This window comes from Virgisporangium ochraceum (genome assembly GCF_016863655.1).
GTDB lineage: Bacteria > Actinomycetota > Actinomycetes > Mycobacteriales > Micromonosporaceae > Virgisporangium > Virgisporangium ochraceum.
The window spans coordinates 1-56,721 of sequence record NZ_BOPH01000083.1 but is presented as its reverse complement, the minus strand read 5'-3'; the positions used below and the strand labels follow the sequence as shown (position 1 = coordinate 56,721).

The 56,721-nt window shown below is 73.1% G+C and carries 54 protein-coding genes (1 of these 54 only partly in view); 30 read left to right on the top strand and 24 right to left on the bottom strand.

What is annotated here, in order from left to right; translation table 11 throughout:
- The 3 genes from Voc01_RS29075 to katG form a co-directional block, all read left to right on the top strand.
- A protein-coding gene (locus Voc01_RS29075) for a DUF817 domain-containing protein (RefSeq protein WP_203930773.1) crosses the window boundary here: on the top strand, positions 1-285 show its end. Its footprint begins 519 nt before the window's first position; only the last 285 of its 804 coding nucleotides appear in the window; its start codon lies off the left edge, out of view; the stop codon is at positions 283-285.
- 490 nt (positions 286-775) lie between these two features.
- Complete coding sequence (locus Voc01_RS29070) at positions 776-1,210, top strand: Fur family transcriptional regulator (protein WP_203930772.1); 435 nt, start codon at positions 776-778, stop codon at positions 1,208-1,210.
- Positions 1,203-3,452, top strand: coding sequence for a catalase/peroxidase HPI (katG, locus tag Voc01_RS29065; protein WP_203930771.1), 2,250 nt, complete (start codon positions 1,203-1,205; stop codon positions 3,450-3,452). Before Voc01_RS29070 ends, katG begins: the two co-directional genes overlap by 8 nt.
- 60 nt (positions 3,453-3,512) lie before the next feature.
- Here katG and Voc01_RS29060 read toward each other — a convergent pair whose 3' ends face one another.
- Positions 3,513-3,929, bottom strand: coding sequence for a hypothetical protein (locus tag Voc01_RS29060; protein WP_203930770.1), 417 nt, complete (start codon positions 3,927-3,929; stop codon positions 3,513-3,515).
- On the opposite strand from Voc01_RS29060, the gene Voc01_RS29055 reads away from it, so the two are divergent.
- A complete protein-coding gene (locus tag Voc01_RS29055; protein ID WP_275423764.1) occupies positions 3,875-4,753 on the top strand; it encodes an AfsR/SARP family transcriptional regulator in 879 nt (292 codons plus the stop codon). The genes Voc01_RS29060 and Voc01_RS29055 overlap by 55 nt on opposite strands.
- 132 nt (positions 4,754-4,885) lie before the next feature.
- Here Voc01_RS29055 and Voc01_RS29050 read toward each other — a convergent pair whose 3' ends face one another.
- On the bottom strand, positions 4,886-5,302 hold the full coding sequence (locus Voc01_RS29050; protein WP_203930768.1) for a hypothetical protein: 417 nt from the start codon (positions 5,300-5,302) through the stop codon (positions 4,886-4,888).
- Positions 5,303-5,393: 91 nt separating this feature from the next.
- On the opposite strand from Voc01_RS29050, the gene Voc01_RS29045 reads away from it, so the two are divergent.
- Genes Voc01_RS29045 through Voc01_RS29035 form a run of 3 tightly spaced genes read left to right on the top strand, consistent with a single transcriptional unit; the run spans position 5,394 to position 7,536 of the window.
- A complete protein-coding gene (locus Voc01_RS29045) occupies positions 5,394-6,359 on the top strand; it encodes a GlxA family transcriptional regulator (protein ID WP_203930767.1) in 966 nt (321 codons plus the stop codon).
- Between the two features lie 9 nt (positions 6,360-6,368).
- Positions 6,369-6,716, top strand: coding sequence for a PadR family transcriptional regulator (locus Voc01_RS29040; protein WP_203930766.1), 348 nt, complete (start codon positions 6,369-6,371; stop codon positions 6,714-6,716).
- 4 nt (positions 6,717-6,720) lie between these two features.
- Entirely contained in the window at positions 6,721-7,536 is an 816-nt protein-coding gene (locus tag Voc01_RS29035) for a DUF4304 domain-containing protein (RefSeq protein ID WP_203930765.1), read from the top strand.
- On the opposite strand, the gene Voc01_RS29030 is transcribed toward Voc01_RS29035, so the two are convergent.
- On the bottom strand, positions 7,421-8,425 hold the full coding sequence (locus tag Voc01_RS29030; RefSeq protein ID WP_203930764.1) for a LysR family transcriptional regulator: 1,005 nt from the start codon (positions 8,423-8,425) through the stop codon (positions 7,421-7,423). The two genes, Voc01_RS29035 and Voc01_RS29030, sit on opposite strands and share 116 nt — an antisense overlap.
- A gap of 81 nt (positions 8,426-8,506) precedes the next feature.
- Here Voc01_RS29030 and Voc01_RS29025 point away from each other — a divergent pair, with 81 nt between their 5' ends.
- On the top strand, positions 8,507-9,730 hold the full coding sequence (locus Voc01_RS29025; protein ID WP_203930763.1) for an MFS transporter: 1,224 nt from the start codon (positions 8,507-8,509) through the stop codon (positions 9,728-9,730).
- Positions 9,731-9,747: 17 nt separating this feature from the next.
- Here Voc01_RS29025 and Voc01_RS29020 read toward each other — a convergent pair whose 3' ends face one another.
- The 4 genes from Voc01_RS29020 to Voc01_RS29005 are packed head-to-tail and all read right to left on the bottom strand — an operon-like array spanning position 9,748 to position 13,613.
- Positions 9,748-11,088, bottom strand: coding sequence for a hypothetical protein (locus Voc01_RS29020; protein WP_203930762.1), 1,341 nt, complete (start codon positions 11,086-11,088; stop codon positions 9,748-9,750).
- A gap of 60 nt (positions 11,089-11,148) precedes the next feature.
- Complete coding sequence (locus Voc01_RS29015) at positions 11,149-12,591, bottom strand: dolichyl-phosphate-mannose--protein mannosyltransferase (RefSeq protein WP_239160559.1); 1,443 nt, start codon at positions 12,589-12,591, stop codon at positions 11,149-11,151.
- Between the two features lie 4 nt (positions 12,592-12,595).
- Complete coding sequence (locus tag Voc01_RS29010) at positions 12,596-12,958, bottom strand: VOC family protein (protein WP_203930761.1); 363 nt, start codon at positions 12,956-12,958, stop codon at positions 12,596-12,598.
- Positions 12,959-12,980: 22 nt separating this feature from the next.
- Positions 12,981-13,613, bottom strand: a complete 633-nt coding sequence (locus tag Voc01_RS29005; RefSeq protein WP_203930760.1) for a LysR family transcriptional regulator substrate-binding protein — start codon at positions 13,611-13,613, stop codon at positions 12,981-12,983.
- A 31-nt stretch (positions 13,614-13,644) separates the two neighbouring features.
- Here Voc01_RS29005 and Voc01_RS29000 point away from each other — a divergent pair, with 31 nt between their 5' ends.
- Together Voc01_RS29000 and Voc01_RS28995 are read left to right on the top strand one after the other, a co-directional pair.
- Positions 13,645-14,016, top strand: a complete 372-nt coding sequence (locus tag Voc01_RS29000; RefSeq protein ID WP_239160558.1) for a DUF5997 family protein — start codon at positions 13,645-13,647, stop codon at positions 14,014-14,016.
- Between the two features lie 77 nt (positions 14,017-14,093).
- Complete coding sequence (locus Voc01_RS28995) at positions 14,094-14,693, top strand: dihydrofolate reductase family protein (RefSeq protein WP_203930759.1); 600 nt, start codon at positions 14,094-14,096, stop codon at positions 14,691-14,693.
- Between the two features lie 27 nt (positions 14,694-14,720).
- On the opposite strand, the gene Voc01_RS28990 is transcribed toward Voc01_RS28995, so the two are convergent.
- Together Voc01_RS28990 and Voc01_RS28985 are read right to left on the bottom strand one after the other, a co-directional pair.
- Complete coding sequence (locus Voc01_RS28990; protein WP_203930758.1) at positions 14,721-16,208, bottom strand: sensor histidine kinase; 1,488 nt, start codon at positions 16,206-16,208, stop codon at positions 14,721-14,723.
- On the bottom strand, positions 16,201-16,875 hold the full coding sequence (locus Voc01_RS28985) for a response regulator transcription factor (protein ID WP_203930757.1): 675 nt from the start codon (positions 16,873-16,875) through the stop codon (positions 16,201-16,203). Before Voc01_RS28985 ends, Voc01_RS28990 begins: the two co-directional genes overlap by 8 nt.
- 135 nt (positions 16,876-17,010) lie before the next feature.
- Between Voc01_RS28985 and Voc01_RS28980 the strand changes: the two genes are divergently transcribed.
- Positions 17,011-17,721, top strand: a complete 711-nt coding sequence (locus tag Voc01_RS28980; RefSeq protein ID WP_203930756.1) for a prepilin peptidase — start codon at positions 17,011-17,013, stop codon at positions 17,719-17,721.
- 6 nt (positions 17,722-17,727) lie between these two features.
- Here Voc01_RS28980 and Voc01_RS28975 read toward each other — a convergent pair whose 3' ends face one another.
- Together Voc01_RS28975 and Voc01_RS28970 are read right to left on the bottom strand one after the other, a co-directional pair.
- Positions 17,728-20,700, bottom strand: coding sequence for a hypothetical protein (locus Voc01_RS28975; protein ID WP_203930755.1), 2,973 nt, complete (start codon positions 20,698-20,700; stop codon positions 17,728-17,730).
- A gap of 27 nt (positions 20,701-20,727) precedes the next feature.
- Entirely contained in the window at positions 20,728-21,294 is a 567-nt protein-coding gene (locus Voc01_RS28970; RefSeq protein ID WP_203930754.1) for a helix-turn-helix domain-containing protein, read from the bottom strand.
- A gap of 51 nt (positions 21,295-21,345) precedes the next feature.
- Between Voc01_RS28970 and Voc01_RS28965 the strand changes: the two genes are divergently transcribed.
- Both Voc01_RS28965 and Voc01_RS28960 read left to right on the top strand, forming a co-directional pair.
- Positions 21,346-21,858: a GNAT family N-acetyltransferase gene (locus Voc01_RS28965; protein WP_203930753.1), complete on the top strand. Its 513-nt coding sequence runs from the start codon at positions 21,346-21,348 to the stop codon at positions 21,856-21,858.
- Between the two features lie 9 nt (positions 21,859-21,867).
- Positions 21,868-23,175 carry a hypothetical protein gene (locus Voc01_RS28960; RefSeq protein WP_203930752.1) on the top strand — a complete coding sequence of 436 codons (1,308 nt, stop codon included), beginning with the start codon at positions 21,868-21,870 and terminating at the stop codon, positions 23,173-23,175.
- Here Voc01_RS28960 and Voc01_RS28955 read toward each other — a convergent pair.
- Positions 23,114-24,058, bottom strand: coding sequence for an acyltransferase domain-containing protein (locus Voc01_RS28955; RefSeq protein ID WP_203930751.1), 945 nt, complete (start codon positions 24,056-24,058; stop codon positions 23,114-23,116). The genes Voc01_RS28960 and Voc01_RS28955 overlap by 62 nt on opposite strands.
- 171 nt (positions 24,059-24,229) lie before the next feature.
- Between Voc01_RS28955 and Voc01_RS28950 the strand changes: the two genes are divergently transcribed.
- Together Voc01_RS28950 and Voc01_RS28945 are read left to right on the top strand one after the other, a co-directional pair.
- Positions 24,230-24,937 (top strand): lytic polysaccharide monooxygenase, encoded by a 708-nt coding sequence (locus tag Voc01_RS28950; protein WP_203930750.1) that lies wholly within the window; start codon positions 24,230-24,232, stop codon positions 24,935-24,937.
- Positions 24,938-25,016: 79 nt separating this feature from the next.
- Entirely contained in the window at positions 25,017-25,841 is an 825-nt protein-coding gene (locus Voc01_RS28945; RefSeq protein ID WP_203930749.1) for a substrate-binding domain-containing protein, read from the top strand.
- 128 nt (positions 25,842-25,969) lie between these two features.
- Here the strand turns inward: Voc01_RS28945 and Voc01_RS28940 are convergent, their stop codons facing one another.
- Complete coding sequence (locus Voc01_RS28940; protein WP_203930748.1) at positions 25,970-26,416, bottom strand: hypothetical protein; 447 nt, start codon at positions 26,414-26,416, stop codon at positions 25,970-25,972.
- A 137-nt stretch (positions 26,417-26,553) separates the two neighbouring features.
- Between Voc01_RS28940 and Voc01_RS28935 the strand changes: the two genes are divergently transcribed.
- Both Voc01_RS28935 and Voc01_RS28930 read left to right on the top strand, forming a co-directional pair.
- Positions 26,554-27,477 carry an alpha/beta fold hydrolase gene (locus tag Voc01_RS28935; protein ID WP_203930747.1) on the top strand — a complete coding sequence of 308 codons (924 nt, stop codon included), beginning with the start codon at positions 26,554-26,556 and terminating at the stop codon, positions 27,475-27,477.
- A complete protein-coding gene (locus Voc01_RS28930) occupies positions 27,458-27,751 on the top strand; it encodes a hypothetical protein (protein ID WP_203930746.1) in 294 nt (97 codons plus the stop codon). The genes Voc01_RS28935 and Voc01_RS28930 overlap by 20 nt, the downstream gene beginning before the upstream one ends.
- Here Voc01_RS28930 and Voc01_RS28925 read toward each other — a convergent pair.
- Together Voc01_RS28925 and Voc01_RS28920 are read right to left on the bottom strand one after the other, a co-directional pair.
- On the bottom strand, positions 27,740-28,246 hold the full coding sequence (locus tag Voc01_RS28925) for a ribonuclease FAU-1 family protein (protein ID WP_203930745.1): 507 nt from the start codon (positions 28,244-28,246) through the stop codon (positions 27,740-27,742). The two genes, Voc01_RS28930 and Voc01_RS28925, sit on opposite strands and share 12 nt — an antisense overlap.
- Before the next feature lie 64 nt (positions 28,247-28,310).
- Positions 28,311-29,240, bottom strand: a complete 930-nt coding sequence (locus Voc01_RS28920) for a hypothetical protein (RefSeq protein ID WP_203930744.1) — start codon at positions 29,238-29,240, stop codon at positions 28,311-28,313.
- A gap of 134 nt (positions 29,241-29,374) precedes the next feature.
- Between Voc01_RS28920 and Voc01_RS28915 the strand changes: the two genes are divergently transcribed.
- Together Voc01_RS28915 and Voc01_RS28910 are read left to right on the top strand one after the other, a co-directional pair.
- Positions 29,375-30,127: a class I SAM-dependent methyltransferase gene (locus tag Voc01_RS28915; RefSeq protein WP_203930743.1), complete on the top strand. Its 753-nt coding sequence runs from the start codon at positions 29,375-29,377 to the stop codon at positions 30,125-30,127.
- A gap of 360 nt (positions 30,128-30,487) precedes the next feature.
- Positions 30,488-30,904, top strand: coding sequence for a hypothetical protein (locus Voc01_RS28910; RefSeq protein WP_203930742.1), 417 nt, complete (start codon positions 30,488-30,490; stop codon positions 30,902-30,904).
- Between the two features lie 33 nt (positions 30,905-30,937).
- Here Voc01_RS28910 and Voc01_RS28905 read toward each other — a convergent pair whose 3' ends face one another.
- On the bottom strand, positions 30,938-31,141 hold the full coding sequence (locus Voc01_RS28905) for a hypothetical protein (protein WP_203930741.1): 204 nt from the start codon (positions 31,139-31,141) through the stop codon (positions 30,938-30,940).
- Between the two features lie 19 nt (positions 31,142-31,160).
- Positions 31,161-31,967, bottom strand: coding sequence for an AfsR/SARP family transcriptional regulator (locus Voc01_RS28900; RefSeq protein ID WP_203930740.1), 807 nt, complete (start codon positions 31,965-31,967; stop codon positions 31,161-31,163).
- A gap of 148 nt (positions 31,968-32,115) precedes the next feature.
- Between Voc01_RS28900 and Voc01_RS28895 the strand changes: the two genes are divergently transcribed.
- The 5 genes from Voc01_RS28895 (at position 32,116) to Voc01_RS28875 (ending at position 38,160) form a co-directional block, all read left to right on the top strand.
- Entirely contained in the window at positions 32,116-32,628 is a 513-nt protein-coding gene (locus tag Voc01_RS28895) for a hypothetical protein (protein WP_203930739.1), read from the top strand.
- 22 nt (positions 32,629-32,650) lie between these two features.
- Entirely contained in the window at positions 32,651-33,571 is a 921-nt protein-coding gene (locus Voc01_RS28890) for an aminoglycoside phosphotransferase/kinase family protein (RefSeq protein ID WP_239160557.1), read from the top strand.
- A 307-nt stretch (positions 33,572-33,878) separates the two neighbouring features.
- Positions 33,879-36,995, top strand: a complete 3,117-nt coding sequence (gene ileS, locus Voc01_RS28885) for an isoleucine--tRNA ligase (protein WP_203930738.1) — start codon at positions 33,879-33,881, stop codon at positions 36,993-36,995.
- 98 nt (positions 36,996-37,093) lie between these two features.
- On the top strand, positions 37,094-37,660 hold the full coding sequence (locus Voc01_RS28880; RefSeq protein WP_203930737.1) for an AAA family ATPase: 567 nt from the start codon (positions 37,094-37,096) through the stop codon (positions 37,658-37,660).
- A 56-nt stretch (positions 37,661-37,716) separates the two neighbouring features.
- A complete protein-coding gene (locus Voc01_RS28875) occupies positions 37,717-38,160 on the top strand; it encodes a GNAT family N-acetyltransferase (RefSeq protein WP_203930736.1) in 444 nt (147 codons plus the stop codon).
- 114 nt (positions 38,161-38,274) lie between these two features.
- On the opposite strand, the gene rpoB is transcribed toward Voc01_RS28875, so the two are convergent.
- The 7 genes from rpoB to Voc01_RS28840 form a co-directional block, all read right to left on the bottom strand.
- Positions 38,275-41,589 carry a DNA-directed RNA polymerase subunit beta gene (gene rpoB, locus Voc01_RS28870; RefSeq protein WP_203930735.1) on the bottom strand — a complete coding sequence of 1,105 codons (3,315 nt, stop codon included), beginning with the start codon at positions 41,587-41,589 and terminating at the stop codon, positions 38,275-38,277.
- A 110-nt stretch (positions 41,590-41,699) separates the two neighbouring features.
- Entirely contained in the window at positions 41,700-42,905 is a 1,206-nt protein-coding gene (locus Voc01_RS28865) for an MFS transporter (RefSeq protein ID WP_203930734.1), read from the bottom strand.
- A gap of 8 nt (positions 42,906-42,913) precedes the next feature.
- The gene (locus Voc01_RS28860) at positions 42,914-44,104 is read right to left on the bottom strand and encodes a YcaO-like family protein (RefSeq protein ID WP_203930733.1); all 1,191 of its coding nucleotides are present in this window, start codon (positions 44,102-44,104) and stop codon (positions 42,914-42,916) included.
- A gap of 125 nt (positions 44,105-44,229) precedes the next feature.
- Positions 44,230-44,373 (bottom strand): hypothetical protein, encoded by a 144-nt coding sequence (locus Voc01_RS28855; protein WP_203930732.1) that lies wholly within the window; start codon positions 44,371-44,373, stop codon positions 44,230-44,232.
- Positions 44,374-44,593: 220 nt separating this feature from the next.
- Positions 44,594-46,036: a P-loop NTPase family protein gene (locus tag Voc01_RS28850; protein WP_203930731.1), complete on the bottom strand. Its 1,443-nt coding sequence runs from the start codon at positions 46,034-46,036 to the stop codon at positions 44,594-44,596.
- Positions 46,033-47,916: a dynamin family protein gene (locus Voc01_RS28845; protein WP_203930730.1), complete on the bottom strand. Its 1,884-nt coding sequence runs from the start codon at positions 47,914-47,916 to the stop codon at positions 46,033-46,035. Before Voc01_RS28845 ends, Voc01_RS28850 begins: the two co-directional genes overlap by 4 nt.
- A gap of 75 nt (positions 47,917-47,991) precedes the next feature.
- Entirely contained in the window at positions 47,992-48,837 is an 846-nt protein-coding gene (locus Voc01_RS28840; RefSeq protein WP_203930729.1) for an IniB N-terminal domain-containing protein, read from the bottom strand.
- Between the two features lie 302 nt (positions 48,838-49,139).
- Here Voc01_RS28840 and Voc01_RS28835 point away from each other — a divergent pair, with 302 nt between their 5' ends.
- The 6 genes from Voc01_RS28835 to Voc01_RS28810 form a co-directional block, all read left to right on the top strand.
- Positions 49,140-50,225: an Hsp70 family protein gene (locus tag Voc01_RS28835; RefSeq protein WP_203930728.1), complete on the top strand. Its 1,086-nt coding sequence runs from the start codon at positions 49,140-49,142 to the stop codon at positions 50,223-50,225.
- The gene (locus Voc01_RS28830; protein WP_203930727.1) at positions 50,222-52,711 is read left to right on the top strand and encodes a helix-turn-helix domain-containing protein; all 2,490 of its coding nucleotides are present in this window, start codon (positions 50,222-50,224) and stop codon (positions 52,709-52,711) included. Before Voc01_RS28835 ends, Voc01_RS28830 begins: the two co-directional genes overlap by 4 nt.
- Positions 52,708-53,310, top strand: coding sequence for a roadblock/LC7 domain-containing protein (locus Voc01_RS28825; protein WP_203930726.1), 603 nt, complete (start codon positions 52,708-52,710; stop codon positions 53,308-53,310). The genes Voc01_RS28830 and Voc01_RS28825 overlap by 4 nt, the downstream gene beginning before the upstream one ends.
- A gap of 40 nt (positions 53,311-53,350) precedes the next feature.
- A complete protein-coding gene (locus tag Voc01_RS28820) occupies positions 53,351-54,106 on the top strand; it encodes a cellulose binding domain-containing protein (protein ID WP_203930725.1) in 756 nt (251 codons plus the stop codon).
- Positions 54,107-54,583: 477 nt separating this feature from the next.
- Positions 54,584-55,864, top strand: coding sequence for a hypothetical protein (locus Voc01_RS28815; RefSeq protein WP_203930724.1), 1,281 nt, complete (start codon positions 54,584-54,586; stop codon positions 55,862-55,864).
- Positions 55,865-55,964: 100 nt separating this feature from the next.
- A partial coding sequence (locus Voc01_RS28810) for a PIG-L family deacetylase (RefSeq protein ID WP_203930723.1) occupies positions 55,965-56,721 on the top strand: 757 nt, incomplete at its 3' end.

Below are 56,721 nucleotides of genomic sequence, written 5' to 3'. Positions count from 1 at the left end.
ACGTGGGTGCACTACACGGTCGGCGGCACGCAGTACCGGATGCCGCTGGCGGTGTCGTTCGGGCTCATCGGCACGTTCCTGTGGATCGCGGAGAACACCGCCACGTTCCTCGGCGCCTGGCGCTACCCCGACCAGGCCGACGTGTGGCGCCTGGTGCACCTGTCGAAGCTGGGCTCCTGGACACTGCTGGTGAGCGTCAGCTTCGTCCTGGCGGCGGCGATCCGTCACGGACGGGAAGCGCGACCGTCGTCGTCACCCGCACCAGAGCTGGCGTCCGCGGCGTAGAGCCGAACCCGAACCGCACCGGCGGGTCCACGCCGGTGAGGCGGCCGAGGCCCGCGCCGTCCCAGGAGGCCGTCGCGGCGGTGATCCGGCGCAGGTCCCGCGTGCAGCAGCCACCCGAGCGCACCCCGCCCGCCCACCGTGAACCGGAGTTCGAGGGGCGGCGCTGTCACGGTCCACACAAAGCCCTCCCGACGGACGGTGACCGGCGTCACCCGGACCGCGTCGAAGGCGTACGTGTCAGCGACGAACCGTCCCAGGTCCGGCGTGTCCACGAGCAGCAGCCGGCGGCCGTCGGCATGCTCGACCATGACGTCGCTGACCGGTCCGAACGCGACCGCGGCCAGTGGCCCAGCACGAGGCGGGTGCCGCTGGTGGTGCCGACGCCGGCGATCCAGCCGTCGAAGAGCCAGTGCATGCCAACCCGCATACCCGTTCGTGGGAGCGCGACCAAAACTTGAACTATTCCAGATAACTGGTCTAGGTTGATCGAGTGAGGTCCGACGTCGAGGCGCAGCTGCGGGCCGCCTCGTTGCGCGTGACCAGGCCGCGGCTGGCGGTGCTGGCCGCGCTGCGCGAGCATCCGCACGTCGACACCGACACCGTGATCACGCTCGTCCGCGCGGATCATCCCACGGTGTCGCACCAGGCGGTGTACGACGTGCTGAAAGCGCTCACCGACGCCGGGTTGATCCGGCGCATCCAGCCCGCCGGTGCGACCGCCCGCTACGAGGCGCGCACCCACGACAACCACCACCACGTGGTGTGCCGCGGCTGCGGCGCGATCGCCGACGTCGACTGCGCCGTCGGTCACGCTCCCTGTCTCACCGCCTCCGAGGATCACGGCTTCGTGATCGACGAGGCCGAGGTCGTCTATTGGGGCACGTGCCCCGAATGTCGGAAAAACCGGAAGGACCCAGATGACTGACCCGAAGAACGACGGTTGCCCAGTGGCACACGACTCCGTCGCCTCACCCGGCGACACATCGGCTGATTCCGTGACGGCGACCGGGAGCGAGAGCGAGAACCCGGCGATCGACTCGCCGACCCCGAAGACCGGCGGTCGGCCGCGCACCATCCGCGACTGGTGGCCCAACCAGCTCGACCTGTCGGTGCTGCACACCCACTCGTCCAAGGTCAGCCCGCTGGGGGAGACCTTCGACTACGCGGCCGAGTTCGCCAAGCTCGACGTCGAGGCGCTCAAGCGCGACATCACCGACGTGCTCACCACCTCGCAGGACTGGTGGCCGGCCGACTTCGGCCACTACGGCGGTCTCATGATCCGGATGAGCTGGCACGCCGCCGGCACCTACCGGATCCAGGACGGCCGCGGCGGCGCCGGCGACGGCGGTCAGCGGTTCGCCCCGCTCAACAGCTGGCCCGACAACGCCAACCTCGACAAGGCGCGCCGCCTGCTGTGGCCGGTGAAGCAGAAGTACGGCCAGAAGGTCTCGTGGTCCGACCTGCTCGTGCTCGCCGGCAACGTCGCGCTGGAGTCGATGGGCTTCAAGACCTTCGGCTTCGGGTTCGGCCGGCCCGACACCTGGGAGCCCGAGGAGATCTTCTGGGGACCGGAGGACGTCTGGCTCGGTGACTCCCGCTACCTCGGCGACCAGGATATGACCGAGGGCGTCGGGGCCGTGGAGATGGGTCTCATCTACGTCAACCCGGAGGGCCCGCGCGGCAGCGCCGACCCGCTCGCCGCGGCGTGGTTCATCCGGGAGACCTTCCGCCGCATGGCGATGAACGACGAGGAGACCGTCGCCCTCATCGCCGGTGGGCACACGTTCGGCAAGACCCACGGCGCCGGCATCGCCGACAACCACGTGGGTCCCGAGCCCGAGGGCGCCCCGATCGAGGCGCAGGGCCTCGGCTGGCTCAGCACCCACGGCAGCGGCAAGGGCAAGGACACGATCACCAGCGGCCTCGAGGTCACCTGGACCGACCGGCCGACCCAGTGGAGCAACCGCTTCTTCGAGATCCTGTTCGGCTACGAGTGGGAGCTGACCACCAGCCCCGGCGGCGCCAAGCAGTGGGTCGCCAAGACCACCGACGAGATCATCCCGGACGCGTTCGACGGGTCGAAGAAGCACCGGCCGACGATGCTCACCACCGACCTGTCGCTGCGCGTCGACCCCGAGTACGAGAAGATCTCCCGCCGCTTCCTGGAGAACCCCGACGAGTTCGCGCTGGCGTTCGCCAAAGCCTGGTACAAGCTGCTGCACCGTGACATGGGACCGGTCAGCCGCTTCCTCGGCCCGTGGGTCGCCGAGCCGCAGCTGTGGCAGGACCCGGTGCCGGCCGTCGACCACGACCTCGTGGGTGAGGCCGACATCGCCGCCCTGAAGGAGCAGGTGCTCGCGTCGGGCCTGTCGGTCCAGCAGCTGGTCTCCACCGCCTGGGCGAGCGCGGCGACGTTCCGGTCCACCGACAAGCGCGGTGGCGCCAACGGCGCGCGCATCCGGCTCGAGCCGCAGCGGAGCTGGGAGGTCAACCAGGGCACGGCCGAGGTCATCGGGAAGCTCGAGGAGATCCGCGCCGGCTACAGGAACGCGAAGATCTCGCTCGCCGACCTCATCGTGCTCGCCGGCTCGGCCGCCGTCGAGAAGGCCGCGCGTGACGCCGGCGTCGAGGTGACCGTGCCGTTCCGCGCCGGCCGCACCGACGCCACCCAGGAGCAGACCGACGTCGAGTCGTTCCGCGTCCTGGAGCCGCGCGCCGACGGGTTCCGCAACTACCTGCGCTCCGGCGAGAAGACCCAGCCCGAGGTCCTGCTCGTCGACCGCGCGTACATGCTCAACCTGACCGCGCCGGAGATGACCGTGCTCGTCGGTGGCCTGCGCGCGCTCGGCAACAACGTGGGCGGCGCGAAGCACGGCGTGCTGACCGACCGGCCGGGTGTGCTCACCAACGACTTCTTCGCCAACCTGCTCGCACCGGGCACCAAGTGGAAGGCGTCGTCGGACGAGCACGTCTACGAGATCCGCGACGTGTCCACCGACGAGCTGAAGTGGACCGCCACCGCGGTCGACCTCATCTTCGGCTCCAACTCCCAGCTGCGTGCCCTCGCCGAGGTCTACGCCAGCGACGACGCCCGCGAGAAGTTCGTCACCGACTTCGTCGCGGCGTGGACGAAGGTCATGGAGCTCGACCGCTTCGACCTGAAGTGAGCTGACCCCGTTCCACGACGGGCCCGGCCGATTCACGAGATCGGCCGGGCCCGCTCGCGTTCACGGCCCGAGGATGACGGTGCCGACCGCGAGCCGCGTGGGCGTCGCGGAGCCGGCGGGGCAGCGCGCCTGCGGGCCCGGCCCGTACAGCTGGATCTCGTGGCGGCCGCGCGTCGCCGTGGCGGGCACGTCGAGGGTCATGAACATCTCGACCCGGTCCGACGGCGGTGATCCGGCGTACCGGGTGAGCCGGTGCGCCACGGGGGCGTCGTCGAACCTCAGCCCGGTGGGCCCGCACCGGCCGCGGTAGGCGAACGCGAGCACGGGGATCCGTTCACCGGCGCTGGCGAAGCCCGGCGCGACCAGTCGCGGCGGTTCGGCGCGGGAGGCGGCCTGCGGCGCGGCCGGCGCGGCTTCCGGCGTTGGGACGAACGCGAGGGTCGCCACCAGTACGGGAACGATCAGGCCCTTGTGCATCTCGGGTCACTCCTTCGGGGGAACGGGAACGCGGTGTCGGCTCCCGGCTCGGGCCGCGCGACCGCAGCGTGCTCGCGGCACTCGTGGTCGGCGGCGACGAGGCGCTGACCCTCGACCAGCTCGCCGAGGCGGTGTGGGGCGCTGAGCCGCCCGTGTCGTGGCGCAAGGTGGTGCACGGCTGCGTCGCCCGGCTGCGCCGGGCGCTGGGACCGGGGTCGGTCGAGACCGTGGCGACCGGCTACCGCCTCGCCGTGGCCGCCGACGAGATCGACGCCCGCCGGTTCGGCCTGCTGCTGCGCCGGTGCCGCGAGCAGCTCGACCTCGGAGCGCCCGACCGGGCGCTGTTCCTGGTCGACGAGGCGCTCGCCCTGTGGCGCGGCCGCCCGCTGGCCGACGTCGAGAGCTGGGAGCCGGGTCGCACCGAGGCCGGCCGGCTGACCGAGTCGCGCCTCGACGCGCAGGAGCTGCGGCTGGAGGCGGCCCTGCGGGCCGGCCGGCACGTGGAGATCCTGGCCGAGGCGCAGGCCCGCGCCGACGAGGCCCCCCTGCGGGAACGGCGGTGGGCGCTGCTCGCCCGGGCGCAGTACCGCTGCGGTCAGCAGAGCGAGTCGCTCGCGAGCCTGCGTCGCGTCCGTGCGCTCCTGCACGCCGAGCTGGGCGTCGACCCGGGCGCGGAGCTCGTCGGGCTCGAACGGGCGATCCTGCGGCACCGGGTAGCCGCGCGGCGGCGATCCGGCGCAGGACAAGCAGCCCGCCGACGGCGGGCACCAGGGCGGCGGCCCGGGTCCACCGGTCGGCCGCGTGCCGGAACGCGAGCACGATGACGAACAGGTAGGCGCACCCGTGCACCGGCCCCACCGCCGACGACACCGGTTCCCAGTGCACGGTGGCCAGGTTGGCCAGCAGCGCCACCAGGCTGGCCAGTTCCACGACGGCCGCGGTCCGCAGGGCGAGCATCACGCCCCCGTCGTCGAGCCGGGGCGGACGATCATCAGCACGGTGACCACCGCCCACAGCAGGTTGAACGTGCCGGTCCACACGGGCAGCGACCGGTCCGGCGGCCCGTCCGCGAGCACCCGCGCCTGCCGGGGGAGCAGGAGCAGCACGAGCACACCCGCGGCCGCCGCGGTCAACGCGATCGAGGTGATCAGCCACGCGTCGCCGAGCACACCGAGGCTGCCCGCGGTCGCCAGGCCGAACACCGGAACCACGATGCCGAGTGCCGCGTAGACGCGGCAGATGCGGTGCAACGTGCGCAGGGCGGCGGCGTCGCCGCGGCGCGCGACGGCCGGGAACATGCTGGCGGCCACGGTCACCGGACCGACCGTAAGGATCGCCGCGAGCACGTGAACCGAGAGGAGGATCTTGGTCACGTGGCGACGCTAGTCGCGCCTCCGGGCACCGGGAAGTGGCTGGAATGCCACCCTCCAACGGGTTCTCGCCACAGCGCATAGGGTCGGCGCCATGCACACCGTGGCCGTGCTCGCGCTGAACACCGTGGTCCCGTTCGATCTCTCCACGCCGATCGAGGTGTTCACCCGCACCCGGCTGCCCGACGGCGGCCGCGCCTACGAGGTCCGTGTGTGCGGCCCGACCCCGACCGTCGACGCCGGGCTGTTCACCCTCCGGCCGCCGTGGGGCCTCGACGGGCTCGCCACCGCGGACACGATCGTCCTGCCCGGCTGCGCCGACGTCACGGCACCGGTGCCCGGCGAGGTCCTCGACGCCCTGCGCCGCGCCGCCGCCGCGGGCACCCGCATCGCCTCGATCTGTGCCGGCGCGTTCATCCTCGCGGCCACCGGGCTGCTCGACGGCCGGCGCGTGACGACCCACTGGCTGGCCGCCGGCCTGCTCGCCGAGCGTCACCCCGACATCGACGTCGACCCGGCCGTGCTCTACGTCGACGACGGCCAGTTCCTCACCTCGGCCGGTGCCGCCGCGGGGCTGGACCTGTGCCTGCACCTGGTGCGCCGCGACCACGGCTCCGCGGTGGCCGCCGACGCCGCCCGGATCTCCGTGGTGCCGCTGGAGCGCGAGGGCGGGCAGGCGCAGTTCATCGTCCACGACCAGCCGCCGACCCCGCGCGGCTCGCTGCTCGAACCGGTGCTGACCTGGATGCGCGACAACGCCGCACGCGACCTCACCCTCGACGACATCGCCGCCCACGCCGGGATGAGCAGCCGCACGCTCAACCGGCGCTTCCGCGAACAGACCGGCACGACACCGCTGCAGTGGCTGCTGCGCGCCCGGGTGCGGCGGGCACAGCACCTGCTCGAGGCGACCGACCACCCCGTCGACCGCATCGCCGCCGACGCCGGTTTCGGCTCGCCGACGGCGTTCCGTGACCGCTTCCGGCGGGTCGTCGGCACGAACCCGCAGGCCTACCGCGCGGCGTTCCGGAGGTTGCGGGGTGGCGAGGGGGCTATATAGAGTTCGATAATGCGACTAACGCTGCAGGTTCAGCTCACCATGCGCGTGCTGCTCGGCGAGCCCGACGGGGAGCTGTACGGGCTCGAGCTCGTCGACGCCACCGGCCTGCCACCCGGCACGATCTACCCGATCATGGCGAGGCTGGAGGGGGCCGGCTGGGTCACCAGCCGCTGGGAGGAGACCGGTCCCGAAGCCATGGGACGCCCGCGGCGCCGCTACTACCGCCTGACCGCCGACGGCGTGGCGCGGGCGCGGGAGGCGCTCGCCGCGAGCGACGCCCGCCGCCGCGGTCGGCGCGGTCGGCGCGCGGTCGGCGGCGCACTCCCCGGTGACGCACTGCCGGGCGGCGCGTCGTGACCTGTTGCTGCGCCTGGGATCTGTCATCCTGCCGCCCGCGCACCGCGACCGGCGGCGGGAGGAGGCGGCGGCCGTGCTCATGGACGTCTCCGGCCGGCGTCGGTTCCGGTACACCGTCGACACCGTGGTGAAGGTGCCGGTCCTCGCTTTCGAGCACCGGCGCCGGCAGCGATCGGTATCACGGGTCCGTGCCGCTCCGTTCCCGACGACCTGGTTCGATCAGGAAGTGACCGCCTACACGGAGATGCTGCGTCAGCACGTCCATCCGTCGCTGCGCGCGGCCGGCTACGCCCGGGCGGCCTCGACCTGGCGCCGGCAGTCGCCGCGCGGCGACCTCGCCGTGGTCAACCTGCAGAGATCGCGGTGGGAGGCCGGTGACCGGGTTACGTTCTACGTGAACCTTGCCGTGCTGCCCGCCGCGCGGTGGCGGTACATCCGGGAGGAGTGGGATCGGGTCCCTGCCGCTCCGCAGGAGTCTCACGGGCTGCTGCGCCGCAGGCTCGATCCCGCCGACGGCGCCGGATGGCAGCTGCACGACGCCGCCTCCGCCGAGGTGTGTGGCCGGGCGTTGGGTCACCGGCTCGACCACGTCGCCGTCCCCGAGTTGGCGGCGCTGCTCGACCGGGACCACCTGCTCGGCTTCATCGCCGGCGGGGCGCCCGGGTGGTGGGTCACCGAACCGGTCGACCTCGCGCGGGCCTACGTCATCGGCGACCAGGGTCCCGGTGCCGCGTTGGCGGCGCTGCTCGACTCCTTCGACCGGACCGCGCCGGTGCCGCGGGATCAGGCAAAGGCCGACTGGCTACGCCGGAACGCGTGACCGGGTCAGCGAGCACGTCGCGGACGAGGGCGATCAGGGCGCGGGCCGGTGCGGCGGGTGGGCGGTCGGTCGGGGTCGCCAGCGACAGGGGCCAGCGCAGGTCTGCGCCGGTGACCGTCAGCGTGGCGACGCCCCCGGCGCCACCGAGGATGAAGCGGGGGAGCAGCGCGACGCCCAGGCCGTGCCGGACGTAGGCGACCCCGGTCGCGATGTCGGTGATCTCGATGGTGACGCGGCGGCGCAGGCCCGCCGCGGCGAAGGCGCGGTCGATGACCGTGCGGTTGCCGAAGCCGACGGGTGAGTCGATGAAGTCCAGGCCGGCCAGGTCGTCGATCGGCACCGCGGCCCGGCCGGCGAACGGGTGCCCGGCCGGCACGACGAGGTCGATCACCGAGTGGGCCAGGTCGGTCAGGTCGATCCCGGCGGGCGCGGGTCCCGGCCAGGAGACGAACGCGACGTCCAGCCGCCGCTCAACGAGCGCGTCGAGGAGCCCACGCGACCCGGACGGCGCGGCGCTGGTCCGCACGAGCACACCCGGGTGGTGGCGGTGGAACTCGCCGAGGAGCGCCGGCACGTCGATGAGCCCGACCGACGTCATCGTGCCCAGGCGCAGCGTGCCGCGCAGGCCGCCGCGCACCTCGGCGACGGCGTCGGCGGCGTCGCGGGCGGCGTCGAGCGCGATGCGCGCCCGGGGCAGGAGGGCCTCGCCGGCGTCGGTGAGGAGCACGCGCTTGGAGTTGCGGTCGAGCAGCGCCGCGCCGAGGTCGCGCTCCAGCGCCTTGACCGCGGCCGACACCGCCGACTGCACGATGTGCAGCCGCGCCGCGGCCCGGGTGAAGTTCCGCTCCTCCGCGACCGCGACGAAGTACTCGAGATGACGGAGCTCCACGCATCCAACCATCGCACATCCAGATCGCTGGGAGCGAGAACTCTCGTTGGACGCGATCGCTGGCGCGTGGACAGTGGGTCCATGACCATCACCTCGGCCGTTCGACCCGCCCCACCCGCCGTGAGCGGTTCGAGCCGGCACGGCATCGGCTTCTGGGCGGTCAGCGGCGCGTTCCTCGTCGCGATGGCGTTCTCGACCGTGCCGACCCCGCTGTACCCGCTCTACCAGGCCCGCGACGGGTTCTCGACGTTCATGGTCACCGTGGTGTTCGCCGTCTACGCCGTCGGCGTGGTGATCAGCCTCCTGCTGGCCGGGCACATCTCCGACCGGGTGGGACGCCGGCGCGTCCTCGTTCCGGCGCTCGCGCTGGAGCTGGTGGCCGCGGTGCTGTTCCTCGCCGACCCGTCGCTGCCGGTGCTGCTCGTGGCCCGGCTGGTCACCGGTCTCGGCGTCGGCATGATCACGGCCACCGCCACGGCGTACCTGCTCGACCTGCACACCGCGCACCGGCCCGGCGCGTCCCGGCAGCGCTTCGAGATCGTGTCCACCGCGGCCAACCTCGGTGGCGTCGGGTTCGGCCCGCTCGTGGCCGGGTTCCTCGCCCAGTACGTCGACGCCCCGCTGCGCACCCCGTACCTGGTGTTCGCGGTGCTGCTGACCGCCGCCATCGTCGCCGTCGCGGCGACGCCCGAGACGGTCGAGGTGCGGGCCGACCGGCCGGCCTACCGCCCGCAGCGGGTCAGCGCCGACCACGGCGACGGCTACCTCGTCGCGACCGTGGCCGGCTTCGCGTCGTTCGCGGTCTTCGGCCTGTTCACGTCCGTCGCCTCGGGCTTCGTCGCCGGCGCGTTGCACCACCCGTCGCGGGCGCTGGCCGGTGCCGTCGTGTTCGCGGTCTTCGCCGCTGCGGCCGCCGCGCAGACGCTGACCAACGGCCTCGCGGCGGGCACCAGGCTGGCCGCCGGCCTGCTCGCGCAGGTCGCCGGCGTGCTCGTCCTCGTCGCCGGCATGCACGCCGCGAACCTGGCGGCGTTCCTCGTCGGTGGGGTGGTCGCCGGCGTGGGCGCCGGGATGCTGTTCAAGGCCGCGGTCGGCGCGGTGGTGACGACCGCCGCACCGGCCCGCCGCGGCGAGGCGCTGGCCGGCCTGTTCCTGGTCTCCTACCTGGGTCTCAGCCTGCCGGCCGTCGCGATCGGCGTCGCGACCCGCGCGGTGACCACGACCACCGCGATGACCTGGTTCGCCGCGGTGCTCGTGGTGCTCCTCGCCGGCGTGGCCGCCCTCAGCCGCCGCCGCGTGCGCTAGCCCGGGTCATCGGCGGGCTAGAAGGAGTCGCGTAGTAGGGGGCCGGGGGTGTAACGGACGTAGGCGGCGGGGCCCAGGTCGAGGTTCAGGGCGGCGCGTTGCAGGGCATCGGCCGAGGTGCGCCCGTCCCACCGGCCGGTCGCGACCCGGTGGTCGAGGGCCCGCACCGCGGCGACGAGCTCGGCCGGCGTGAACGCGCAGTGGCCCGGACGCGCCACGTAGGCCTGCCGCAGCAGCCCCGATCGGCCGGCCCGCCGCACGGCGTTGGCGTACGCGTGCTCCTGCTGCACCGGAACGAGCTGGTCGTCGGTGGTGTGCACGGTGAGCACGGGCATCCGCAGCCGGCCGAAGGGCACCGACGTGGCGAAGATCCGCCCGACGGCCGCCGGGTCGGCGGTCACGTCGGCGGTGCGGGTGAGGAGGTCGAGGTCGGCGTCGAGGTCGAGGCCGGCGCGCCGGTACATCGCCGTCACCGTGTCGCGGTCGGACGAGTGGGCGAGCAGCCGGCGGTAGTCCACCCCCCGGTTCCAGGCGGCGTTGCCGCCCACCGCGGTCTCTATGTCGAAGCGCCCCGGGGTGGTGAACTGCAGGCTCTGCCGCAGCCACTCGTACTGGCCGCGCTGGACGGCGTCGACGTCGGCCGGCGGAGGCTGGTCGGGCAGCCAGGAGGGCGCGTGGTGGAACGCGGCCGCGAGCGCCACGCGCGCCCGTCCCGCCGCCGTTGTCTGCCCCTGGGTGACGGCCGTGACCAGGGCCGACGTGGTGACGAACGCCTCGGCGAGCGTGGCGTACCCGGCGAGCCTGATCGGCTGGGCGGGCGCCAGCAGGCGGGCGATCGCGTGCTCGGCGTCGAGCTGGTAGTTGTTCAGGGCCGCGCCGCCGGCGACGATGCCGCAGGTCGACAGCGCGCCGTGGATGCCGCCGCCGGTCTCGGCGAGCCGGGCCGTCACCAGGCCGCCCATCGACGTGCCGACCGCCAGGACCCGCTTCGGCCGGCGGCCGATCGCGTCGACCGTGGCCGCGAGGGTGTCGAGCTGGTCCTTCGGCGCCGTATTGAGGGCCCATCCGGCCGCCGCGTACGACGACCCGGTCAGGCCGTAGCCGGCGGCGAGCAGCGCGGCGGCGGTCTGCGGGTCGGGCGCGTTCTGCGGCAGGTTCGGCGCGCCGGCGAACGTGGGCAGGTAGCCGTGGCTGTACAGCAGCAGCGTCCCGTTCCAGTTGGCCGGGATGTCGGCCTTCCAGGTCGTGCCGTTGGGCAGCGAGCCCGTGTAGCTGGTGGCGGCCGACGCGGGCGGCGCCGCGACCAGCACGGCACCGAGCACGACCACGAGGGGGATCAGGATCCGTATCCGTCGCATGGCGCCTCCCGCCGACGACGTTAGGCGAAATCTTGACGCCGATCAATGTTGTGCCGAAGGTCAGACCCACCTCCGGCCGAGGAACAGGCGGTCCCACCAGGCGTCGTACGGAATTGACTCACCGACGTAGATCGGATGCAGGTACGCGAAGCACGCCGCGACCAGCAGGACGTAGGCGCCGAGCGCGACCGCGCCGACCATCCGGCGGTCGGGCGGTCTCAAGATCGAGCCGAGCACGTACAGCACGGCCAGGATGAGGTACGGCAGCGCCGGCAGCGCGTAGAAGACGTACATGGTGCGGCCGCCGTCGTAGTGGTACCAGAACCAGGGCAGGAGTCCGGCGGCGACCATGAGGCCGAGGACCCCGGCGCGCTTGTCGCGCTGGGCGATCCCGAACCACACGAGGGCCGCGAGGGCCGGGACGAACGACCACCACAGGACCGGGTTGCCGAGCAGCAGCACCGTCGTGACGCACCGGTCGGCGTCGCAGCCGGTGTTCTCGACCCACTCGAACAGCACCGGCCGGCCCATCAGCAGCCACTGCCACGGCCAGGACTGGTACGCGTGCGGGTCGCCGAGGCCGGTGTGGTACGTGTACACGGCGATGTGGTAGTCGACCAGGTTGCGCAGCGCGCCGACGAGGAACGGCTCGTCCTTGCCGGCGATGGCCAGCCCGTGGCGGTTCCAGCCCCGGTCGGTGGCGAACCACCCGGTCCACGAGGCGAGGTACACGGCGAGCACCAGCACGCCCATCGCGGCGGTCCACACCGTCACGTTGCGGAGCCCGCCCATCCGCGTGCCGCCGACCGCGCGACGCATGCCGACCTCCCAGATCAGCATGATCAGGATGATCGCGGGGATGAAGAACGCGCCGCTGAGCTTCACCGAGCACGCGCAGCCGAGGAAGAACGCCACCCCGATCCGCCACCAGGGGAAGCCCAGCCGTAGAGCACCGTAGGAGTCCAGCGCCCTGCGGCGGCGCTGGTCGCGGTCGAGCACCACGCAGCCGAAGGCCGCGAGCACGAACAGCATGAGGAAGATGTCGAGCAGCGCCGACCGCGACAGCACGAAATGCAGCCCGTCCAGCGCGAGCAGCAGACCCGCCGCGCAGCCCAGGACGGTCGACCGGAACAGCCGCCGGCCGATGCGCACCAGGAGCAGGATCGACACGACACCCGCCACCACCGACGAGATCCGCCACCCGAACGTGTTGTAGCCGAAGGCCCATTCCCCGACCGCGATGCACCACTTGCCCAGCGGCGGGTGCACCACGTAGTCGCCGGCGTTGTTCTCCGGGCGCCACTCGATGCCGTAGGTCAGGAGTTCGTGGGCCTCGGTGGCGTAGTAGACCTCGTCGAAGATCTTCCTGTTGGGGTGGCCGAGGTTGGCCAGCCGCAGCACCGCGCCGAGCAGCACCACGAACAGCGTCGGCAGCCACGACATCGGCTCCCGGCCGACCGTCGCGAGCCGCCCCCGTACCGTCTGCGGCACCTCGACCGTCATGGTGTCAGGCCGCCCCGCGCTCGACGCAGAACTCGTTGCCCTCCGGGTCGAGCAGGGTCACCCAGCCGCGGCCGTCGGGCCTGCGGTGGTCCTCGTGCACGGTGGCGCCGAGGTCGAGGATCCGCGCCACCTCCTCGTCACGCGTGCGCTCCGTCGGCTTCCAGTCGAGGTGGACCCGGTTCTTGACGCTCTTCGCCTCCGGCACGCGGATGAACAGCAGCCCGGGCACCGGGGCGGGTGCCTCCACGAGCACCTCGTCGTCGCCGGGTGCGTCCTCGTCGGACACGGGCCAGCCGGTGACCGTGCTCCAGAAGGTCGCGAGGGCGTACGGGTCGGCGCAGTCGATGGTGATGTGACGAAGCAGCATGGCGCAGACGATAGATCGTCGGTCATCGTCGCCGCCGCCCGGTTTGCCCCCGTGGCGCGGGTTGCGGTGCCGGCTTCGCGCGTCCCCGGGTGCTGTTCGCGGTGCGGCCGCGCACGATCCCGATCAGCTCCTCGACCAGATCGGAGTACCCGTCCTGGCGCCATACCAGCCCGACCGACGAGGTCGGCGCGTCGGTGACCGTCCGGTAGGTCAGGTCGCGGCGGTGGTGCAGGCGGGCCAACGACTGGGGAACGACGAGGAGACCGGCGTGGGCGGCCACCAGCGGCACCGCGTCGGCCGTGGTCGCGGGCCGTTCGCCCGTCACGGCGGAGGGCCAGGTGAGAACGTCGTCCAGCGGCCGCAGCAGCGGTTCGTCGGCGAGGTCGGCCAGCGTGACCTCGTCGCCGGCGGCGACGAAGTGGTCGCGTGGCACCACGACGACCGTCGCCTCGGTGTACAGCGGCACGGCGTGGAAGACGTCGCGGTCGACGGGCAGCCGCAGCAGCCCGGCGTCGGCCCTGTTGGCGGCACCGTCGTCGAGCGTGGCGTCGGGCGCGGCGGGCACCGGGACCAGGTCGGTGCCGGGCACCCGCTCGGCCCACATGCGGGTCCACTTGTCGACGGTGACCCCGGCGGCGATCAGCAGGCGGAACATCGCGACCAGGGTATCGCTACCCTGGACGCCGATGAGCAAGCCGAAGAAGCCACAGCTGATGAAGCCCGCCACGGCGGCGCAGAAGCTCGACGTGTACCTGCCCGCCACGCCGAAGGAGTTCCAGGAGGGCCAGATCAGCCGCGAGGAGCTCGCCGAGCTCCAGCGCAACCCGCCGCAGTGGCTGGTCGACCTGCGCCGCGACGGTCCCCACCCGCGCAACGTCGTCGCGGCGCGGCTGCGCGTGTCGAACAGCGGGCTGGCCCGCGGCGGGGTCACCGAGGCGCTCACCACCGCGTCGATCGAGGCGCTGGCGGCCGATCCGCCGGAGTGGCTGGTCCGCGAACGTGAGACCCACGCCGAGACGCGCCGCGAGGAACAGCGCCTCAAAGACCGCCAGAAATAGTTCCGGGGCGCTGTCGAATCCGGGTGGTGCCGCTCGTCGGGTCGGTGGACGAGTCACCGACCCGAAGGGACAGCACCATGAAGAAGATCATCGCGGGCATGTTCATCTCGCTCGACGGGGTCGTCGAGGCGCCCGACCAGTGGCACTTCCCGTACTTCAACGACGAGATGGGCGCCGCCGTCAGCGCCACGCTGGGCGCGGCCGACACCATGCTGTTCGGCCGCGTCACCTACGACAGCTTCGCCGGCGCCTGGCCGGAGCGCGAGCTGGCCGGCGAGGAGGACGCGGGCTTCGCGAAGACCCTCGGCGACCTCCGCAAGATCGTCGTGTCGCACCGGGAGCTCGAGTTCACCTGGCGCAACTCCGAACAACTGCGAGGGGACCTCGTGGAGGCGGTCACGGCGCTGAAGGCGGAGCCGGGTACGGGCGCCATCGGCATGAGCGGCTCTCCGTCGGTCGTCCGCCAGCTGCTCGCCGCGGGGCTGCTCGACGAGCTGCACCTGCTGGTGCACCCGATCGCGGTCCGCCACGGCATCCGGCTCTTCGACGAGGGGGAGTCCACGGTGCCGCTGCGCCTGATCTCGTCGGAGACGTTCACCACGGGGGTGCTGAGCCTCGTCTACGGTCCGGCCGAGGCCGGTGCGGGATCCTACGAGCAGGCCCGGTCGCACCTGTAGGCCGCGACGCCACCGGCGGGCCCGTCGTCACGGTGCGGCGCGGTCCAGCGCCGTGCGGTCGACGGGCAGCCGGACGGTGACCGTCGCCGTGTCGGTGACCCCGGCGGTGCCGCCCAGGCGGACGGCGATCCCGCGGACGATCGCCAGCCCCAGGCCCGTTCCGCCCTGTTCGCGGTCGCGGGCCTCGTCGAGGCGGACGAAGCGGTCGAAGACGCGTTCGCGGTCGGCCACCGGGATGCCCGGACCGTCGTCGGAGACGGTCAGGACGGCGGCGGCACCGTCGACGGTCAGCCCGACGTCGACCAGGGCGCGGGCGTGCCGGACGGCGTTGTCCAGCAGGTTGTCGACGATCCGGCTGAGGTCGAGCTCGGTGCCGGGCACGGGTACGGCGCCGGTCTCCAGCGTGCTCACCGTGATGGTCGGGCCGTCGGTGGGCGGGCGTTCGGCGACACGCTCGGCGACGACGCTCGCCAGGTCGGTGACGGGTGGGCGGGAGCCGTGGTCGAGGCGGGCGAGCAGCAGCAGGTCGTCGGTGAGGCGTTGCAGCCGACCGGTGTCGGCGAGCGCGGCGGACACCACGGCCGGCCAGTCGCGCCCGTCCGGGTGGGCGAGCGCGATCTCCAGGGCGCTGCGCAGCGTGGTCAGCGGGGTGCGCAGCTCGTGGGACGCGTCGGAGACGAACCGGCGCTGCTCGGCCAGCGCGCTCTGCAACCGGTCGAGGGTGGCGTTGATGGTCGTCGCGAGGTCGGTCAGCTCGTCACCCGCCGGCGGCACCGGGATGCGTCGCACCGCACCGCTTCCGGTGATCGACGCCATCCGCGCCCGCATGGCCTCCACCGGACGCAGCGCGCGACCGGCGACGAGCCAGGCCACCACCGCGACGAACAGCACCGCGGCCGGCAGCATCCAGCCGGCGGTGCGGGTCACCGACGCGACCGCCTCGTCGGCCGCCTGCGGCGACCGGACCACGTACACGGTGAAGCGTTGCGCCGGCAGCGGCGGCTGGTCCGGTGCGGCCGCGCCGGCCGGCGTCAGGAACGCGGTGACGCTACCCGCGGGCAGCTCCTCGGTGACGCACACCGCCACCGCGAGCCGGCGCGGGGTCGTCGACAGGCCCGAGTAGTACGGGTCGGGGCCGCTGGCCCAGGCCGGGAACGCCAGGCGCACGGTGCGCACGTCGTAGTCGCGGTGGTCGGCCGGCGCGGGTGGCAGCGGCGCCATACCGAGCGGACCGTTGCCGGAGAACATGCCGTTGCGGAACCAGACGTGGCCGTCGGCACCGACGATGGCGTACGAGGTTCCCGCGTCCAACGCGTGTGACTCGCGGCTGACCCGCACCGCGAGCAGGTTCGCGTCCTCGCGCACCGCCTCGAGGTCGCTGCGTTCCAGGTCCCGCGCCACCTCACCACGGACCAGGTACCCGCCGGCGGCGAAGACGGCGAGCGTCGCCAGCGCGGCGCCGATGGCCGCGCGGGCCCGGACGGACCCGAACCGGCGCGCCAACAGCCTATCCACCGGTCACCATCCGGTACCCGGCGCCGCGCACGGTCTCGATGCACCGCGGCCCCGACGGCGGGTCGAGCTTGCGGCGCAGCCCGCGGACGTAGACCTCGACGAGGTTGACGTCGCCGTCCTCGCCGCGGTCCCAGACCTCGTCGAGGATCTCGCTCTTCGCCACCACCCGACCGGGCCGCCGGGCGAGGCATTCCAGCACCGCGAACTCCCTGCTGGTCAACCGGATCTCGACGCCACCGCGCCGGCAGCGGCGGGTGGCCGGCTCCAGGTGGAGGTCGCCGACGGTCACCGTCGACGACCGGTCGGCGCCGCCGCGGCGCAGCAGCGCCCGGAGCCGGGCCAGCAGCACCACGTAGGAGAAGGGCTTGGTGAGGTAGTCGTCGGCGCCGGTGTCCAACGCCTCAGCCTCGTCGTACTCGCCGTCCTTCGCGGTGAGCATCAGGATCGGCAGGGTGCTGCCCTCGCGGCGCAGCTGCGCGCAGACCTGGTACCCGTTGAGCCGCGGCAGCATCAGGTCGAGGATCATCGCCCGGTGCCGGCCCTCGCGGGCCAGCATCAGCCCGGTGCGGCCGTCGGTGGCCGTGTCGACCGTGTACCCGTCGTCCCGCAGGCCGTCGCGCAGGTTCGCGACGAGCCGCGGCTCGTCCTCGACCACCAGTATCCGCATGCCGGTCAGCGTGCCAGATCGGCCACGGGCGACCCTGAAGGCGATTTCAGTTGCCTCCGTTGTTCCTTTCGCGACCGGGCTGCTGGTGGTGCTCGCCGTCGCGAGTGCCGCGGCCGCCCGGTCGTGCTGCTGTAGGTGGTCGTCTACCTGGGCGTCCTGGGAGCGGCCCTGGGCAGCTTCCTCGACGCCCTGGTATGGCGGCTGCACACCGGCGGCGACGTCGTGCGCGGCCGGTCCCGGTGCGAGACCTGCGGGAGCCGGCTCGGGGTCCGCGACCTCGTACCGGTGGTCAGCTGGATCGTCCTGTGTGGACGGTGCCGGCACTGCGGCGCCCCGGTGGGGGCGTGGGCCCCGGTGGTCGAGGCGGGGCTGGCGGTCGCGTTCGCGGTGTCCTTCCTCCGCTTTACGGACGGGACCGCCGCGCTGGTGCTGTGGCTGGGATACCTGGTCGCCCTCGCCGGCCTCGCCGTGTACGACGCCCGCTGGGGCCGGCTCCCGGACCGGGTCGTGCTGCCCCTGGTCGCCGTCGCGCTCGTGGAGGCGGTGGTGCGCCAGCGGGATCCCACCGGTACGGCCCTCGGGGTGGCGCTGCTCGGCGGGCTCCACGCGATGCTGCACCTGGCGTCGCGGGGGCGGTGGGTGGGGCTGGGCGACGCCAAGCTCGGCGTGTTCGCCGGCATCGTGCTCGGGTGGCCCGGCGCGCTGCTGGCACTCGCGGTGGCCACCGTGCTCGGTGCGGTGGTCGCCCTGGTCGGGCTCGCGTCCGGTCGGCTCGCGAGGGGGAGCAGGCTGGCGTTCGGCCCGTTTCTCGCGGTCGGGGTCGCCACCGCCGGTGTCTGGGCGTGACGCGCGTCAGGCGCTCGCCCGGCGTGGGCGCAGGAGGACACCCGCCGCCACGAGGACGGCCCCGGCCGTCGCCGTCCAGGTCGCCAGGCCGGAGGGGATGCCGAGGTACACCGTGATCCCGAGGATCCGCGACAGGCCCCACGGCAGCAGCGCGAGCTGGTCGTTCCAGACCGTGAGCGCGCGTTCCAGGCCGACCGCGGCGACCAGCCCACCCAGCACCGCGAGCGGGACCCCCGCCGCGCACAGCAGCGTTCCCGCCACCCGGCGCCGGCTGAGGCCGTACCGGTCGCGCAGGACGAGCGCGGTGACCACGAACAGCCACGCGAACGCCGCGAACGCGACGGTCACGTACAGGAAGCGGGCCGCCGGGTCGGTCCAGACGTTGAACCAGTAGCGGCCGGGACCCCGCGCCACCAACGCCACCAGCACGATCACGGCGCGCAGCAGGATCACGCCGCCGACCGCGGCCCACAGGTGGAACGGGTCGGCGCGCCGCACCGCGAGCCGCACGACGACCGCGAAGAGCAGCCACGCGCCGAGCGTCACCAGCAGGTGCGCCGGTGCCGCGAACCACGTGTGCACCCCGCGGACGGCCACCAGCACCGCCGCCGGGACGAGCCACACGAGGACCCGGTCGAGCCGTCGGGCCGGCGCCGGCAGGGCCGCGAGGCGCCACGGTCTGCTCACCGCGGTCCACAGTGCTCGTGTCCACAGTGGACGCCGGCGCGCCCCGACGGCCAGGACCGCGACGACCGCCGCGAGCAGGATCCGCGCCAGCCACGCCATCGCCGGGTCGCGGTCGGCCCGCGCGGCGCCCAGGTCGGCGGCGGTGAAGTTGAACGCGGGGAAGTCGAGATTCCCTTGGTAGCGCGCGAGATGGGACGCGCGCGCGGCGCGGTACCGGCGCTCGGCCGCCCGCCACCCGTCACGGGCGCGCGCGTCGCCGGTGTCGAGCCACTCGGCGTGCCTCAGCACCGTGGTGCGGTACGCGCCGAGCGCGGTGAACAGGTCCGCCTGGTACGTGAGGGTGTCCTGGAACCGTTGGCGCAGAACGGGATCGCGCCAGGCGGCCGGGTCGGTGGCGGCGAGCGTCTCGCGCATGCGGGTGGCGAGCGCGACCGCGCGGTCGCCGTCGGCGACCGCCTCGTCGACCCGGCCGCGGCTGATCGCGTAGATGCTGTCGAGGGCGGCGGAGTCGCCGGTGACGATGTCCCACTCGAAGATCCACATCATCGGCGGCGGTTCGAGGCCGAGCGCGCGCACCGACCGGTCGGCGTACGGGGCGATGTAGAGGCCCTTCGTCACCGCTTCGCGCGAGGACGCCATCACCTCCGTCACCGCCGCGACCGTCCGGTCGTCGTCGGAGAACGTCTGCCGCGCCCAGTCGGCGGTCACCGCCGCGGGCTCGCTGTCGGGTCGCCACGCGAGCCGGCCGAGCGCGTACACGTTCAGGTCGTACAGCTGCCAGAAACCGGTCCGGAGATAGAGCGTCATGGGACCGGCGCGCAGCGGCCCGCCGTCCTGCGTCCACGTCCAGACGCCCTCGATGTGCGGGTTGCGCTCCAGCGCGTGCAGCAGCGCCTGCCGGTGCAGGTCGGTGAGGTCGTTGGGCAACGAGCCGAACGCCTCGAACTCCCGCCGCGCCTGGAACTCCACGATGCGCCGGTGCCGGCCGGTGCCGAGGGTCGTGTTGAACGGCAGATGGCTGTAGAAGTCGCCGTTGGTGTACTTGGTCGACACGACCAGGTGCGGGTCGTCGATGCCGCCGAGCACGCTCTCGTAGGACCGGGGACTGGTGTGCAGGTCGCCGACGGCGCCGACGCCGACGGTCCAGGTGCGGAAGATGATGTCCTTGTCCTTCTCGCCGGCGGTCGCCAGGAACGCCCGCAGCATCGCGCGTACCGCGTCCCCGGTGGTGACCACGAGCTTGGACGAGTAGTCCCAGCCGCCCTGCGCGTACACCTCGCCGCCCTCGCCGATGCGCACCATCAGTCCACTGAGGAACGGCATCCGGTCGAACAGCTCCGCGAGACCCGCCCGGTACACCGACCACAGCCGCGGGCTGGTGACGTCGAGCGGGTCGAGGTACCGCTCGAGCGGCGGCGAGACCGCGAGCATGTCGGTGAGCATGTACACCCTCATGCCGAGGTCGGCGGCGTACCGGTAGACGGGTGCGAACGCGGCGGCGAGCGCCTCGGCCCGCGCGACGTGGTCGTCGCCCGCCGGGTACACGCCGTCGACGCCGCGGAACGTGACGTACTCGAGGAAGCCCGGCACGACGACCCCGTTGTACCCGCGGGCCAGCGCGTGCTCGACGAACCGGCGGAAGTCGGCCGCGATCCGTTCGACGGCGGCCGCGTCGACCCACGGCGCCCGCGGCAGCAGCGCGCCGCCGACGATGTCGGTGTTGAGCGAGTAGTCGGTACCCGCGGCGAACGCGGCCGCGTCGGGCTCGCGGCCGACCGACCCGGCGTCGGTGAGCCGCAGCCCGAGGCGGGGCGTCACCACGGATCCGCGCTCGATCGCCCGGCCCGACCGGATCCGGTCGGCCACCGCGTAGAGCCCGGCCGCCGCGCCCGCCGGTCCGGACGCCTCCACGGTGAGCCCGTCGGCGGCGTCGACGACCCGGTACGCCTCGGCTCCGGCGACCGCCGGCGTCAGCGAGACCCGGAGCACCGGTGCGACGGTCGCGGCCGGTACGACCGCCGGACGGGGCAGGCCGCGTCGCACCAGGGCGTCGGCCACCGCCTCGGCCGCGAGCGTCACGCGTCTGTCCCCGGTCACCACGACGGCCGCGAACGCGGGCGCCGGCACCATCGGGGTGACCGGCGCCGCGGCCGTGCGCTCGACGGGCACCGCCGCGGGAGCCGACGTGAGCGCGAGCGTGTCGCCCACGCCCCACGCGACCCCGGCTCCCAGCGCGAGCAGGAGCACGGCCGCGAGCAGAAGCGGCCAGGGCCGTCGCTGATCCCCGTGCACCCGACGATCGTAGGCGTAGGAGCCGGCTCAGGGGCGTGGGCGGCGCGGACGCATGATGAGCGCGGCCACGTCGTACGTGCACGGCCGGCGGCCGGGATTGGCGTACGCGTGCGCAACGTCGGCCGCGAAGTACACCGAGTCGCCGGCGCCCAGATCGACGGGCGCGTCGTCGATCGTGAGCCGCAGCCGGCCCGACCGCACGACGACGAACTCGTGGGAGCCGCTGGCGTAGGCGGGGAACACGCCGGCGTCGCAGCCCGGCGGCAGCGTGGTGCGGACCCACTCGAAGTTCACCCCGGGCACCACGGGTGTGAGGATCGTGCGCCGCCACCCGCCGGGCTCGTCGACGACGTCCTGTTCGGCCCTGCGGCGCACGACGACCCGGGTCTCCTCCGGCGGGGCGACGAGGTCGGCCAGGGGCACGGCGAGGCCGCCGGCGATGCGGGCGAGCACCGTGATCGTGGGCGACTTCTGCCCGTGCTCCACCGACGACAGCATGCTGACGCTCACCGACGCGGCGTCGGCCAGCGCCTGCAGGGTCAGCGCGCGGTCGAGGCGCAGCCGCTGGATCCGAGCGCCCAGTTCCGCGAGCATTTCACTATAATAGGCCCTCGTTCCGCTATAGAGGAAACGGATGGACGTCGTATGCCGGTCATCTCGCCCGCGGCCCCCGCCGATCTCGGGGCCGTCGCCCGCATCTACGCGCACTACGTCACCGACACGGTGGTGACGTTCGAGGAGACCCCGCCGACCGTGGCCGACTGGCGGGCCCGGCACGACGACCTCGCCGCGCGCGGCCTGCCGTTCCTGGTCGCGACCGTCGACGGCGAGGTGGCCGGGTACGCGTACGCCGGCCCGTGGCGGCCCAAGCCGGCGTACCGGCACACGGTGGAGGACTCGGTGTACCTCGCGCCCGGCTTCACCGGCCGCGGCCTCGGCCGGGCGCTCCTGGCGGCGGTGCTCGACGGGTGCGCGGCGGCCGGGATGCGGCAGGTCGTGGCCGTCATCGCCGACACCGGCAGCGACGCGTCGGCCGCCCTGCACCGGCGGCTCGGGTTCGCCAACGCCGGCCGGCTCACCGCCGTCGGGCACAAGCACGGCCGCTGGGTCGACACGGTGCTCATGCAGCGTGCGTTGCCGGTTGTCGCCGGTGGTTAGCGTTCCGGTATGGGGTGGGGCATCTGGCGCCGGTACGACCTGAGCCCCGCCATGGTACGCGCCGCCACCGAACGGCGGCTCGCCGGCGACTGGCGCGGCGCGTGCGCGGCGGCCCGCGTCGAGGTCCATCCGTCGGTGACCGGCGACGCGGCCGACCGGTTCGCTGACGACCTCCGGCACCTCGCGCCCGACCTCGTCCGGTGGCACCTGTTCGACGCCGACCTGCGGCTGCGGTCCGTCACCCCGACGGTGCTCGCCACCGACGGGCCGGCCCGCGCGCTCGTCGTCACGACGCCACCGGTCGCCGACCCCGCGCCGCGGCTGATCCTCGCCGTCGACCCGGCGCCGCCCCTGCCGGGTAGGCACCTCAGCCGGTGCCTGTGGGACGTCCGGCACGTCGACCGGTTCCGCGTCCAGGTGGGAGGCGCCGACCGCACGCCGTTCTTCCACCGTGACGGCCGGCGGCTGGGCGAGGACGAACTGCCCGGCGCGGATCCGCCGGCGGGCGACCGGGCGGCACTCACCGAATGGGAGTGCCGGCTGCCCCACGACCTGTCCGGGCACGACCGCACCTGGCGCACCGCGTGGCGGGCCGCCGGCGTCGACCTCGGCCCGGGCGTCGCGGAGATCCTGGCGGAGTGCGCCGTGCGCGGGGTCCGCTGGAGCTACCTGGTCGCGGTCGCCCGCGACCTGCTGGGCGCCGACGCCGGCACCGTCGGGGTCGTGCGCCGCGTGGAGCGCGAGCCGCACGTGTACGCCGGGCTCGCGCTGACGCTGCGGCCCGGGCGGCAACCGCTGCTGCACGTGGCCGACGACCGGCCGCCGGCGGCACCGGACCTGCCGGGCGAGGCCGTCTCCGACCGGTGGTTCATGGGCCCGCTGCGGATCGGGGCGATGCCGCCCGGGGAGCTGCATCCCCTGGTACGCGGGGCGTTGTTCCCCGACCGGGCCGACGAGCCGCACACCCGGCCGCCGGGTGCGCGGGTGCCGGAGCGGATCGCGGTCGACTGCGGCGGGTCGACCCACCACGTGGGCCTCCGGTCCGGCCGCCTCCAACCGCTGTCGCACGACCCGGAGCAGCTGCGCCGCGAGCAGGTGCTCGGCGCGCTCGCGGGCCGGGAGACGGGCTGCGCCGAGGTCCTCCGGAACTGGACGACGCGGTCGGGCTGGCTGCCCGACCCGCTGCGCATCGTGGCCGACCACCTGGAGCTGGCCACCCGCGGCGGCGACACCGCCGAGGTCGCCCGGCTGGGTGTCACATGGGGAAGCGGCCGTGCCGCCATTGCCAGTGGCGGCCGGCCTTCAGGTGGTCGATGACCGCCCGCTGGAGAACGGTGCGGCGGGGTAGCTGGTCGAGCGGCGTCGTCAGGGTGCGGAACACGAACCGCAGCACCTCGACGTCGCAGTCGATCCCTTCGGGCTCCTGGTAGGGCTTGAGCTCGAACCGGTCCTGGAACCGGATGATGTTGGAGTCTCCGGGCAGGTACTCCCGCAGCTGCGGGTCGAGCAGCCAGGAGCCGCAGGAGAAGTGCGTGTAGTGCTCGTCGGGGAAGTGGCGCGGGAAGAACGCGCGGGCGGCGTCGAGCGAGGCCGTGACCGCCTCGGGGGTCATCGGTCCGGACTCGGGGATGTGCAGGCCGAGGTCGGCGTCGCCGCGGTGGTGCTGCAACCGGCCCAGCTCGTAGACGGCGCCGCGCCAGTGCAGGCTCAGCCAGGCCTGCATGACCGGCCAGCCCTCGCCGTTCATCCGCCGGTCGACCGCGAGGTTGCGGCCGAGGTCGGCCAGCGTCGTCCAGGTGACCGCGTCGCCGATGCCGTGGTCGCGGTGGTACCCGCGGACGACGTCGGTCAGCGCCAGGTACGCGTACACGTAGAAGTGCCGCCAGGCCGGGCCGCGGTCGCGGGGCAGCTCCGGGCCGGGCGTCAGCCAGCCGTGGCCGCCGAGATCGGCGCCCACGAGGGCGGTCGAGCGGTCGAGCAGCCACCGCAGCTCGGGCGTCCACAGTGGAGAGTCGCGGTCGGGCCAGCCCGCCATGATCTCGGCGGCGTCGTCGGGCCGCACCGCGAGCCGGTCGAGGATCGCGGGCGCGTCGGCCCGGTCGGGCAGCGGCGCCGAGGGCAGGTCGCCGGCGAGCCGGTGCACGCGGTCGACCTCGTCGACGGGGACCCCGAGCCGGGCGGCGGTGACGTCCAGATCCACACCGACGACCCTACCGGCCGGGACCTCCGGAACGGGTGGACCGAACCGGACTGGACCGGTACGGCCGGAAGTGTTGACAAACGTAAATCCATTGACGTTCCCTAATGCAAAGGTCGATGTCGGTGGGCGGACCAAACGTCGGCTGTGGCCCTCGTTTCCCTGAGGAGGGACATGTCCCACCGACGCAGGCTGGCGGTCCTCGCCGCCGCCATCCTCACCGCCCCGCTGTTCACCGTGATCCTCCCGGCGTCGCCGGCCAGTGCGCACGGCTGGATCACCAACCCCGCGAGCCGCCAGGACCAGTGCGCCACCGGCGCGGTCGCCAACTGCGGCGACGTCCGGTACGAACCACAGAGCGTCGAGGCCGAGAAGGGCTCCCGCCTGTGCAGCGGCGGCGGCCGCTTCTCGGAGCTCGACAACGAGTCCAAGGGCTGGCAGGTCCAGTCGATCGGAAGCTCGGCGTCGTTCACCTGGCGCAACACGGCCATGCACCGCACGCTCAACTGGCAGTACTACGTCGACGGCAACCTGCACCAGACGTTCACCAACGGCAATGCCCAGCCGCCGCCGCAGCTCAGCCACCAGCTCACCGGGCTGCCCGGTGGACGGCACAAGATCCTGGCCGTCTGGAACATCCTCGACACCCCGATGGCCTTCTACGCCTGCGTCGACGTGAACGTCAACGGCACCGGCGGCGGCGGTGGCGGCGGTGGCGGTGGCAACCCGTGCGGCCCGGCGTGGAACGCCTCGGCCGTCTACACCGCGGGCGCCGTCGTCTCGCACAACGGCCGCAGGTACACCGCACGGCACTGGACGCAGGGCGAGACCCCCGGGACCGGCGGGCAATGGGGTCCGTGGACGGACAACGGCCCCTGCTGACACCCCTCGGGTGACGTCCACACGGCCCGGCCCGGGGCCACCCGCCCCGGGCCGGGCCGACCGACCACGAGGGAGCCCGATGGTCCGTCGCTTCGCCGTCGCCGCCGCGCTGGCCCTGTGCCTGTCCGCCTGTTCCGGCCCGTCCCCGGGCGCCGCTCCGGCGGCGGCGCCGGCCTCCGCGTCGCCGTCGTCCACCGGTCACGGGCACCACCACGACGCCGGGCCGCCGTCACCGGGCGCGCCCAACGGGACGGTCGTGGTGCACGCCGCCGACGAGCTGCGCCCCACCCTCACCCTGCTCGTTCCGAGGTTCGAGGAGGCGTTCCCCGGCATCGGCGTCGCGGTCGAGTACGGTCCCGGCGCCGGGCACGCGTTGCACATCATCGCCGGGGCGTCCGTCGACGTGTTCGTCTCCGCGGACGCGGCCGCCACCGGTCAGCTGACCGCCGCGCACGTCCGCGGCGGCCCGACCGTGGTCGCGCGGAACCCGATCGTGATCGCCGTGCCCGGCTCCACCGCGATCGCCGGCGTCGCGGACCTTCCCGGTGCCCGCGTGGCGCTGTGCGTCGAGACCATCCCCTGTGGACGGACGGGCCGTGCCGCCCTCGACGCCGCGGCCGTCGCCGTGCGACCGGTGTCGGTGGAGCCCGACCCGGCCACCGCGCTGACCCGCGTGCGGTCCGGCGCCGCCGATGCCGCGCTCGTCCACCGGACCGACGTCGTGGCCGCCGGAGCGGGCCTGCGCGCCGTCGACTTCTCCGAGGCGAACCGCATCGCCGACGAGTACACCGCGCTCCGGGTGACCACCGGCGCCAACCCCGTGGGCGCCGACGCGTTCGTCGCGTTCCTGGGATCGGCGCTGGCGCGCCACATCTTCGCCGACGCGGGCCTGTCTCCCGTCTAGAGGCCGGGCCGTCCAGACCAGCGCCGGTGTGGTCGACAGTGGTGGCGACTTTTCGCGGTTTCACCCCGGCCGAAACAGCAGAAAGTCGCCACCACTGTCGGTCTTGCCCGGCCCGGCGCCGGGCGGCCTTAGTCGCCGGAGAAGCCGAAGAAGTAGAGCTCGGTGGGGCGGCCGTCGGCGTCGTGCAGAATTGCGCAGCGGCCGAACCAGCGCCGGTCCGCCAGGTCGTCGAGGAGCGGGACGTGCTCACGGGTGAGGACCTCGGTGCCGGCGCACCGGCGCGCCTCCTCCGGCGTCACCGGTTCGACGGTCCCGAAGTCGGGTTTCTCGCCGGGACCGACGACCCGGTTCATGTCGAGGATCGAATGCGTGCCCTCGCTCTGCACGATCTCCTCGGCCCACAGGTCGTCGATGGTCATGGGCCGGTTCGGGAACTGCTTCGCCTCCCCGAACGCCGCACCGCCGCCGGCCCAGTAGTACGTGCCCTCCGCCAGCACCCGGGCCTGCAGGTCGAGCAGCGCGGCGTTCAGGTCGGTGCGGTAGGGGACGTAGTAGTCCCACGCCGAGGCGCCCACGGTCAGCTCCCGTCCCGGTCGGTGCGGCGCGGGTCGGGGGTCACGGCGTGGGGTCCGGGCATCCGGCGATCCTCGCACGGCTTCCGGCGGTCGCGCCGCCCCGGTAGGGTCGTCGGGTCACGGGGGAGGGGACGGGCGTGGGCGACGGCGAGCGGGTGCGGGTCAACGGTCTCGACATGTTCGTCCGCAGGGTCGGTGACCCGGCGCTGCCCCCGCTCGTGGTGGTGCACGGCGGACCGACGTGGGACCACTCCTACCTGGCGCCGGCCGTCGAGCGGCTCGGCGACGTGGCGCACGTGGTCATGTTCGACCTGCGGGGCTGCGGGCGCAGCGCCCGTGTCCCACCGCTCGGCACGCTGCCGGTCGACGACCTGCGGCCGACGCTGCTGGCCGACGACGTCGCCGGGCTCGTCGGCCACCTGGGGGTCGAGCGGGCCGACGTCCTCGGCTTCTCCTACGGCGGGATGATCGCGATGCGCGCGGTCGACCGGCATCCCGGCCGCGTGCGCCGGCTGCTCCTCGCGTCCACCACGGCGTACCGCGACGGCTGGCAGGCCGACCTCGAAGCCGACCCGGAGTACCGGCGTCGCCTGACGCTGCGTCCACCGGTCCGCTTCGACGACCCCGCGCTGGTCGGACCGCACGCTCCCGACGGCGCCCTCAGCCGCGCGATGGCCCATACCAGCGCGACGCGCGACATCTGGCGCCTCGACCGCCTCGACGAGTGGGACCGCGTGCTCGACGGCGTCCGCTTCTCCAGTGACTGGAACGGGCCGTCCCTGGCCGGCGTCAGGCGCCCGGCCGCGCCCGACGACGCGCCCGCGGTGCTGCGCCGCTGGGGCCGGCCGGTGCTCGTCGTGCAGGGCGAGCACGACCTGTCGTTCCCGGTGGCGCTGGCCGACCGCCTGCACACCGAGGTGCCGGGCAGCACGCTGGCCCGCGTTCCCGACGCGGGTCACATGGCCCACTTCGACAACCCCGACGCCTGGGACGCCGCGGTCCGCGGGTTCCTGACCGGCCCGTCGTGGGTAGACGGTCGGGGTGACGGCGGAGCGCACTGACGACGGGCGCTACATCGTGGTGTCCGGACGCCGGTGGCGGGCCACCGACCCGGCCATCCCGGAGGACGTGGCGGCCGTACTGCGCCGGGCGCTGATGTCCGCCCGCCGCGACGTCGGCGCGGCATTGCGCGCGGGACGGGACCCGGCACCGGCCCGCGCCCGCGTGCGGACGGCGAAGGTCGCCCTCGGCGAACGTGGTGTCCCGTGGTGGGAGCAGACCCTCGACGAGCGCCGCGACCGGTGGGAACGCGGCCTCGCCGAGCTACCCGGGTAACAGCTGCCAGCCGCGCGCCTGCCAGGGCTCGGTGCGGCGCCGGAGCGCCTCGGCGCGGTCCTCGGCCGTGCGCAGGGCCAGTTCCGCGTCGGCCGGGCTCATCCAGCCCTGCCGGCGGGCGTCGTCGTATTCGTCGCGGTCCTCGATCTCGACGCGGCGGTCGCTCTCGTGGAAGACCGGGTCGAGCTCGAGGTCGACGTACCGCCAGCCGTCGGCGGTGCGCTCGGGCGGCAGGCACACGTCGATCTCCAGCCGCCGGTCGTCGGGGTCGCCGACCCACCACGCCACCCACGGACGGTCGGGTGCCAGCAGCACCACCACGGGCACCGGCAGCGCGCCCTCGTCGTGCGGCGCCCCCCACCGCGTGCCGACCGGGCCGCGCAGCCACGTCCCGTCGCGGTCCTCCGCGATCGGCCGCAGGTCGAACCAGAAGACGCCGGCCGGGCGCTTGACCTTGTGCAGCCGGGTGTGCGCGCCGTAGGAGGGTGACCGCATGGTCTCATTCTCGGCTCAGGCCAGCCGTGGGGCGTGCCGGGTGCCGCGCCCCACGGCCGCCCGGTCAGGCGAAGTAGCGGATCGTGCCGCGCAGTGCCGGCGTGCCGCCCTCGCAGTGCTGCTCGTACGTCGCGAAGAGCGCGGTGACCGCGCCCGCCGCGTCGAACGCGATCTCCCGGATCGTGAACTGCCCGGTCAACGTGTTGCAGCCGCGCCCGTTCCCGCTCACCGACAGGCCGGGACGACCGGCGTCGTTGAACGGGTACCGCTGGGCGCCGGTGTAGGTGCCGACCGTCAGCGCCTGGCCCGCGGGCGGGTACAGGTAGACAGTCCAGTCGTCGCGCTCGCCGGACACCGAGAACACGACGCCGCTCGCCGTGCCCTGCAGGCCGAACACCGACGTCGCGTTGGTGTAGCCCTTGGTGACGCCGGCACCGATGTAGTCACCGGCGTCGCTGACGAACCGGTACGACAGCGGGAACGCGGCGAACTTCACCGTGCCCTGCAGCCGTGGCGCGTCGGCCCGCTCGCAGTGTTGCGTGAACCGCGCGTCCAGCAGCGTCACGGTGCCGTCGGGCGCGACGCCGATCTGGTCGATCCAGAAGCTGCCGTACACCTCGTTGCAGCCGCGTCCGGTCCCCGACACGTCGAGACCCGGCGAGCGGCCGGTGCGGAACGACGCCCGTTCGGCGTCGAGGTAGCGGCCCGGCCGGAGCACGTCACCGCGCGGCGCGGCGAGGTGGACCGTCCACCACTCCGACCCGGCGTCGACCGACACCGTCAGGTCGCCGGCCGTGCCGGACATCCGGATGTTCGTCGCCGGTGACCGGTAGTCGCGCGACTGCCCGGCACCGATGTAGTCGCCGGCCTCGCTGGTGAACGAGTACGACGTCACACTGGCCGGTGCCGCCTGGGCCGGCGTGGCACCCATCAGCACAGTGGCACCGATGAGCCCGGCCGCGAGGCCGAGCGTCTTCCAGCGTCTGCGCAGCATGAAACCCCCCGTTGGGTTGTGTGGCAAGCACATCGGTCGATGTGCTGCCGCCCACCGTATCGACAAATGTCATGATTCGCTGACCCGGCGTGGGAGCGCTTCTCCGGCGGGCGGTGATCATCGCATAATGGGCCGTGGATCTCGATGAGCTACGCGAGGACTGGACCCGGCTCGGCGCCGAGGACCCACTCTGGGCGGTGTACGTGGCGCCCGGCACCCGCGGGGGGCGCTGGGACGTCGACGAGTTCTTCGCCCTGGGCGGCGAGGAGGTGTCGAGGGCGCTCGGCGAGCTCGACCGGCTCGGTCTCTCACCGGGGAGCCGGGTGGCGGTCGACTTCGGTTGCGGTGTCGGCCGGCTCTCGGCCGCGCTGGCGCAGCGCTTCACCGAGGTGATCGGCGTCGACATCTCACCGACGATGCTCGCCGAGGCGAAGCGGCTCGACCGGTCCGACGGCCGGTGCCGCTTCGTGCTGAACGAGGCGGACAACCTCGCGTTCATCCCCGACGGCTCGGTCGACCTCGTGTACAGCAGCCTGGTCCTGCAGCACCTGCCGGCGGACCTGGCGACGGGCTACGTCCGGGAGTTCGCGCGGATCCTCGCACCCGACGGGGTCGCCGTCTTCCAGGTGGCGTCGCGCCCGACGGTCTCGTTCAAGGGCATGGTGTTCCGGTTCGCGCCGTGGCCGGTGCTCCGCTGGGCACAGCGGCGCCTGCTCGGCTACCCCGCCCCGATGCGTATGACCGGCCTGCGCCGGTCGGCGATCCGCCGGTCGCTGGCACCGATGAAGGCCCGCATCGTCGCCCGCGTCCGCGACGACTCGTACGGCGGCCACTGGCACTACGACCGCTACTACGCGCGGCGGTCGCCCTCAGCCGCGCGCCGCTAGACGCACCGCGGTCGCCCACAGCACGGCCGCCGCCGGGGTGCTGCCCGGCCAGGCTGATCGGCACGCTGTCCACCGGTGACAGCCCGGCCGGGTCGTCCGGATCCCCGGTGTCACCGGTCGGCACCATGGCCCGCCCACCGGCGCGCAGGACGCGCCGCACGCCCCCCGGCGGTATCGCGCCGGCGCCCTCCAGCGGAATCGTGCCGGAACCGCAGCAGGCACCTCCACCCGATCGAGGTGGGAGCTCTTAATGCGGTCGCGTCCGTCGATAAGCGCTGTTTAGGTCGCCGGAAAGAACGCCCGCCGATGCTCGGAGGCGACGGTGGCGCTGGGCCGCCGTCGCTCCCCGAGGAGGAAGCAGTGCCAGGCATTCAGTTCCCCGAGCAGGGCAGCGGCACGTTCGCCGCCAAGGTCCTGGACAACAGCGTGGGCACGACGAACGTGCTCGAGGCGTCGAAGCCGATCAAGATCGAAGCGGTGTGGCAGATCGACGCGGAGTCGGCCCGGGTGCTCGGCGGGCGCTGGGAGGTGGCCGCCTACGCCGAGTCGATCGGGCCGGGCGCGGAGATTCTCATGCCGCCGGTCCAGACCGTCCCGCTCAACGGCGGCACCAACTACGGCACGGTGATCGTGGTGCCGCCCAACACGTTCCCCGACAACCCCGCGCCGGGAGCGTCCGGCGTCTACAAGATCGTGATCGTGCTCCTGCTGCGCAACTTCGGAAATATCACCGACGTCGCCGCGATCGACGAGGCACCGCTGCTGCGCATCGGATGATCCGGGGGCTGCTCCGCATCGGCTGATGCGGGGTCAGCTCTGACGCACGGCCACCGGGGCGAGGGCGACCGGGCCCATTCCGCCCCGGTGCACCGCGCCGGGGTCGCCGTGGTCGATCACCACCAGCGCACCGCGCTCGCGGTCGATCACGAGCCGGCGCCCGCAGCCGTCGACGGTGCACTCGAAGAGAAGACCGCCGGGGCTGGCGATTCCGGCAAGCACGTGTATGGCCGTCATGCCGTCAGGGTACGCGCCTTCACGCGCACAGCACCTCCGCCGACGTCGGCATGGCGTCCTGCCGGCGCAGGAGCTCGTACAACCGTTGGGTGCGCGCCGACGGGCGGGCCCGGAACGCGCGCCACAGCTCCTCCGCGAGGCGGTGGTACTGGAACAGGGCCAGGTGGCGCATCGCCGTCGCGGCGTAGCACACCATGAGCTGACGGTGCAGGTGCTCGTTGCACGGATCGTCGTCGATCACCCGGCGCGCGAGCGCCGCGGCCGCCGCGAACGCCCCGCCCCGGACGTGCGCGTCGACCAGCCGGCTCCGCAGCTCGATGGCCGACAGGCGGAGCTCCTCCCGCCGGCCGAGCGTCCAGTCGCTGTACGGGTCGTCGGCGAGGAACTCGCCCTCGTACAGCTGGCAGGCGCGCTCGTAGTGCTCCAGCGCCGCCGGTCGACCGGCCACCTCGGCGCGGCGGCCGGCCGAGTACTCGCGCTCGAACTGCTCCACGTCGGTCCACACCTCGAGGGCCGGCGCGATCCGGTAGCTGTCGTGATGCCGCTCGATCACCGGCGTCGCCGACGCGGCCCGCAACGACTGCCGGGCGCCGCTGAGCGCGACGTGCAGGCTGTTGCGCGCCTGTGCCGGCGTCGAGCCCGGCCAGATCACGTCCATGAGGACGTCGCGCGGCACCGGGACGCGCCGATGCGTCACCAGGTACGCCAGCACGTCGCGGACCCGCCGCCGCACCGCGACGTCGACCGGGTTGCCGTCGACGCTGAGCCGGAAGCGGCCGAGCAGGTGGGCCGCCACCACACCCGCGGTTGCCGAGGTTCCGTTCATTCAGACCTCCTACCCGTTTGAGGAACCGCGAGGAGGCGGCGGAAATACAGATCGCCATTTGCCGGCGTCTTTCCTGTTCCGCGGTGCCTGTCCGTCGGCAGACTCCACGCGGGGGGCGCGGGAGCTTCCCGACGATCGGAGGGGATCCATGATTCGTCGACGGCTCGGCGCGTTGGTCTTGACACTGGTTCTCGGTCTCGCCGGCGGCGCCGTCGCCGCGGTGGCCACACCCGCGCCGGCGCAGGCCGGCACGCTGGTCTGCGGCAACCGCTACTTCCTCAGGGCCGCGTCCACGAACACGTACATCTCGGTGGATCCGGGCACCGGCCTCGTGTATGCCGACATCACCTGGAAGGGCTGGTGGCAGCAGTTCCGGGTGTGCCGGGAGACCTCCTGGGACAAGCGGCACTTCGTCCTCAAGTCGGAGGCGGCGAGCGCGGGGTTCGGCGCCGACAGCTTCCTCCGGCCGGTCGCGAACGACTTCGCGGTGTTCCCGCACACGCTCGAGAACTACGACATCTTCATGTGGGACGGCGGCAACCCGTACTGGGGACTGGTGCACGCATCGACCGGGCGGTACCTCTCCGTCAGCAGTCCGCTGTCGGTGTACCCCGGGCCGGCGAACCTCGGCTGGGGACAGGCGCTGTACCGGGAGTCGTGAGTCCGCGTGGCACAGTGGGTCTGTGCCGTTGGACAGCCTGCCCGCCTGGTTGCCGCGCTGGTGTGTCGACACGCTCGGCGCGGCACCGGTGGGTGTGCTGTTCGAGCTCAGGCAGATCTCCGCCGTGTTCGGGCTCCGTCTGGCCGGCGGGCGCGAGATCGTGGTCAAGGCGCGTGCGGACGAGGGACGCGCGGCGTCCTGCGTGACCGCGCAGGCCCGGTTGGCGGAGCGGGGGTTCCCGTGCGCGCGGCCCCTGACGCCGGCGGTCGGTGTCGGATCGGTGGTGGTGCACGCGGAGGAGTTCCGGCCCGGCGGCGTGCTCCTGCCCGGCGATTCCCCGGCGGTCGCCGCGCGGTACGCGGCGGTGTTCGCACGGCTGATGGCGGAGCTGGCGGGGGTCTCCGTCGCACCGCCGCTGCCGAACCCGCGCTGGGTGCGGTGGGACCACGCCGACGGCGGGATCTGGCCGGCGGTCCCCGTGCTCGACGAACGCGACCGGCTCGCGGTGCCGGCGTTCATCAGCGAGGCCGCCCGCCGGGTCCGGCACCGGATTCTGGCCGCCGACCTTCCGTGCGTGCTCGGCCACGCCGACTTCGAGGCGCAGAACCTTCGCTGGCGCGACGGCGTGCTGTGGACCGTGCACGACTGGGACAGCCTCGCCTGGCAGCCCGAGGCCGCGCTCGTGGGCGCGGCGAGCGGCGCGTTCGCCAGTGCCTCGCCGCCGACGCTGGCGTCGGTCGCCAGCTCGGCCGCGTTCCTGGCCACCTACCAGGAGGAGCGGGGGCGCCGGTTCACGGCCGGGGAGCGGGAGGTCGCGTGGGCGGCGAGCCTGTGGCCGGCGGCGCACAACGCGCGGTGGGAGGCCGCGTTCGGCACGCGTCCCGTCGCGGGTGACGCGGTCCGGGCGCAGGCCGCAGAGCGCCTGCGCCGCGCGAACGCCTGAAATGCGGGGACCGCGGCCGGGGATCTGCTGTACTGTGTGGCACCGCAGCAGACGGCGTCGATGGGACGAGTACCGCCGCACGCAGCTCGTAGCGACCCGGGGACGGTGTGAGCCCGGGAGCGTGCGCGGCGGGAAGATCACCCCGGAGCCGCCGGAGGAAAGGCCCGTGCGGGCCGAGTAGAACCGGCGCTGCGGAAAGCGAGTGGGCTGTGCGGTTCGCAAGGGCATGCACGGTCAAGGAGGGTGGTACCGCGGGGCTGCGGCTCCGTCCCTCTGTTGGTGACGACGCCCGACGGAGGACACACCGATGTACCGGCCCGTACCCGCGCAGGTGGACCTGCCCGCGCTCGACCACGAGGTGCTGCGCTTCTGGCACGAGCACGACGTGTTCGCGCGCAGCCTCGAGCAGACCTCCGGCCGTCCACAGTGGATCTTCTACGAGGGCCCGCCGACCGCCAACGGGATGCCCGGCACGCACCACATCGAGGCGCGGGTCTTCAAGGACGTGTTCCCGCGCTACCGCACGATGAAAGGCTTCCACGTTCCGCGCAAGGCCGGATGGGACTGCCACGGGCTGCCGGTCGAGCTGGCCGTGGAGAAGGAGCTGGGCTTCGCCGGCAAGCAGGACATCGAGGCGTACGGGATCGCCGCGTTCAACGACCGCTGCCGCGAGTCGGTGACCCGCCACACCGACGCGTTCGCGGAGATGACCGCGCGGATGGGCTACTGGGTCGACATGGACGACGCGTACCGGACGATGGATCCGGAGTACGTCGAGTCGGTCTGGTGGTCGCTCAAGCAGATCTTCGACAGGGGCCTGATCGTCGAGGACTTCCGCGTGGCGCCGTGGTGCCCGCGCGACCAGACCGCGCTGTCCGACCACGAGCTGGCGCAGGGTTACGAGGACGACGTCGACCCGTCGGTGTACGTGCGGCTGCCGCTGCTCTCCGGTCCGCTGGCGGGCGGGGCGGCGCTGCTGGTGTGGACGACCACCCCGTGGACGCTCGTGTCGAACACGGCCGTGGCGGTGCGTCCCGACGTCACCTACGTCGTGGCCACCGACGGCACCGAACGGCTCGTCGTGGCGGCGGAGCTGCTCACCCAGGCGCTCGGTCCACAGTGGACCGTCGAGCGGACGTTCACCGGTACCGAGATGGAGCGGTGGTCGTACCGGCGCCCGTTCGACCTCGTCGACATCCCCGACGCGCACGTCGTGATCCTCGCCGACTACGTCACCACCGACAGCGGCACCGGCCTGGTGCACCAGGCGCCCGCGTTCGGCCCGGAGGACCTGGCGAGCTGCCGCGCGTACGGGCTCCCCCTGGTCAACCCGGTGCGCCCCGACGGCACGTTCGAGCCCGGGATCGCGCTCGTCGGCGGACGGTTCTTCAAGGACGCCGACGCGCCGCTCGTCGCCGACCTGCGCGAGCGCGGTCTCCTGTTCCGCGACGAGCCGTACCGGCACAGCTACCCGCACTGCTGGCGCTGCCACACGCCGCTGATCTACTACGCCCAGCCCTCCTGGTACATCCGCACCACCGCGGTCCGCGACCAGCTGCTGCGCGAGAACGAGCGCACGAACTGGCAGCCGGAGACCATCAAGCACGGCCGCTACGGCGACTGGCTGACGAACAACGTCGACTGGGCGCTGTCGCGGGCGCGTTACTGGGGCACGCCGCTGCCGATCTGGCGCTGCCCGGACGGCCACCTCACGTGTGTCGGCTCGCTCGCCGAGCTCGGGCAACTCGCCGGCCGCGATCTGTCCACGATGGACCCGCACCGCCCGTTCGTCGACGACGTGACACTGCCCTGCGACTGCGGTGCCGTCGCCGCGCGGGTCCCGGAGGTGATCGACGCCTGGTACGACTCCGGTGCGATGCCCTTCGCCCAGTTCGGCTACCCGCACCGCGACCGGGAGCGGTTCGAGAACGGCTATCCGGCCCAGTTCATCTGCGAGGCGATCGACCAGACCCGCGGCTGGTTCTACACCCTGATGACCGTCGGGACGCTGGTGTTCGGCCGCTCGGCGTACGAGAACGTGGTGGTCCTCGGTCACATCCTCGCCGAGGACGGCCGCAAGATGTCCAAGCACCTCGGCAACATCCTCGAGCCGATCCCGTTGCTGGAGCGGCACGGCGCCGACGCCGTGCGCTGGTACATGGCGGCGGCGGGATCGCCGTGGTCGGCCCGCCGGGTCGGGCACGCGACGCTGCAGGAGGTCGTGCGCAAGACTCTGCTGACGTACTGGAACACGGTCGCGTTCCAGTCCCTGTACGGCCGCGCGGCGGGATGGAAACCGTCCACTGTGGATCCGGCGCCGGCCGACCGGTCCGTCCTGGACCGCTGGGTGCTGTCCGAGCTGAACCTGGTGGTGCGGCGGGTCGACGACGCGATGACCGCCTTCGACACGCAGGAGGCCGGCAAGCTGCTCGCGGCGTTCGTCGACGACCTGTCCAACTGGTACGTCCGGCGCAGCCGCCGCCGGTTCTGGCGCGGCGAGCCGGCCGCGCTGGCGACGCTGCACGAGGCCCTGCGCACGGTGACGCTGCTGCTCGCGCCGATCGTGCCGTTCGTCACCGAGCGGGTCTGGCAGGACCTGGTCGTCGCCGTCGACCCGGCGGCGCCGGTGTCCGTCCACCTGGCGGCGTACCCGGAACCGGACGCGACGCTGGTCGATCCCCGGCTCGGCGAGCAGATGGCGCTGACCCGGCGGCTGGTCGAGCTCGGCCGCACCGCCCGGGCCGGCTCGGGGGTCCGTACCCGGCAGCCGCTGTCGCGGTCGCTCGCCTCGGCACCGGGGTTCGCGACGCTGGACCCGGCGCTGGTCGCCGAGATCGCCGCGGAGCTGAACGTGGCCGCGGTGCTGCCGGTCAGCGCCGGCGGGGAGTCCCTTGTGGACACCACCGCGAAGGCGAACTTCCGCGCGCTCGGCAGGCGGTTCGGCCGGCGGGTACAGGCGGTGGCGGCGGCGATCGCGGCGGCGGACGCCGCGTCCCTCAAGAGGGACCTGGCCGCCGGCGGCGCCACGGTGACCGTCGACGGCGAGCCGGTCACCCTCGGACCCGACGAGGTGGTTGTCACCGAGACGCCGCGCGAGGGCTGGGCCGTCGCGTCGGACGCCGGCGCCAGCCTGGCGCTCGACCTGCACCTCACGCCCGCCCTGCGCCGTGCCGGGCTGGCCCGCGAGGCGATCCGCCTGGTGCAGGAGGCCCGCAAGTCCAGCGGCCTCGAGGTCACCGACCGGATCGACCTCCGGTACGACGCGGCCGACGGCGAGGTGACGGCCGCGCTGGCCGAACACCGCGACCTCGTGGCCGACGACGTGCTCGCGACCACGTTCGAGCCGGGCCGACCGGCCTGGCCCGCCACACCCCACGAGGACGCGGATCTGCGCCTGACCTTCTGGCTGCGCCGGGTCCCGTAGTGGCGCGGCGGCGGCGGTCGTGGCAGGCTGGTGCTTAGCGAGGCCCCTTCCGACCATCGGACGCGCCTGATGAGTCCACATGGGAAGGCGTGACCCTCATGAACCCACCGCTCCACACCGACGACCCGTACACGCGCATGCTCAGCCCGCGCGGGGTTCCGGTCGACCAGCTGGTATCGGTGCTCCAGAAGGAGATCCGGCGTGGCCGGGTCGACAACGCGGTGCTCGCCGCGTACGAGATGCACACGACGTCCCCGGAGGTCGCCGCCCACCTGTGGCGGCGGTTGCGGGTGATCGCCGTGGAGGACGTGGGAATGGGCGCGCCGCTCGCCCCGGTTCTGCTGCGCGAGCTGCGGGCCGACTACGAGGCGAGCGGTGGCACCGACTGGATGCAGGTCGTGCACGCGGTCCGCTACCTGGCGACCGCGCCGAAGGACCGCACCAGCGCGGAGCACGCCGACTACGTCCGCACGGTGGTCGACAGCGGTGAGCTCCGGGTCGAGGTCCCGGACTACGCGTTGTGCGTGCACACCCGCGCGGGGCGGGAGCTGGGGCGCGGACTACGGCAGTGGTGGGAGAACGGCGCCCGCGTGGCCGACGAGCACCCCGGCGCCGACCACACCTACCGCGACGAGCTGATCCGGCGCGCGGAGGTCGGTCCATAGTGGACCGACCGGCGTCGGCACCCCGTCGACGACGTGCACGGGGGTAGGTTACCGGGATGGCCCTGGTTCCCGATGACTTCGACGTGCCGCGTGAGCTGGTCACCGAGCGGTTCCGCCTGGAGCCGCTCGGTCCGCGGCACAACGAGCGCGACCACGCCGCGTGGACGGGCAGCATCGACCACATCCGCGCGACGCCCGGCTTCAAGACGGAGAAGTGGCCCCCGGCCGAGGGAATGTCGTTGGACCGCAACCTCGCCGATCTGCGACGGCACGCCGACGACTTCGCGAAGCGGACCGGCTTCACCTACTCGGTGCTGTCCGGCGACGAGGTGATCGGCTGCGTGTACATCTACCCGCTGCGCGACGAGCCGGAGGTCGCCGAGGTGCAGTCGTGGGTCCGGGCCGACCACGCCGACCTGGACGTGCCGCTGTACGAGGCGGTGTCGCGGTGGCTCGCGTCCGACTGGCCCATCGCCCGGGTGCGGTACACGTCGCGCTGACCCACTCCTGCCGCTGCTACCGGCGGTCCCACCAATCCGCGGCGACGCGGCCGGCGCCGCCCCACAACCAAGCCGCCCCACAACCAAGCCGCCCCACAACCAAGGAGTTCCACGTCAGATCTCCTCGACGCTGCTCGGCTCCCGCCGCGACAGGTCGATGCCGAGCTCCTCGGCCGCGCGGAACACCTCCTCGTCGGTCTCGCGCAGCTCCAGGGCGACACCGTCGCCGCCGAGCACCTCGACGTTGAGGCACAACGCCTGCAGCTCCTTGAGGAGAACCTTGAAGGACTCGGGGATGCCCGGCTCCGGGATGTTCTCGCCCTTGACGATGGCCTCGTAGACCTTCACCCGGCCGAGCACGTCGTCGGACTTGATCGTCAGCAGCTCCTGCAGCGCGTAGGCCGCGCCGTAGGCCTGCATCGCCCAGCACTCCATCTCACCGAAGCGCTGACCACCGAACTGCGCCTTACCACCCAGCGGCTGCTGCGTGATCATCGAGTACGGACCGGTCGACCGCGCGTGGATCTTGTCGTCGACCAGGTGGTTCAGCTTCAGGATGTACAGGTAGCCGACCGCGACCGGCTCGGGGAACGGCTCACCGGAACGACCGTCGAACAGCCGCGCCTTGCCCGACGACCCGACGAGCCGTTCACCGTCGCGGTTCGGCAGCGTCGACGCGAGCATGCCCGCGATCTCCTCCTGCGTCGCCCCGTCGAACACCGGTGTCGCCACCCGGGTGTCCGGGGGCGCGTCGGCCCAGCCGGTCTTCGCCACCCACCCGAGGTGGGTCTCCAGGATCTGGCCGATGTTCATGCGGTTCGGCACGCCGAGCGGGTTCAGCACGATGTCGACCGGGGTCCCGTCGGCCAGGAAGGGCATGTCCTCCACGGGGAGGATCTTCGAGATGACGCCCTTGTTGCCGTGGCGGCCGGCCAGCTTGTCGCCGTCCTGGATCTTCCGCTTCTTCGCCACGTACACGCGGACGACCTCGTTGACGCCGGGCGGCAGGTCGTCGCCGTCGTCGCGGGAGAACACCCGCACCCTGGTGACCGTGCCGGTCTCGCCGTACGGCATCCGCAGCGAGGTGTCGCGCACCTCGCGGGCCTTCTCGCCGAAGATGGCCCGGAGCAGGCGCTCCTCCGGGGTCAGCTCCGTCTCGCCCTTCGGGGTCACCTTGCCGACGAGGATGTCGCCCGGCACCACCTCCGCGCCGATGCGGACGATTCCGCGCTCGTCGAGGTCGGCGAGCAGGTCCTCGTTGACGTTCGGGAGGTCGCGGGTCAGCTCCTCCGGCCCCAGCTTGGTGTCGCGGGCGTCGACCTCGTGCTCCTTGATGTGGATCGACGTGAGGACGTCGTCGCGCACGAGGCGCTGCGACAGGATGATCGCGTCCTCGTAGTTGTGCCCCTCCCACGGCATGAACGCCACGAGCAGGTTGCGGCCGAGCGCCATCTCACCCCGGTCGGTGGACGGGCCGTCCGCGAGGACCTGACCGGCCTCGACGCGGTCGCCCTCCGCGACGACCGGCTTCTGGTTGACGCACGAGCCCTGGTTGGACATGTCGAACCGGTGCAGCAGGTACGTGCGGCGGCGCCCGTCCTCCTGGTGCACGGTGATGTAGTCGCCGCTGAGGTCCTCGACGACACCGGCCACCTCCGCGAGGACGACGTCGCCGCCGTCGACCGCGGCGCGGTACTCCATGCCGGTCCCGACCAGCGGTGCCTCGGCGCGCACCAGCGGTACGGCCTGCCGCTGCATGTTCGCGCCCATCAACGCGCGCTTCGGGTCGTTGTGCTCCAGGAACGGGATCATCGCGGTGGCCACCGACACCATCTGCCGCGGCGAGACGTCGAGGTAGTCGACCGCGTCGCGGGCCACGTGCTCGTTCTCGCCGCCCTTGCGCCGCGCCATCACCCGGCTCCGGACCAGCCGGCCGTCGCCCGTGAGCGGCTCCGCGGCCTGCGCGATGACGTGCCGGTCCTCCTCGTCGGCGGTCAGGTAGTCGATCCGGTCGGTGACCGCGCCGTCGACGACCCTGCGGTACGGCGTCTCGATGAACCCGAACGCGTTGACCCGCGCGAAGATCGACAGGGTGCCGAGGAGGCCGATCGTCGGGCCCTCGGGCGTCTCGATCGGACACATCCGGCCGTAGTGCGAGGAGTGGACGTCGCGGACCTCCAGGCTCGCGCGTTCCCGGGTCAGGCCACCGGGTCCGAGCGCCGAGAGCCGGCGCCGGTTGGTGAGACCGGCGAGCGGGTTCGTCTGGTCCATGAACTGCGACAGCTGCGAGGAGCCGAAGAACTCCTTGATCGCCGCCACCACCGGGCGGATGTTGATCAGGGTCTGCGGCGTGATCGCCTCGACGTCCTGGGTCGTCATCCGCTCGCGGACGACCCGTTCCATGCGGGACAGGCCGACGCGGAGCTGGTTCTGGATGAGCTCACCGGCGGTGCGCACGCGACGGTTGCCGAAGTGGTCGATGTCGTCGGTCTCGTAGCCCTCCTCGCCGGCGTGCAGCCGGCACAGGTACCCGACCGTCGCCACGATGTCGGCCTCGGTGAGCGCGGTACCGGCCTCGTCGACGCCGAGCTTACGGTTCGCCTTGTACCGCCCCACCTTCGCGAGGTCGTAGCGACGCGGGTTGAAGTACAGGTTGGTCAGCGCGGTCCGGGCGGTGTCGAGCGTGGGCGGCTCACCCGGGCGCAGCCTGCGGTAGATGTCCAGCAGCGCCTCGTCCTGACCCTTGGTGTGGTCCTTGTCCAGGGTGGTCATCATCAGTTCCGACCACCCGAAGCGCTCACGGATCCGCTCGGCCGTCCACCCGATCGCCTTCAGCAGCACGGTGACCGCCTGCCGACGCCTGCGGTCGACCCGCACGCCGACCGTGTCGCGCTTGTCGATGTCGAACTCCAGCCACGCACCGCGCGACGGGATGACCCTGCAGCTGGTCAGGTCCCGGTCCGACGTCTTGTCCGGCGTCCTGTCGAAGTACACGCCCGGAGACCGGACGAGCTGACTCACCACGACCCGCTCGGTGCCGTTGATGATGAACGTCCCCTTCGGGGTCATCATCGGGAAGTCACCCATGAACACCGTCTGGCTCTTGATCTCGCCAGTCGTGTGGTTGGTGAACTCCGCGGTCACGAACAGCGGGGCGCAGTACGTCAGATCCTTCTCCTTGCACTCCTCGATCGAGGCCTTGACCTCGTCGAAGCGCGGCGCGGAGAACGACAGCGACATCGTGCCGGAGAAGTCCTCGATGGGACTGATCTCGTCGAGGATCTCGGCCAGGCCGGTGTCCGCCAGCCGGTCGAAGGAGCCGGTCTGGATGGCGAGGAGGTCGGGTACGTCGAGGTGCTCCGCGATGCGGCCGAAGGAGATCCGCCGGTGTGCGGACAGACTGGTCCCTGGGAAGGTGAGAGCGGGCATGTGCGGAACGGTAGGCGACAAATCCACCCATAAGATCGTTCTTTGCGCCGATGCGGCCGCTGGATCCTCCGGGTAAGGTTGAACTGTGCCCGCCGGTGAGCGGGCTTCTTTCATGCCCGTGCCGCTCCTGTTCGAGCGTAGCCGGCGGCCGGGCGGGTCATCCCGGCCCCGCGCCAGGCGTACGCGGCCGCGAGGAGCACCAGCACCCCGAACGCCGGCAGCAGCAGGCGGTAGCTGACCACGCTGACCAGCGCGGCGCCCGCGGCGATCGAGACCACCTGGCTGACGCCGCCGACCGCGTCGTACGCCGTGGTGGCGCGGCCGATCAGGTGCGCCGGAGCGGTCTTCTGCAGCAGCGTCACGCGGGCGATGAACGGGATCGTCAGCCCGACCCCGGTGGCGGCGGCCGCGGCGGTCACGGCGGGCAGCGCCGGCACCGACATCCCGATCGTGGCCAGCGCGTACACGGCGGCGCCCACGCCGACCGCCGCCAGTTCGCCGTAGCGGGCGATGACCCGTGACGCGGCGAGTCCGCCGAGGACCGCGCCGACGCCGGTGACGGTGGCCAGCACGCCGACGAACGCCGGCGGCCGGCCGAGGCCCTCGGTGACGACGGCGAAGATGGCCGACTCGGTCAGCCCGCCGGCGACGAACAGGGCGCAGATCGCGACGACGCTGCGGCGCACCGGCGCGGTGCCGGCGATGACGCGCATGCCGGCGGTCACCTCGGTCCACAGCGCGAACCGCGAGCGGGGCGGCGGCGACTCGCGGACGCGCAGCAGCCGGAACACCAGCGCGGCGGCGAGAAAGCTGACCAGGTTCACCAGGGCGACCGGGCCGATGCCGGCCACCGTGTACAGCGCCGCGCCGAGCAGCGGGCCGCCGAGGCGCAGCCCCTGCCGCACGGTCTGGATGGCGCTGTTCGCGCCGGCGAGGTGCTCGTGCGGAACGAGGTCGCGGACCAGCGCGGTCACCGATCCGAACACGCACACGTACGAGGCGCCCATCGTCGCCGACACCGCGTACACGGTCCACCAGTCGCCGCGACCGTCCACAGTGAACAGCGGGACGAGCGCGACCGCCGACAGCAGGCACGTCACGACGAGGACCGTGCGCCGCCGGAACCGGTCGATGACCCATCCGAACGCCGGTGCCGCGCAGATCGGCAGCATGAAGAACATGATGGTGAGACCGGCCGCGCCCGCGGACCCCGTGAGGTCCCGCATGAGGATCGCGGGAACGAGCATCATCGCCGAGTCGCCGACCATGCTCACCACGAGACCGGCGAACAGCAACCGGAACTGCGGCAGGCGCAACGCCGCCATCATGCGGCGGCGAGGTCGGTCAGGCGCCGCATCGCGCGGCCGGTCGGCAGGACGGGCACGGCGTTGTGCACCATCGCGAACGAGTCCAGCCCCGGCACCACGACGGTGAGCACGGGATGGCTGTCGGCCGGGTTCCACCGGAACGTCCACGGCCGGAACCCGTGTGCCGCGAGCAGGTCGACGAGCGCCGCGAGCTGTTGGTCGACGGTGCGGCGCGGCGCGTCGGACCAGTCGCGCCGCACCGGTCGCGCGGCGCCGGCGAGCCCGGTCGGATCGAGCACCGCGCAGCGGTGCAGCACCGGCCACGGCTCCAGCGCGGCCAGCCGGTCGGCGTGCGTGGCGTCGACGTCGAGGTCGGCGGTGAACCAGCACTGGACGAGCTCGGTGAGGGCGCGCTCGGCCGCGTACGTGGGGTCGAGCGACGCGCCCGACCCGAGCAGCCCGACGTACTTCGTGGCCCGTGCCGGCAACGCGGCGAACGCCGGCACGCCGAGGTCGCTGGTCACGTCGAGGAGCAGCGGCGGCACGCCCAGGTAGTCGGTGGCCAGGGCCGCGAGCGGGCGCAGGCTCTCCGGCAGCGTGTGCAACGGGACCGCGTGCGCGCGCGGCGGATCGGCGGCGTACCAGTCGAGGAGGGCCAACGACACCGCGTCGCGCTCGATGACCTCGAGCAGGCCGTGCAGCACGGCGTCGGCTTCCGTGGCGCCGCAGGCGGTGCCGTTGTCGTAGGCGTACCGCGCGTAGGACTCGTAGGTCACGTCGTCGCCCGGCACCGGATACCACCGCAGCGACGGGCAGCGCGGGAACGCCGGATACCACAGGCTGCCGCCGGAACCGTTCACCGGAACCAGTTCCAGGCACGCGACGCGGGCGTCCGGATGGTCCTCGACGAACCGGTGCAGCATCGCCTCGCCGCCCAACCCGGGCTGGGCCAGCACGTCGGTGACCGGAAGGACCCGTACCCCGTCGGGTCGCGCGGCGAGGCCACGCTGTCCCATCTCGTGCTGGTAGTGCTGCCACAGCTCGTACAGCGCGCTGGCCATGCTCTGCCGGCCGGCGCCCTTGCCCAGCGAATAGGCGAGCGGGTTACCCGACGCGTCGACCAGGCAGCACCGGTACACGGGAAACCCGGTGACCCCACCGGTCTGGATCTCGCACGTGAGTCCGGCGCCGTCGAGGGTCGCGCGCATCCGTGAGATCGCTTCGTCGACACCGACACTGCGTTCGTTTCTCGCCGACATGGGCACCCCGTCGTCGCGTCGCCGCACCGGTCACTGACCCGGGTGACGGTCCGACGGACCGCCACCCGGTGCCGTCAGCGCTTGGCCGAACCCGCCCTGCCGCGGGCGAAGACCTTGTCCATCAGGCCGCGTTCGCTCGCCGAGACACTGAACGTGTCCTCCAGCTCGAAGCCGTCGCGCTTCAACGCCGTCGTGCCGTTCGGATTGCTGTTGCCCATCGGTGCCCCCTCCCGGCGGGGACGCGGTACCGCGCGAAACCGGATCCGCGCACCCACACATCGACTTGTGGCGATCAAACTACCGCGCGGCTGCGTCCGGACGGCCTTTGGCGGCACGATTCCGCAGAAGGTGACAAACACGGGGCGGCGGGCGGCATGCGCACGGAAGAAGCCCTTCCGCCTTCTTCCGCATGTGGCCCGGCCCCCGGCGGGTCCACCGTCAGAACGACGACAGCATCCCCTCGCAGCTGCGGACGACCACCGACGCGACGCGGCGCTGGTCGGTGGTCAGCTGCGCGTTGTGGGTCTCGCGCACCCACCGGTGCAGCGCGTCGTGCAGCCGGGCCCACAGGTCGTCGTCGGAGGACTCGTTCTCCAGGCCCAGCCGGGCCGGCACGCTCGTCCCGTCGGCACCCAGCAGCCGGCGGGCCTCCGCGGCCGACGGGTCGGGCAGGATCACCCGTCGGGTCCGTAGCGCCGCCAGGGTCCGCAGCTCCTGGAAGTCGTGGGTACTGGCGACGATGCGTTCCAGCTCGGCGTGGAGGTGGCCGGCGTCGTCGCGGGGTTCGGCCCGGAGCATGAAATCCAGCGCCAGAAGCGCGGTCCGTGCCTTGAGGACCTGTCGTCGGTCGAGGAAGAACTCACGGATGGACTCCCGTGTCTCGGTCAGGCCGCTGCGGCGGACCAGCTGCTCGGCGACCTTCTCCCGCGTGTGGCCGCCGGTGCGGATGAGGGTCACGGCCAGCCGCACGCCGAACAGGCCCAGGCGGTCGAGCAGTGCGCCGCGCACGGTCGTGTCGAGCGGAACCGGGAAGTCGGCGCCGGTGAAGCGGTCGGTCGACAGCAGGAACGGCTCCAGGCCGGCGCGGGGCACGTCGGCCAGCGTCGCGAGGGCGAGGAACTCGGAGTCGGTGAGCGTCGAGCCGGTGCGGGCGAGCAGGGGCGACAGCGCCACGACGTTCTGGCACAGGTGATGCACGCGCGGGTCGCGGCCCTGCCGGCGGGCGACCTGGCGGGCCGAGCCGAGCGCGTCGATGCGGCCGCCGCCGACCTCGTCGGCCCGCGACAGCACCACGAGCACGTTGACCGGCAACGCCAGCGACCCCGTGCCCGTGCGCGTCGACCGGAGGAAGGTGAGGTCGGCCTCGTTCACCTGCTGGGCGAGGTACAGCACCGCGTCGGCGTCGCGGAGGACGCGCCGGGCGACCGAGCCGTCGCCGCCGGCCGGTGTCACGGCGGGCGCGTCGATGAGCTGGGCGTGCCGCAGCGCGCGCACGGGCAGCTCGACGACGACCTCGTCGACGTCGCACGGCTTCCAGCGGGTCAGATCCAGGCGCAGCCCGGTGCCGAGCCGGGCGACGGGCAGGTCGTGCGCCGGTCCGCGGTCGGGGTACACCGTGACCCGGGGAACCGAGCCGTCCTGGTACCAGGTGAGCGGCTCGCCGCCGACGTCGACGGGCGCGACGTCCTCGCCGATGAGGAGGTTGATCAGCGTCGACTTCCCGGAGTGCGCGCGCCCGGTCACCGCGATGCGCAACGGCTCGTCGAGGCGGTACAGGTGGTCGCGCAGCCACGTCGTGGCCCGCCGGCTGTCGCGGTAGACGCGGGAGGCCTCCGTCAACAGGTCCCACACCGCGGTGCGCACGTGCGTCGCTTGAGTCATGACAGCTCCCGTGCCTGCTCGTCGAGGCTTTCCAGGCGCATCAGCTCGCGGCGGATGCGCTGCGCGCGGTGCTCGCGCACGGCGGCCTCGCTGTCGGCGGCCTGTTTCGCCGTGCGGGCGAACTCCACGATGGACTCCTGCAGCCCGTCGGTGAGCGTCGCGAGCTGGTCGCGCAGCGTTCGCTGCACGTGCCGGATGGCGTCGCGCACGTCCTTGCCCAGCCGCAGGAACACGTCGTCGATGTGCCGTTGGACGGCGGCCTTCGCCGCGGCCTGCCGACGCTTGCGGACCGACCTGCCGTCGTCGAAGATGCTCTTGCCGCCGAAGACGGCGCCGGCGCCGAGCGAGATCGGGTTGATCAGCGGCTGGCCGGCGAGGCTTGTCGCCAGGCCGAACATCAGCACGCCGCCGTACGAGCCGCGGAGCCCGGAGAACACGCGCTGGCTCAGCGTGAACCGCTCCGTCACCGGCCGGTCGATCGGTGACACGCGGTCGGTCAGCCGGTGCAGGCGCTCGGCCTTCCAGACGACGGCGGCCGGATCGTCGGTCAGCTGCCGCGCCACCCGCTCGGCGAGGGCGTCGATCCGGTCGACCAGCGAGGCACACGCCTCCTCGGCGGTGTCGACCATCGCGCCGTTGAGCCAGTCCTCCACGTCGGACCAGCCGCGTACCGGGTCGATCTCGTCGAGCATGCCGTCGACGCGGCGGAGGATGACGCGCGCGGACTCCCGCAGCTCGTACTCCACGTCGGAGAGCAGGTCGGCGACCTCGTCGGCGAGCGCGTTCTGCCAGCGGACCGTGCTCCGGCGCAGCTCGTCACTGCGCCGTTGCGCCTCGCGCAGCCGCGACATCGCGTCGGTGTCGCCACCGGACGCGATGCCGGCCAGCTCCTGGTTGAGCGCCGTCGCGAGGTCGCGCACAGCCGAGCGTCCGACGAGGGTGACCGCGGACCGCGCGAACCGGTCGCCCTTGTGCGAGACGGCGTCCAGCAGCGTCGACACGAGGTGGGGGAACCCGGACTCGGCGTTCAGCTGCCGGTCGCCGGTCGTGGCCGCCCGCAGCCGGAGCGCGGAGGAGACCGGCACCACCCGGGCCGGGATGCCGGCGTCGGCGAGCGCCTGCCGGTTGCGGTGCAGGACCCGCCGCCACCCCACGGCGAGGTCGGTCTTGGTCAGCGCGACCACCACCTCGGGGAACCCGGTGACGAGCGTCGACAGCAGGGCCAGCTCGCCGCGGGTCAGCTCGGCGGTCGCCGCCGACACCAGGATCGCGGTGTCGGCGCGGACATACGCGGCGAGGTCGGCGACGGTCGTCTCGACCGTCGACCCGTCGGGCGCCTCGATCACGGCAGCGGGCACCTCGGCCAGGGCGATCCCCGCGGCCAGCAGCGACCGGGGCACGCCGATCTCGGCGTAGGAGCCCGGCGCGGGCTCAGGTCCGCCGGGCCGCGCGACGAGACGGTCGAAGGGCACCGGCGTGCGCACCTCCGAACGCCCCGGCTCCGACGCGCGCCGGACCAGGCAGGCCGACGGAGCCGCGGCGTGCTGCACCACGGTGGTGAGCACGCCGCTGTCGCCGTCGGACACCGGGCAGACCGGCGCGTTCAGCAACGCGTTGATGAGCTGGCTCTTGCCCTGCTTCGGCGCGCCAAGCACCAGCACCCGCAGCTGCGGGTCCAGTAGCTGGGCGCGCCGCTGCCCGAGGCGGCCCACCAGGTCGGCCCGGCCGTAGGCGGCGCAGACCCGGGTGGTCTCGTCGAGCAGGTCGAGCCAGCGGGGCGCCGACGGGGCGACGGACGGGTCCGGGGCGTGCGGCGCGTCCACGGCGGCGCGGGTTTCGGTCTCCGCGCCGTCGTGGCGGCGCGGAGAGGCCGGACGCACGTCAGACGCGGGTCCGGCCTCCCATGGTGCGATCAATCGTCGACTCCGACCTTGGTTCCCGGGCTGGTTTGCGGATCAGTGGAAGATGTCGGTCACGCCGTCGACGGTGTCGGTGACGCCGCCGAGGAGCCCGTCGACCGGCTGGCCCAGGGTCGACCCGGTGTAGGCCGACGCGGTCGGGTCGGCCGTGACGCCCACCTCGGTGCTGTGCGCGGTGACCGCGCCGGTCACCCCGGTCACCGCTCCGACGGTCACGTCCGCCGTACCCACGACGCCGGTGACCGTGGAGTCGACCACGCCGTGCAGCGGGTCGGTGACGCCACCGACGACCCCGTGCACGGAGCCGGTGACGGAACCGGTGAGACCGTCCACACCGGCGATGCCCGTGTGGACGCCACCGATGCCGCCGAGGTCGGATCCCAGCACCGGCCCGGTCACCGGGCCGACGACCGACCCCACCGGGTCGATCGCGTCGATGGTGTTCGCGGGGTCGGCGACGGCGGACAGGTCGCCGCCCACACCGACCAGCCCGCTGCCCGTCGGCGCGATGCCCAGGCCCGGCAGCGTCACCGGCGAGACGTCGAGCCCGCCGAGGTCGAGCGACACGCCGGCCACGGCCGTCGCGCCGAGCGTGAGGTCCGGCCCGGTGCCGGATCCCACGCCGACCGGCAGGACCTGCGTGATCCCCTGCAGCTGGCTCACCGCACTGGTCGGGTCGGTAGTGATCGCGTCGAGGTCGACGAGCCCCGTGACCCCGTCGACCGGGGCGTAGTCGACCACCAGCGGAATGACCTCCTGTACGTCGGCGGCCGTGATGTCGCTCAGGCCGGCCTCCGCGAGGGCGCCCTCGGGATCGAGCTCGAACTCGGCGCGGGCACCGGGCTCGACCAGCAGCTTGAGGACGAAGTCGTGCAACGTCATCTGGGTCTCCATCAACCGCATCTCCTCGCAGTGCAAGACATGTGCAAGACATCGATCGGTGCCGGTGGGCCAGCCTCCCGGTCACCGGTGGTGACGCTAGGTTCCGGTCGCGTCCACCGTCATCGGGGATCGCGCCGCATCGCCGCGCGACGCACCCGGGGGTGCCGGGGGCCTCCCGATGGGGGGATTGGGGGATCGAGGGCGGTCGAAGATCTGGGGAGGCCCACCAACCAGACATCTGGTACGAACGAGGGCGTTGCCGTGATCACGGTCGGTGGGGAGCTCGGGGGGAGGAGGGGCGGATGCCGTACGCGCTCGGTGTGGACATCGGCAGCACCACGGCGTCCGCCGCGGTGTGCCGGCGCGGGGAGGACGGCTGGTCGGAGGCGGTAGCCGTACGGCTCGGCGCCCGCTCGGCCACCGTCGGGTCCACGCTCCAGATCTCCATGGACGGAACGGTGTCGCCACGCGACGTGACCGGCCCCGACGAACCCGGACCGTCACTCCGGTCGATTCGTGGTTACGTTCGGCGGGTCGGCGACGATGTCCCCTTCATGATCGGGAACCAGCCGTACCCGGCGCACGGCCTGACCGCCGCGATGGTCAGGTGGGTCGTCGACCGGGTCTGGGACGTCGAGGGCGAGCCGGCGGCGCAGGTCGCGCTCGCGTGCCCGTCCGGATGGGGAGCGCACCGCGAGGGGCTGCTGAGCGGGGCGTTGGGCGACCTGGGGCTCGACGACGTCGTTCTGGTCGCGTCCGCCCTGGCCGCGGTCGCGGGTCACGGGACCGCGGGGGAGCTGCCCGCGCCGGGCGTGTTCGCCGGGTACGACCTGGGTGGCACCGGCTTCACCGGGTCGGTCGTCGCACGACGCACCGGCGGCGGGATGGAGCTGGTCGATGTCGTGGAGCACCCGGTCGGCGGGTCCGATCTCGACGACGCGCTCGTCGCGCACGTCCTGGCGCGTTCCGGGTCGGGTCGCGCGGGTTCGATGTCGGCCGCGATGATGGCGTGGCTGCGCGACAGCTGCGCCGTCGCGCGGGAGCGGTTGTCGGTGGCGGCCGAGGCGGTCGTCCCGGTGCCGACCCCCACCGGTCAGGTCGATGTCGTGGTGACCCGCGCGGAGCTCGCCGAGCTGGTCCGCCCGCTCCTGCAGCCGACCGTCGACGGCCTGGCGCGGCTGGCCCGCGACGCCGGTACGGAGCCGACAGCGGTCGTCCTGGCGGGCGGGGCGTCGCAGACGCCGGGGCTCGCCGAGCTGGTCGCCGCGCGGCTGCCGGTACCGGTCCGGTCCGATCCGCACCCCGACGGCGTGGTGGCGCGGGGCGCCGCGCTCGCCGCCCGCCGGGTGCTCACCCGCACCCGGCCCGTGGCCCGGGAGCGGGCATGAGCGAGGTGTTCACCGCACCGGTGCGGGCCGCTCTCGACGCGGTGACCGGCGGCCCGACGGGCCTCTGCGTGCAGGCTCCGGGCGGGTACGGCAAGACCACCGTGCTGCACGCCGTCGCCGCCCGCTGCGAGGCGGCCGGGATCCCGGTGCGCACCCCGTGGCCGGCCGTGCCCGAGACCGTCGACGACGACACGGTCCTCCTCGTCGACGACGCACACCTGCTCGACCCCGCGCAGCTGGAGGCGTTGCTGCGCCTCGCCCGCCGGCAGCAGCCGCGGCTGGTGCTCGCGTACCGGCCGTGGCCCCGCCCGGCCGGCCTCGCCGAGCTGGTGGAGGCCGTGTCGCGCACGTCGCGGCCGGTGGCGCTCGCCCCGTTCGCGGTCGACCAGGTCGAGGCGTACCTGTCGGGCGTCTGGCCGGAGCGGCCGGCGCCGTCGGCCGTCGCGCGGGTCACCGCGTTGACCGGTGGGGTGCCCGCGTTCGTCGCCCGGCTCGCCGCGCAGGGCCCGTCGTCGGTGGGGGTGCCCGCGGAGGTGCTGACCCCGTTCACCGCCGAGCTCGACGCGCTGGACCCGGAGGTCCGCCGGGTCCTGCTGGCCACGGAGCTGGCCACGGAGGCCGGGATGGGCCTGCGCATGGACCTTCTCGGCGCCCTGCTCGACCGCGACGCCGACGGCGTGGTGACGGTGCTGGAGGCGGCCCGGGCGACCGGGCTGCTCGGACGCGACGGCGAGCTGGTGCCGGTCGCCGGCGCCGCGATCCGGGCCGTGGTGCCGGTGGCGCACCGGATCGCGGTGTGGCAGCGGCTCATCGGGCTCCAGCTCGACCGCGGCGGGCCGGTGCTGGCGCTGGTCCGCGCCCTCCTCGACGCGGGTGGCCCGGAGGCGGGCGGCGCGATGGCCGGCGCCTTCGAGGTCGCCGCGCAGGAGGCGCTCGGTAGCGACCCGGCCCTGGCGGTGCGCATGTTCGAGGTGGCCGCCGCCGCGGGCCGGCCCACCGTCGTGGCGCAGGCCCGCGCGGCCGCGCTCGTCGGCGACCTCGACACGGCGCTGCGGCTGGCCGACCAGGTGATGGCCGATCCCGGCTCGCCCGAGCGGGGCGACGGGGCGGTCATGGCGGCCACGGCCCTGGCACACCGCGGGCAGCTGGCCCGCAGCGCCGAGCTGTACCTGTGGTCCGGTCACGCCTCCGCCGCCGCCTTCGCCGCGATCGGCTTCGTCGGGACCGGTCGGCTGGCCGACGCGGAGAAGCTGCTGCGCGACGGACCGGCGACCGGGTCGCCCACGCTGCTGGCCGGCGCCGCCGGCCTGACCGCACGCGGGGTGCACGAGTCGGTCTGCGCCGCGCCGACGACCGCGCTGTCCACGCTCGTGCAGGCCGCGACGCTCCTGGAGTCGGCCGGTGACCAGACCCCGTTGCCGGACAGCCCGGCGGCGCTCGCCGCGCTCGTCGGTGTCCACTGTGGAGAGCTGGACATCGGCGAGTCGGTGCTGATGCGCGCGGTCGCCGGCGGCGTCGGCGGTGCGTTGATGACCACGCGGCACCGGCTGCTGCGCGCGTGGCTGCTCATGGTCCGCGGTGACACGGCCGCGGCACGCGCCGCCGCCGGCACGGACACCGACCGGCTGGAGCCGCGCGACCGGATCCTCGGCGCGGCGCTGGCGCTCGGGCTGGCCCGGCGCGACAGCGACCTCGTGGCGCTGCACCGCGCGTGGCCCGACGCGTGCCAGGCGGTCATCCAGCACCCGGTGGACCTGTTCACGCTGCTGCCGCTGGGCGAGTTCGCCGTGGCCGCGGCCCGGATCGGTCAGCAGCGCTGGATCGCCAACCAGCTCCGCGACGCGTGGGCGCTGCTGGAGAACCTCGGCGACCCTCCACTGTGGACGGTGCAGCTGCACTGGAGCTGCCTGCACGCCGCCGTCATCTCCGAACAGCCGGCCGAGGCCGCGGCGCACGCGGCGGCGCTGTCGGCCCGGCGCGGGCACAGCCCGTTCGCGGCCGCGGTCGCGTCGGCGGCCGCGTGCTGGCTGGCGGTGCTCGACGGAGACGTCGACCAGGGCCGCGTCGAGGCCGCGGCCCGCGCGCTGCACGCCACCGGCTTCTGCTGGGACGGGGCGCGGCTGGCCGGGCAGGCGGCGATCCGCACGACCGACCGTCGCGTGATGACCGCGCTGCTCGACTGCGCCCGGGTCCTGCAGGGCCGGCAGGCGCCCGCCGACGCGGGTGCCGGACCGGCACCGCAGCCGGGCGCCCGCCCGGCCCGGCGCGGGGAGGCGGGCCTCAGCCCCCGCGAACACGAGGTGGCCACGCTGGTGCTGGCCGGCCTGACCTACCGCGAGATCGGCGACCGGCTGTTCATCGCGGCGAAGACCGTCGAGCACCACATGGCCAGGATGCGGCAGCGACTGGGCTGCGTCAGCCGCAGCGACCTGCTCGCCCAGCTCCGCGTGCTGACCACCGACACCGACCCGAGCCTGCAGAGATGAGGATCAGCATGACCCAGTCACACCTGGCGGTGACCGACCTGGCCGGTCTGCTGGAGCGTCTGGTGGACCGCATTCCCGGCGCCGAGTCGGCCGTCCTGCTCACCACCGACGGACATGCGATGGCCAGCTGGGGCGGCGGTTTTCCGCGGACGACCGCGCAGATCTCGCGCCTCGCGTCGACGGTGCGGGGCCTCGCCGGCGCGTCCGGTCCGGAGACGCTGGGACCGGTGTGGCGCACGGTCGTCATGCTCGACCACGAACTGCTCGCGCTCGCGCCCGCCGGTCCCGACGCGGTCTTCGGCGTGACCCTCAACGGCCTGACCGCGCTCGACACCACTCTCGACTCGGTCCTCGACGACACCGCGACCGCCGCGGAGCACGCCGGACGCGTCCTGGCCGCGCACGACATCCGCACGGTGCCGTTCGTGCCGAGGCACGCCGCGCGCGATGGCGCACCGGCCGTCCGGACGCCGCTACGCAGGCGCACCGGTGGACGCCATTCCGCGGAGTTCAGCGCCGCACAGCTCAACTTCCGCGATCCGGCGCAGCCCACCGACGACCAGCTCGAACGCATGCTGTCGCGGCTGCGGTCGCTGTAACGCCGGCCCGTCACCCGCCACCCCACGGAGACCCCACCTCATGGACAGCTCTCTGCCCAGATCCCGGCCGCGCAGCGTGCCGGTCGTCGTTCTGGACACGCTCACCCGCGGGCTCGCGCTGCTGCGCCGGCCGTTCCGCGCCGGGCACGTTCCCGCGACGCAACGGATCGCGGTCGGCATCGGTGCCGGAATCGTGACGATCGGCGCGGCCGTACTGCTGGTGGGGCTCTTCGTTCCCACGGGCCCGGTGAACGTGCCGCGCCGGGCGGCGACCGGCGCCACGCCGGCCGTCGGACCGGCACAGGGGAGCGGCATCCCGACAGCGGTCACGTCGCGGAGCGCGCCGGTCGTGGTCGCCTCCAACGGATCCGCGGTCCCGTCGGGTCCGACGGCGAGCGGCACCACCACACCGGGTGGCGCTACGGGTCCGGTGCGTAACGCACCGGGTGCGCAGGCGCAACCGCTGCAGGCCCGCTACGACAAGGTCGGTGGCAGCGAGTCACTGGCGAGCTACCGTGCGACGGTCACCGTCACCAACCCGGGACAGGTGCCGGTCACGGGGTGGAGTGTCACGCTCACCCTGCCGCGCGAGACGCTCACCGTCTCCAACGCCTCGGGTGCGACGGCGACCCGGAACGCGGCCACCTGGACCTTCACTCCCACCGCCGCCACCGGTTCCGTGCCGGCCGGCGCGTCGGTGACGGTGACGTTCCAGGTCAACGGGGCCGCCGTCTTCGACGCGACACCCACCGCCTGCTCCATCGACGGACGCGCCTGCACCGGACTCGCGGGGTAGCGGTGCGCTGACCCCGCGTCATCACGCGGCGCACGTCGGCGCCTTCCCTCCGGGTGTCGGCGTGCGCCGCGGTCGTTGCGTGACGGTCCGTGTGCGCGTCGTGCCGCAGGCGCGTGGTGACATATAGCCGACAGCCGATTGGTGCAACCGGCGGCCTCTTCCAGGTGTGTCCAAGGCGTTCACTACCACAAGTTCGGGGCCGTGAAAGGCCTTGGTGCCGCCAAATCGGTCCTTTGTGGACAGCGGAGACCAAGGTCATACGACCGCGGCCATGACTACAGGACGTGAGGACAGCTCTAGTCAGACGTTCCTACGATCCCGCGACTTGATGGTCTGTACCAGGATGTCCATGCATCGATTCACCGCAACTCGCACAAATATCGACGTCGACCGACATCTGTCCACGGGAGGGCAACACAGATGGCTTTGGCAATATCCACGGGGAAGGTCGACATCACCCCGCCGGTCGGTTCCATCATGGCGGGTTACGGGGTCGACACTCCTCGTGTCGCTACCGGTGTCAACCGGCCCTTGCGGGCCCGCTGCACCATTTTCTGGGACGACGGCTGGCCCAACGCGATCGTCACCGTCGACACGCTGGCCTTCGGGCGCAGCCTGCACATCAACATCCGTGACCGGGTGGCTGCGATCGGTATTCCCCAGGGCGACTTCGTCCTGTCCACCTCGCACACCCACTCGGGTCCGGCCACCACCGAGAAGCTCGACCCGTTCATCGCGTACAACGCCAACGCGACGCACCGCACGCAGATCTCCAACCTCTCCACGGCGTTGGCCGACAAGATCGTGCAGCTGGTCCAGGACACGTACAACGCCACCCGCGTACCGTGCACGCTCGACTACAAGGTGACGACGCAGAACTGGTCGTACAACCGGGAAGGGATGAGCTACCGCGAGACCGATGTGCCGGTCCTGGTCGCCCGGAACTCCAGCGGGGCCCCGCTGGCCGTCCTCTTCAGCTACGGCTGCCACCCGGTCGCGGGCGGTAGCCAGACGCTGCTGGACCCGGACTACCCCGGTGCGGCCGCAGACCGCATCGAGAGCTCGACCGGCGCGCTCGCCCAGTTCATCCTCGGCCCGTGCGGCGACCAGAACCCCGACGGCGTCTTCAGCCTCTCGTACGTCGACCAGCTGGGTCAGAACCTCGCCACCGCCGTGACCACCGCGATGGCCACGCCCGGACGGGCCCTGGCCGGCCCGATCCTGACCGGCTACAGCACGGTCAACCTTCCGCTGGACATCACGCCCACGCCGGGCAACATGCAGGTCGTCAAGAACATCTACCAGCAGCGGCAGCAGAACTACCCGTCGGGCTACCACCGCCGGCACGCACAGACGATGATCCAGCAGATCGACTCGAACACGTTCGCCACCAGCGTTCCGCTGCCCATCCAGGTGTGGAAGCTGTCCGGGGCACCGGGGCTGCGCATGGTGTTCAGCGGCGGCGAGGTCGTCTCCGGCTTCGCGGTGTACATGCGTTCCCTGTACGGCGGTTCGAGCCGGCTCCTGTACTCGACGTGCTGTCACGAGACGCTGTGCTACATCCCCAGTGACGAGCTCCTCCGGCGGGGGGAGTCGTACGCGGGAGGGTTCGACGCCGACCACCCCGGCATCGCCGGTGGGTCCATGACGGTGTACGGCTACCTCGGCCACTTCCGGGGCAAGCCGACGGCCTCGTCACCGAACGGGGTCGAGCAGATCTACATCAACGCGGTGCGGTCGTTGCTCGGCACTCCGTAGACCTCCGCGCCGTGAGCCGGCCACCACCCGTGGTGGCCGGCCATCGGCGGTTGCATCCCCCGCGGTACCACCCCTCGCACCGACGAATGGAGATCTGCCAATGACCGGGTCCAACCGGGACCGTTCCGTAACCCGCCGGGGGGTGCTCCGCGGCGGTGCCGCCGCCGCGGTGGCCGCTCCGCTCGCCGGCGCCGGGATCGGGGTCGCCATGGGCGCCACGCAGGCCGCGTTCGCGGCCTCCAACCCCACCAACGGCCGGGTTCAGGTCATGAACGTCGTCGCGCACGCCGACGACGACCTGTTCTTCATGAACCCCGACATCTACCAGACGATCCGCGCCGGTGTACCGACGGTCACCGTGTACATCACGGCGAGCGAGATCAGCGGCGCCGGGAACACGCCCGCGCAGAAGGCCCGCAGCCTCCAGCGTGGCCTCCAGGACGCGTACGCGCGGATGGCCGGGGTGCCCGACACCAACACCAACGCCCAGGAGGAGTGGACCAGCCAGGCCTGGACGATCGGGTCGCGGAAGGTCGAGAAGTACTGGCTCATCAGCCGGCCCGAGGTGCAGCTGGTCTTCATGAACCTGCGCGACCTCAAGCTGGGCGACGTCTACGACAACGGCTACACCGACCAGACCGTGGTGCCGACCGGCGCGGCGGTGGGGTCGTACAGCTACTCCAAGGCCGACGTCAACTCGGTGCTGCTGGCCATCTTCAACAGCTACCAGCCGACGGTGCTCCGGTACCAGGACCCGACCCCCGACGCCCGGTACTACGAGGACCACACCGACCACCACGCCGCGGCGCGGTTCGCTGTCGACGTGGCCGGGCAGTACAGCGGTCCGGTCATCCACG

Coding starts and splice junctions, on each gene's coding strand:
- Voc01_RS28840 (WP_203930729.1), bottom strand. CDS start 48,837: ATGACGTTGCACGACTTCGTCCTCAAGCTGCTGGTCGAGCCCGGTGCC.
- rpoB (WP_203930735.1), bottom strand. CDS start 41,589: ATGCCCGCTCTCACCTTCCCAGGGACCAGTCTGTCCGCACACCGGCGG.
- Voc01_RS28965 (WP_203930753.1), top strand. CDS start 21,346: ATGCCGGTCATCTCGCCCGCGGCCCCCGCCGATCTCGGGGCCGTCGCC.
- Voc01_RS28960 (WP_203930752.1), top strand. CDS start 21,868: ATGGGGTGGGGCATCTGGCGCCGGTACGACCTGAGCCCCGCCATGGTA.
- Voc01_RS28945 (WP_203930749.1), top strand. CDS start 25,017: ATGGTCCGTCGCTTCGCCGTCGCCGCCGCGCTGGCCCTGTGCCTGTCC.
- Voc01_RS28850 (WP_203930731.1), bottom strand. CDS start 46,036: ATGACTCAAGCGACGCACGTGCGCACCGCGGTGTGGGACCTGTTGACG.
- katG (WP_203930771.1), top strand. CDS start 1,203: ATGACTGACCCGAAGAACGACGGTTGCCCAGTGGCACACGACTCCGTC.
- Voc01_RS28855 (WP_203930732.1), bottom strand. CDS start 44,373: ATGGGCAACAGCAATCCGAACGGCACGACGGCGTTGAAGCGCGACGGC.
- Voc01_RS29015 (WP_239160559.1), bottom strand. CDS start 12,591: ATGACGGTCGAGGTGCCGCAGACGGTACGGGGGCGGCTCGCGACGGTC.
- Voc01_RS29020 (WP_203930762.1), bottom strand. CDS start 11,088: ATGCGACGGATACGGATCCTGATCCCCCTCGTGGTCGTGCTCGGTGCC.
- Voc01_RS28895 (WP_203930739.1), top strand. CDS start 32,116: ATGATTCGTCGACGGCTCGGCGCGTTGGTCTTGACACTGGTTCTCGGT.
- Voc01_RS28995 (WP_203930759.1), top strand. CDS start 14,094: ATGAAGAAGATCATCGCGGGCATGTTCATCTCGCTCGACGGGGTCGTC.
- Voc01_RS28905 (WP_203930741.1), bottom strand. CDS start 31,141: ATGACGGCCATACACGTGCTTGCCGGAATCGCCAGCCCCGGCGGTCTT.
- ileS (WP_203930738.1), top strand. CDS start 33,879: ATGTACCGGCCCGTACCCGCGCAGGTGGACCTGCCCGCGCTCGACCAC.
- Voc01_RS28985 (WP_203930757.1), bottom strand. CDS start 16,875: ATGCGGATACTGGTGGTCGAGGACGAGCCGCGGCTCGTCGCGAACCTG.
- Voc01_RS29060 (WP_203930770.1), bottom strand. CDS start 3,929: ATGCACAAGGGCCTGATCGTTCCCGTACTGGTGGCGACCCTCGCGTTC.
- Voc01_RS28950 (WP_203930750.1), top strand. CDS start 24,230: ATGTCCCACCGACGCAGGCTGGCGGTCCTCGCCGCCGCCATCCTCACC.
- Voc01_RS29010 (WP_203930761.1), bottom strand. CDS start 12,958: ATGCTGCTTCGTCACATCACCATCGACTGCGCCGACCCGTACGCCCTC.
- Voc01_RS28900 (WP_203930740.1), bottom strand. CDS start 31,967: ATGAACGGAACCTCGGCAACCGCGGGTGTGGTGGCGGCCCACCTGCTC.
- Voc01_RS28875 (WP_203930736.1), top strand. CDS start 37,717: ATGGCCCTGGTTCCCGATGACTTCGACGTGCCGCGTGAGCTGGTCACC.
- Voc01_RS28830 (WP_203930727.1), top strand. CDS start 50,222: ATGAGCGAGGTGTTCACCGCACCGGTGCGGGCCGCTCTCGACGCGGTG.
- Voc01_RS28835 (WP_203930728.1), top strand. CDS start 49,140: ATGCCGTACGCGCTCGGTGTGGACATCGGCAGCACCACGGCGTCCGCC.
- Voc01_RS29025 (WP_203930763.1), top strand. CDS start 8,507: ATGACCATCACCTCGGCCGTTCGACCCGCCCCACCCGCCGTGAGCGGT.
- Voc01_RS28880 (WP_203930737.1), top strand. CDS start 37,094: ATGAACCCACCGCTCCACACCGACGACCCGTACACGCGCATGCTCAGC.
- Voc01_RS29000 (WP_239160558.1), top strand. CDS start 13,645: ATGAGCAAGCCGAAGAAGCCACAGCTGATGAAGCCCGCCACGGCGGCG.
- Voc01_RS28825 (WP_203930726.1), top strand. CDS start 52,708: ATGAGGATCAGCATGACCCAGTCACACCTGGCGGTGACCGACCTGGCC.
- Voc01_RS29005 (WP_203930760.1), bottom strand. CDS start 13,613: ATGTTCCGCCTGCTGATCGCCGCCGGGGTCACCGTCGACAAGTGGACC.
- Voc01_RS28860 (WP_203930733.1), bottom strand. CDS start 44,104: ATGCGCGCGACCCTCGACGGCGCCGGACTCACGTGCGAGATCCAGACC.
- Voc01_RS28925 (WP_203930745.1), bottom strand. CDS start 28,246: ATGCGGTCACCCTCCTACGGCGCGCACACCCGGCTGCACAAGGTCAAG.
- Voc01_RS28970 (WP_203930754.1), bottom strand. CDS start 21,294: ATGCTCGCGGAACTGGGCGCTCGGATCCAGCGGCTGCGCCTCGACCGC.
- Voc01_RS29040 (WP_203930766.1), top strand. CDS start 6,369: ATGCGACTAACGCTGCAGGTTCAGCTCACCATGCGCGTGCTGCTCGGC.
- Voc01_RS29045 (WP_203930767.1), top strand. CDS start 5,394: ATGCACACCGTGGCCGTGCTCGCGCTGAACACCGTGGTCCCGTTCGAT.
- Voc01_RS28815 (WP_203930724.1), top strand. CDS start 54,584: ATGGCGGGTTACGGGGTCGACACTCCTCGTGTCGCTACCGGTGTCAAC.
- Voc01_RS28920 (WP_203930744.1), bottom strand. CDS start 29,240: ATGCTGCGCAGACGCTGGAAGACGCTCGGCCTCGCGGCCGGGCTCATC.
- Voc01_RS28820 (WP_203930725.1), top strand. CDS start 53,351: ATGGACAGCTCTCTGCCCAGATCCCGGCCGCGCAGCGTGCCGGTCGTC.